This is a genomic window from Lacibacterium aquatile (genome assembly GCF_042683105.1).
Taxonomy (GTDB): Bacteria; Pseudomonadota; Alphaproteobacteria; order Elsterales; family Elsteraceae; genus Lacibacterium; species Lacibacterium aquatile.
Window position 1 is genome coordinate 88,875 of the sequence record NZ_JBHUIP010000009.1, and the last position, 57,671, is coordinate 146,545.

At 61.3% G+C, this 57,671-nt stretch carries 49 protein-coding genes (1 of these 49 only partly in view); 15 read left to right on the forward strand and 34 right to left on the reverse strand.

Annotated features, from left to right (window positions below; all coding sequences use genetic code 11):
• Positions 1-18: 18 nt before the first annotated feature.
• The 8 genes from ACFSM5_RS09465 to ACFSM5_RS09500 all read right to left on the reverse strand — a co-directional run bounded on the left by ACFSM5_RS09465 (position 19) and on the right by ACFSM5_RS09500 (position 9,801).
• Positions 19-1,266, reverse strand: coding sequence for an extracellular solute-binding protein (locus ACFSM5_RS09465; protein WP_379876086.1), 1,248 nt, complete (start codon positions 1,264-1,266; stop codon positions 19-21).
• A gap of 203 nt (positions 1,267-1,469) precedes the next feature.
• A complete protein-coding gene (gene nagA, locus ACFSM5_RS09470) occupies positions 1,470-2,600 on the reverse strand; it encodes an N-acetylglucosamine-6-phosphate deacetylase (RefSeq protein WP_379876087.1) in 1,131 nt (376 codons plus the stop codon).
• The gene (locus tag ACFSM5_RS09475; protein ID WP_379876088.1) at positions 2,597-3,343 is read right to left on the reverse strand and encodes a GntR family transcriptional regulator; all 747 of its coding nucleotides are present in this window, start codon (positions 3,341-3,343) and stop codon (positions 2,597-2,599) included. Before ACFSM5_RS09475 ends, nagA begins: the two co-directional genes overlap by 4 nt.
• Positions 3,340-4,416: an ABC transporter ATP-binding protein gene (locus tag ACFSM5_RS09480; RefSeq protein WP_379876089.1), complete on the reverse strand. Its 1,077-nt coding sequence runs from the start codon at positions 4,414-4,416 to the stop codon at positions 3,340-3,342. The genes ACFSM5_RS09475 and ACFSM5_RS09480 overlap by 4 nt, the downstream gene beginning before the upstream one ends.
• Before the next feature lie 5 nt (positions 4,417-4,421).
• Positions 4,422-5,309: an N-acetylmuramic acid 6-phosphate etherase gene (locus ACFSM5_RS09485; protein WP_379876090.1), complete on the reverse strand. Its 888-nt coding sequence runs from the start codon at positions 5,307-5,309 to the stop codon at positions 4,422-4,424.
• A 100-nt stretch (positions 5,310-5,409) separates the two neighbouring features.
• The gene (locus ACFSM5_RS09490) at positions 5,410-6,474 is read right to left on the reverse strand and encodes an ABC transporter ATP-binding protein (protein ID WP_379876091.1); all 1,065 of its coding nucleotides are present in this window, start codon (positions 6,472-6,474) and stop codon (positions 5,410-5,412) included.
• A complete protein-coding gene (locus tag ACFSM5_RS09495) occupies positions 6,471-8,672 on the reverse strand; it encodes an ABC transporter permease (protein ID WP_379876092.1) in 2,202 nt (733 codons plus the stop codon). The genes ACFSM5_RS09490 and ACFSM5_RS09495 overlap by 4 nt, the downstream gene beginning before the upstream one ends.
• A 103-nt stretch (positions 8,673-8,775) precedes the next feature.
• A complete protein-coding gene (locus ACFSM5_RS09500) occupies positions 8,776-9,801 on the reverse strand; it encodes an ABC transporter substrate-binding protein (protein ID WP_379876093.1) in 1,026 nt (341 codons plus the stop codon).
• Between the two features lie 171 nt (positions 9,802-9,972).
• Between ACFSM5_RS09500 and ACFSM5_RS09505 the strand changes: the two genes are divergently transcribed.
• From ACFSM5_RS09505 to ACFSM5_RS09520, 4 genes are all read left to right on the forward strand, one after another.
• The gene (locus ACFSM5_RS09505) at positions 9,973-10,776 is read left to right on the forward strand and encodes an inositol monophosphatase family protein (RefSeq protein WP_379876094.1); all 804 of its coding nucleotides are present in this window, start codon (positions 9,973-9,975) and stop codon (positions 10,774-10,776) included.
• Between the two features lies 1 nt (position 10,777).
• Positions 10,778-12,451, forward strand: a complete 1,674-nt coding sequence (locus ACFSM5_RS09510; protein WP_379876095.1) for a Na/Pi cotransporter family protein — start codon at positions 10,778-10,780, stop codon at positions 12,449-12,451.
• A gap of 64 nt (positions 12,452-12,515) precedes the next feature.
• Positions 12,516-13,079: a type 1 glutamine amidotransferase domain-containing protein gene (locus ACFSM5_RS09515; RefSeq protein ID WP_379876096.1), complete on the forward strand. Its 564-nt coding sequence runs from the start codon at positions 12,516-12,518 to the stop codon at positions 13,077-13,079.
• Positions 13,080-13,210: 131 nt separating this feature from the next.
• On the forward strand, positions 13,211-13,543 hold the full coding sequence (locus ACFSM5_RS09520) for a hypothetical protein (protein WP_379876097.1): 333 nt from the start codon (positions 13,211-13,213) through the stop codon (positions 13,541-13,543).
• 51 nt (positions 13,544-13,594) lie between these two features.
• On the opposite strand, the gene ACFSM5_RS09525 is transcribed toward ACFSM5_RS09520, so the two are convergent.
• The 7 genes from ACFSM5_RS09525 to ACFSM5_RS09555 all read right to left on the reverse strand — a co-directional run bounded on the left by ACFSM5_RS09525 (position 13,595) and on the right by ACFSM5_RS09555 (position 20,458).
• A complete protein-coding gene (locus ACFSM5_RS09525) occupies positions 13,595-13,960 on the reverse strand; it encodes a PRC-barrel domain-containing protein (RefSeq protein ID WP_379876098.1) in 366 nt (121 codons plus the stop codon).
• A gap of 76 nt (positions 13,961-14,036) precedes the next feature.
• Positions 14,037-14,780, reverse strand: coding sequence for an MBL fold metallo-hydrolase (locus ACFSM5_RS09530; protein WP_379876099.1), 744 nt, complete (start codon positions 14,778-14,780; stop codon positions 14,037-14,039).
• A gap of 4 nt (positions 14,781-14,784) precedes the next feature.
• Entirely contained in the window at positions 14,785-15,603 is an 819-nt protein-coding gene (locus ACFSM5_RS09535; protein WP_379876100.1) for an ABC transporter permease, read from the reverse strand.
• The gene (locus tag ACFSM5_RS09540; protein ID WP_379876101.1) at positions 15,596-16,438 is read right to left on the reverse strand and encodes an ABC transporter permease; all 843 of its coding nucleotides are present in this window, start codon (positions 16,436-16,438) and stop codon (positions 15,596-15,598) included. The genes ACFSM5_RS09535 and ACFSM5_RS09540 overlap by 8 nt, the downstream gene beginning before the upstream one ends.
• Before the next feature lie 64 nt (positions 16,439-16,502).
• Complete coding sequence (locus tag ACFSM5_RS09545; protein WP_379876102.1) at positions 16,503-17,654, reverse strand: extracellular solute-binding protein; 1,152 nt, start codon at positions 17,652-17,654, stop codon at positions 16,503-16,505.
• A 23-nt stretch (positions 17,655-17,677) separates the two neighbouring features.
• Entirely contained in the window at positions 17,678-18,757 is a 1,080-nt protein-coding gene (locus ACFSM5_RS09550) for an ABC transporter ATP-binding protein (RefSeq protein ID WP_379876103.1), read from the reverse strand.
• A gap of 18 nt (positions 18,758-18,775) precedes the next feature.
• Complete coding sequence (locus ACFSM5_RS09555; RefSeq protein ID WP_379876104.1) at positions 18,776-20,458, reverse strand: methyl-accepting chemotaxis protein; 1,683 nt, start codon at positions 20,456-20,458, stop codon at positions 18,776-18,778.
• Between the two features lie 200 nt (positions 20,459-20,658).
• Between ACFSM5_RS09555 and ACFSM5_RS09560 the strand changes: the two genes are divergently transcribed.
• Positions 20,659-21,666, forward strand: coding sequence for a LacI family DNA-binding transcriptional regulator (locus tag ACFSM5_RS09560; protein ID WP_379876105.1), 1,008 nt, complete (start codon positions 20,659-20,661; stop codon positions 21,664-21,666).
• Here ACFSM5_RS09560 and ACFSM5_RS09565 read toward each other — a convergent pair.
• Both ACFSM5_RS09565 and ACFSM5_RS09570 read right to left on the reverse strand, forming a co-directional pair.
• Positions 21,557-22,519 (reverse strand): YihY/virulence factor BrkB family protein, encoded by a 963-nt coding sequence (locus ACFSM5_RS09565; protein ID WP_379876106.1) that lies wholly within the window; start codon positions 22,517-22,519, stop codon positions 21,557-21,559. The two genes, ACFSM5_RS09560 and ACFSM5_RS09565, sit on opposite strands and share 110 nt — an antisense overlap.
• Positions 22,520-22,543: 24 nt before the next feature.
• On the reverse strand, positions 22,544-23,443 hold the full coding sequence (locus ACFSM5_RS09570) for a DMT family transporter (RefSeq protein WP_379876107.1): 900 nt from the start codon (positions 23,441-23,443) through the stop codon (positions 22,544-22,546).
• A gap of 118 nt (positions 23,444-23,561) precedes the next feature.
• Between ACFSM5_RS09570 and ACFSM5_RS09575 the strand changes: the two genes are divergently transcribed.
• Complete coding sequence (locus tag ACFSM5_RS09575) at positions 23,562-24,482, forward strand: LysR substrate-binding domain-containing protein (protein ID WP_379876109.1); 921 nt, start codon at positions 23,562-23,564, stop codon at positions 24,480-24,482.
• Here the strand turns inward: ACFSM5_RS09575 and ACFSM5_RS09580 are convergent.
• Entirely contained in the window at positions 24,449-26,362 is a 1,914-nt protein-coding gene (locus ACFSM5_RS09580) for a methyl-accepting chemotaxis protein (RefSeq protein WP_379876110.1), read from the reverse strand. The two genes, ACFSM5_RS09575 and ACFSM5_RS09580, sit on opposite strands and share 34 nt — an antisense overlap.
• A gap of 251 nt (positions 26,363-26,613) precedes the next feature.
• On the opposite strand from ACFSM5_RS09580, the gene ACFSM5_RS09585 reads away from it, so the two are divergent.
• Genes ACFSM5_RS09585 through ACFSM5_RS09595 form a run of 3 tightly spaced genes read left to right on the forward strand, consistent with a single transcriptional unit; the run spans position 26,614 to position 31,455 of the window.
• Positions 26,614-27,177: a TetR/AcrR family transcriptional regulator gene (locus ACFSM5_RS09585; RefSeq protein WP_379876111.1), complete on the forward strand. Its 564-nt coding sequence runs from the start codon at positions 26,614-26,616 to the stop codon at positions 27,175-27,177.
• Positions 27,174-28,028, forward strand: a complete 855-nt coding sequence (locus ACFSM5_RS09590; protein WP_379876112.1) for an esterase/lipase family protein — start codon at positions 27,174-27,176, stop codon at positions 28,026-28,028. The genes ACFSM5_RS09585 and ACFSM5_RS09590 overlap by 4 nt, the downstream gene beginning before the upstream one ends.
• A 16-nt stretch (positions 28,029-28,044) precedes the next feature.
• Positions 28,045-31,455: an acyl-[ACP]--phospholipid O-acyltransferase gene (locus ACFSM5_RS09595; RefSeq protein ID WP_379876113.1), complete on the forward strand. Its 3,411-nt coding sequence runs from the start codon at positions 28,045-28,047 to the stop codon at positions 31,453-31,455.
• Between the two features lie 145 nt (positions 31,456-31,600).
• Here the strand turns inward: ACFSM5_RS09595 and ACFSM5_RS09600 are convergent, their stop codons facing one another.
• The 8 genes from ACFSM5_RS09600 to ACFSM5_RS09635 form a co-directional block, all read right to left on the reverse strand.
• Complete coding sequence (locus ACFSM5_RS09600; protein WP_379876114.1) at positions 31,601-32,356, reverse strand: polysaccharide deacetylase family protein; 756 nt, start codon at positions 32,354-32,356, stop codon at positions 31,601-31,603.
• Positions 32,349-33,518, reverse strand: coding sequence for a glycosyltransferase family protein (locus ACFSM5_RS09605; protein ID WP_379876115.1), 1,170 nt, complete (start codon positions 33,516-33,518; stop codon positions 32,349-32,351). The genes ACFSM5_RS09600 and ACFSM5_RS09605 overlap by 8 nt, the downstream gene beginning before the upstream one ends.
• Entirely contained in the window at positions 33,515-34,102 is a 588-nt protein-coding gene (locus tag ACFSM5_RS09610; RefSeq protein ID WP_379876116.1) for a histidine phosphatase family protein, read from the reverse strand. Before ACFSM5_RS09610 ends, ACFSM5_RS09605 begins: the two co-directional genes overlap by 4 nt.
• The gene (locus ACFSM5_RS09615) at positions 34,099-35,202 is read right to left on the reverse strand and encodes a glycosyltransferase family 4 protein (RefSeq protein ID WP_379876117.1); all 1,104 of its coding nucleotides are present in this window, start codon (positions 35,200-35,202) and stop codon (positions 34,099-34,101) included. Before ACFSM5_RS09615 ends, ACFSM5_RS09610 begins: the two co-directional genes overlap by 4 nt.
• A complete protein-coding gene (locus ACFSM5_RS09620) occupies positions 35,202-36,431 on the reverse strand; it encodes a glycosyltransferase family 4 protein (protein WP_379876118.1) in 1,230 nt (409 codons plus the stop codon). Before ACFSM5_RS09620 ends, ACFSM5_RS09615 begins: the two co-directional genes overlap by 1 nt.
• Complete coding sequence (locus tag ACFSM5_RS09625; RefSeq protein ID WP_379876119.1) at positions 36,428-37,636, reverse strand: glycosyltransferase family protein; 1,209 nt, start codon at positions 37,634-37,636, stop codon at positions 36,428-36,430. Before ACFSM5_RS09625 ends, ACFSM5_RS09620 begins: the two co-directional genes overlap by 4 nt.
• A gap of 122 nt (positions 37,637-37,758) precedes the next feature.
• Positions 37,759-38,226, reverse strand: a complete 468-nt coding sequence (locus ACFSM5_RS09630) for a cyclic nucleotide-binding domain-containing protein (protein ID WP_379876120.1) — start codon at positions 38,224-38,226, stop codon at positions 37,759-37,761.
• 42 nt (positions 38,227-38,268) lie between these two features.
• Positions 38,269-40,917 (reverse strand): ABC transporter transmembrane domain-containing protein, encoded by a 2,649-nt coding sequence (locus ACFSM5_RS09635; protein ID WP_379876121.1) that lies wholly within the window; start codon positions 40,915-40,917, stop codon positions 38,269-38,271.
• A gap of 164 nt (positions 40,918-41,081) precedes the next feature.
• Here ACFSM5_RS09635 and ACFSM5_RS09640 point away from each other — a divergent pair, with 164 nt between their 5' ends.
• The 5 genes from ACFSM5_RS09640 to ACFSM5_RS09660 are packed head-to-tail and all read left to right on the forward strand — an operon-like array spanning position 41,082 to position 49,113.
• Positions 41,082-42,938, forward strand: coding sequence for an ABC transporter ATP-binding protein (locus tag ACFSM5_RS09640; protein ID WP_379876122.1), 1,857 nt, complete (start codon positions 41,082-41,084; stop codon positions 42,936-42,938).
• 12 nt (positions 42,939-42,950) lie between these two features.
• Positions 42,951-44,870 (forward strand): ABC transporter substrate-binding protein, encoded by a 1,920-nt coding sequence (locus ACFSM5_RS09645; protein WP_379876123.1) that lies wholly within the window; start codon positions 42,951-42,953, stop codon positions 44,868-44,870.
• A gap of 25 nt (positions 44,871-44,895) precedes the next feature.
• Complete coding sequence (locus tag ACFSM5_RS09650) at positions 44,896-45,894, forward strand: ABC transporter permease (RefSeq protein WP_379876124.1); 999 nt, start codon at positions 44,896-44,898, stop codon at positions 45,892-45,894.
• Positions 45,891-47,054: an ABC transporter permease gene (locus ACFSM5_RS09655; protein WP_379876125.1), complete on the forward strand. Its 1,164-nt coding sequence runs from the start codon at positions 45,891-45,893 to the stop codon at positions 47,052-47,054. Before ACFSM5_RS09650 ends, ACFSM5_RS09655 begins: the two co-directional genes overlap by 4 nt.
• Positions 47,032-49,113 (forward strand): adenylate/guanylate cyclase domain-containing protein, encoded by a 2,082-nt coding sequence (locus tag ACFSM5_RS09660; RefSeq protein WP_379876126.1) that lies wholly within the window; start codon positions 47,032-47,034, stop codon positions 49,111-49,113. Before ACFSM5_RS09655 ends, ACFSM5_RS09660 begins: the two co-directional genes overlap by 23 nt.
• A gap of 37 nt (positions 49,114-49,150) precedes the next feature.
• Here the strand turns inward: ACFSM5_RS09660 and ACFSM5_RS09665 are convergent, their stop codons facing one another.
• Positions 49,151-49,723, reverse strand: a complete 573-nt coding sequence (locus tag ACFSM5_RS09665; protein ID WP_379876127.1) for a class I SAM-dependent methyltransferase — start codon at positions 49,721-49,723, stop codon at positions 49,151-49,153.
• 73 nt (positions 49,724-49,796) lie between these two features.
• Here ACFSM5_RS09665 and ACFSM5_RS09670 point away from each other — a divergent pair, with 73 nt between their 5' ends.
• Positions 49,797-50,285, forward strand: a complete 489-nt coding sequence (locus ACFSM5_RS09670) for a class I SAM-dependent methyltransferase (RefSeq protein ID WP_379876128.1) — start codon at positions 49,797-49,799, stop codon at positions 50,283-50,285.
• A gap of 2 nt (positions 50,286-50,287) precedes the next feature.
• Here ACFSM5_RS09670 and ACFSM5_RS09675 read toward each other — a convergent pair whose 3' ends face one another.
• The 7 genes in view from ACFSM5_RS09675 to ACFSM5_RS09705 are tightly spaced (at most 51 nt apart) and all read right to left on the reverse strand, a layout consistent with a single transcriptional unit that may run on beyond the window.
• Entirely contained in the window at positions 50,288-51,166 is an 879-nt protein-coding gene (locus tag ACFSM5_RS09675; RefSeq protein WP_379876129.1) for an ABC transporter permease, read from the reverse strand.
• Positions 51,163-52,104: an ABC transporter permease gene (locus ACFSM5_RS09680; protein WP_379876130.1), complete on the reverse strand. Its 942-nt coding sequence runs from the start codon at positions 52,102-52,104 to the stop codon at positions 51,163-51,165. Before ACFSM5_RS09680 ends, ACFSM5_RS09675 begins: the two co-directional genes overlap by 4 nt.
• A gap of 51 nt (positions 52,105-52,155) precedes the next feature.
• Complete coding sequence (locus ACFSM5_RS09685) at positions 52,156-53,664, reverse strand: ABC transporter substrate-binding protein (RefSeq protein WP_379876131.1); 1,509 nt, start codon at positions 53,662-53,664, stop codon at positions 52,156-52,158.
• 36 nt (positions 53,665-53,700) lie between these two features.
• Positions 53,701-54,765 carry an ABC transporter ATP-binding protein gene (locus tag ACFSM5_RS09690; protein WP_379876132.1) on the reverse strand — a complete coding sequence of 355 codons (1,065 nt, stop codon included), beginning with the start codon at positions 54,763-54,765 and terminating at the stop codon, positions 53,701-53,703.
• Positions 54,762-55,724, reverse strand: coding sequence for an ABC transporter ATP-binding protein (locus ACFSM5_RS09695; protein WP_379876134.1), 963 nt, complete (start codon positions 55,722-55,724; stop codon positions 54,762-54,764). Before ACFSM5_RS09695 ends, ACFSM5_RS09690 begins: the two co-directional genes overlap by 4 nt.
• 6 nt (positions 55,725-55,730) lie before the next feature.
• Positions 55,731-57,539, reverse strand: a complete 1,809-nt coding sequence (locus ACFSM5_RS09700; protein ID WP_379876135.1) for a gamma-glutamyltransferase family protein — start codon at positions 57,537-57,539, stop codon at positions 55,731-55,733.
• Between the two features lie 11 nt (positions 57,540-57,550).
• On the reverse strand, positions 57,551-57,671 hold the 3' portion of the coding sequence (locus ACFSM5_RS09705; protein WP_379876136.1) for a sulfite exporter TauE/SafE family protein. The gene runs 704 nt beyond the window's last position; only the last 121 of its 825 coding nucleotides appear in the window; its start codon lies beyond the right edge, outside the window; the stop codon is at positions 57,551-57,553.

Genomic DNA, 57,671 nt, shown 5'->3' on the forward strand with positions numbered 1-57,671 from the left:
GGCGGCGGCCGGTAGAGACTACTTCTTGAAGGGCTCGAAATAGGTCGCGATGCCCTTGGTCACTTCCGTGCCGATTTCCGCCGGGGTGGCCTTGCCAGCCAGCAGCTTCTGCACGCCCGCCTGGATCAGCACCGAACCCGACGGCTCCTGGTAGCGGAAATGCACCAGGAACAGATAGGGGATCGACGACTTATTCAGGTCGGCAACTTCCGCCAGGATCGGATCGGTGAAAGCAACACCGGGGATCGGCGAGATGTTGGACAGGCCATTGGCGAACTTGTCGCCAAATTCCTTGGTCGCGAGGAAGCGCAGGAACTTCAGCGCGTCGGCCTGCTTTTCGGATTTCGCATTGATGGCATAGCCGCCGTCATAGTAGACGCCAACCAGCTTATCGTCGCCCTTCTTGGCGGGCGGCGGTGCGAAGACGCCGATCTTCAGCGCCGGATTTTGGCGCAGGAAGTTGGCGGCTTCGAAGGAACCACCGGCGAACATGGCAGCACGGCCAGCGATGAACAGCTGCTGGGCCGAGGCATAGTCGATGCCGATGAAGCTGGGCGGGAAATATTCCTTGGCCAGATCGTTCATCTTGCCCAGGGCCGAGACGAAACGCGGATCTTCGAAGGTCGCCTTGCCCGACAGGATGTCGGCTTCGAACTGCTTGCCGAGCAGGCTGGAGAGCAGCGCCGAAACGATGGTCTCATTCTGCCAGGCCGTTGCGGTGCCATTGCCGAACGGGGTGACACCAGCGGCCTTCAGCTTCTTGGAAGCTTCGACCATCTCGTCCCAGGTTTCCGGTTCGCTGATGTTGTGCTTGGCGAAGATGTCCTTGTTATAGAGGACAAGCATCGTCTGCGAGGCGAACGGCACGGCGTAGAGCTTGTTGTCCGAGCGCATGGTCTCGGCCTTCAGCGCGCTGGCCGGGAAGCCCTTCAGCTCCGGCACATTGCTTTCGTCGAGCGCCAGCAGATAGCCCGGCTTGGCAACGGTTTCAAGATTACCGTAAGCGCGCACCTGAATGACGTCCGGACCCTTGCCAGCGGCCAGCGCGGTCGACAGGATCGTCTGATACTGGGTCGGCTCGAACGCCTCGAACTTCACCGTGACGTCCGGGTGCTTCTTGTTGAAATCCTTAATGTATTCGGCGTAGGCAGCCTTATCTTCCTGGCGCCAGGACCAGAAAGTGATTTCGCCTGCCATCGCGCTCGCAGCGCCGAACATCGTAGTAGCTGCCAGCAGAACACCGGTCAGCTTGTGACGCAAAGCCATAGCTCCCTCCTCCAGAGATGTAGACCTTCCCGAGTAAAAATCGATCTCTTCGATCGAATTTTACTCAGCCTTTTTTTGAGCTGAAACAAAGCGTTCAATTGAACGCTTTGTTCCAGGGGCCAGTTCTTATTCGGGATTACCCGATACCGGCAATTCTAGGAGCACTCCCCTTCTCCTGTCCATGCTAAATGGTATTGAACTGGTCACACTCCATTTACCCAGGTGCCTTGCACCTGAATATCGTTGTCCAGCGCCACGAAATCGGCGCGGGCTCCAATCCGGATACGCCCGAGATCCGGGCGGCGCAGGAAGTTTGCAGGCACCAACGAGCCCATGCGCAGACCCGCTTCGATCGGCAGGCCCAACAGGTCGCGGACATTACGCACCGTGGTCGCCATATCGATGGCGGCGCCAGCCAGCGTGCCTTCCTCGGTCACGAGGCGTCCGCCATCGGCGATGATCCGGCGGCCATCGATATAGAATTCGGCCGACTTGCCCCCGACCGGCGGCATGGCATCGGTGACCAGCATGATGCGGTCTTCGCCCTTGGCCTTGATGGCCGAGCGCAGGCTGGCGGCATGAACGTGGAAACCGTCGACAATCACCCCGGCGTAGGTATCGGGAGTGTCAAGTGCGGCACCGACCGCGCCCGGTTCGCGCCCCGTCTGCGGGGTCATGGCGTTATAGAGATGGGTAAACCCGCGCACACCATTATCCACGGCCTGCATCATCTGATCATAGGTCGCGGCGGTATGCCCCGCGCAGATCAAGGCTCCAGCAGCGGCCAATCGACGGATCGCCGCCAGCGACGTCTGCTCCGGCGCCAGGGTGATCAGCAGCGCACCGGCAAAGGGCGTCGTCATCCAGCCCAGATCATTATCGGTCAGCGGCGTGATGGCTTCGGCCCGATGGACACCTTTGCGAGCGACATTCAGGAACGGCCCTTCCAGATGCACACCCAGAATGCCGGAACTCTGGAAGTCGATGGCCTGGGTCGCCAGCGCCTTGAGATTGCGCGGCTTTTCCACATCGTCGGTAATCAGGGTCGGCAGCAGGCCCGTGGTGCCATACTTGCGATGGGCGGCAGCAATCGCCTCCATCCCTTCAAGGGTCGGGTGGTCGTTCAGCAGCACATCGCCGCCGCCATTCACCTGCACATCGATAAAGCCGGGCGCCAGGAAATGCCCTTTGTCGAGCTTGGCGGTTGCCTGAACCTCGCCGGACTCCAGCGCCGCGACACGTCCGTTCTCGACAACAACTGTCGTCGGCCCCAGCCAGCGATATCCCGTGAAGACCCGATCCGCAAACAGACGCATATCGCCGCTTCGGCTCATACCCGATCCTCCGACAAATCGACCCGCAGTTCCGCGACAAAATCATACTGATCGGCCCGATAGGCGGACCGGGTGAATTCCAGCGGCGTCCCGTCACTCATGAAAGCGCGACGCTCGATATGCAGAATTGCGCTATCCGGCTGGATCGCCAGCAGACGCGCCTCTTCCGGGCTGGCGAGATCCGCCCGCAAGCGCTGCAGCGCCCTGACCGCCCGATAGCCCTGGGCCTTCAAGGCCTCATAGAGGGAAACGCTCACCATTTCGGCCGACGGCAGATACCGCTCGGAAACGCTGGCGCGCTCCAGCGCCAGCGGCTTGCCGTCAGCGGTACGCACACGCACCAGCCGCACCACCCGCTCCCCTGGCGACAATGCCAAAGCCATGGCTTCTTCAGGGGTCGGTCGGGCCAGCTTCTTTTCCAGCCATTTCGAACCGGGACGCAGGCCACGCGCCTGCATATCCTCGGAAAAACCAGCCAAGATCGACAGGGGCTGCTCGAAGCGCCCTGCGACAAAGGTCCCGGCGCCCTGGCGCTGGATCAGCAACCCGTCGCGGACCAGATCCTCGATGGCTTTGCGGACGGTGACGCGGCTGACATCCGCCAGTCCCGCCAGTTCGCGTTCACCCGGCACAGCCTCCCCCGGCCGCCATTCGCCCGCACGGATGAAGTGCCGCAAACGATCCGCCAACTGCAGATACAGCGGCGTCGGGTTTTTGGCGTCGAGGACGAAGTCCTTGCTCATAGGACTTTGCCTTCGGCATCGAACAGATGGCAGGCCGCAGGCAGTACGGTAACGGCGATCCCCTCACCCACCTTGACCGCCAATGTCCCCGGCTGGCGCAGAACCAGCGGCTCCGTACCCGGGCCGGTCATATGCAGATAGGTTTCGCCGCCCAGCCGTTCGACCACCAGGGCGCGACCGCTCCAGACCGAACCAACCCCTTCGCCGACCAGCAGATGTTCGGGACGAATCCCCAAGGTCACGGACGAGCCGGGCTGCGGCATGCGCGAGACAGGCACCGACAGCGGTGTCAGCCCCGCCACCTCGACCTGGGCAGCCCCTTCAGAAACGCCAATCACCTTGCCAGCCAGGAAATTCATCTTGGGCGACCCGATGAAGCCCGCGACGAACAGATTGGCGGGCTTCTCGTAGAGATCCAGCGGGCTGCCGACCTGCTCCACCCGGCCGCCATTCATGACAACGATCTTGTCTGCCAGAGTCATGGCTTCGACCTGATCATGGGTCACATAGATCATGGTGACGCCCAGCTCGACCTTCAGACGCGCAATCTCGAACCGCATCTGCACGCGCAGCGCGGCATCGAGGTTCGACAGAGGCTCGTCGAACAGGAAGACGCGCGGGCTGCGGACGATGGCGCGGCCAATGGCGACACGCTGGCGCTGACCGCCTGAAAGCTCACGCGGGCGCCGATCCAGCAATGGCGTCAGTTGCAGCGTCTCGGCTGTCTCCTTGACCCGCTTGTCGACGTCAGCCTTGCTCATCCCGGCGAGCTTCAGGCCAAAGGCCATATTCTCGTAGACGCTCATATGGGGATAGAGCGCATAGGACTGGAACACCATGGCGATGCCACGTTTGGCGGGAGCCACATCATTGATGCGCTCGCCATCGATGGACAGATCGCCGCCACTGATCTCGTCCAGCCCCGCGATCAGGCGCAGCAAGGTGGACTTGCCGCAACCCGAGGGGCCGACGAAGACGGTGAACTCACCGTCCTCGATATCCAGATCAATGCCATGCAACACCGGAACGGTGCCGAACTGTTTGGTGATCCCGCGAAGGGTCAGCGAACCCATAGACCTCAGCCCCCCAGGATTTCAGCCAGCGCGGGGCGCAGATGCCCCTCATGCTTGGTCAACAACGCCTCGGCTGCCGCACGGTCCAGCCCGGCCAACAGGACGCGGGCCAGCTTGACGTTGCCATTGGCCTCGGACAGTGCCGAACGGATGGCATCATCGGCAGCGCCCGTCAGGCGACGCAGCATATTCTCCGAACGGCGGCGCAGCTTTTCATTCATCGCCACCACATCGACCATCAGCCCTTCATAGACCCGGCCAAGTCGGATCATCGCCAGGGAGGAGATGAGGTTCAGGGCGATCTTCTGCGCCGTCCCCGCCTTCATGCGGGTCGATCCGGCGATGGCTTCGGGGCCGGTATCCAGAATGATGCCATGTTCGGCCGCGCTCGCGAGGGCCGCGCCCGGATTATTGGCAATGCCGACGGTCAGCGCACCGACTTTGCGGGCAGCCTCGATAACGGCAATCGTATAGGGCGTGCTGCCGGAAGCAGCGATCCCGATGACGGTATCGTTGGGGCCGATCTTATGATCGGTGATGGTCGCAGCACCCGCGACCTTGTCGTCTTCGGCATTCTCGACCGACCGCAGCAGCGCAGGCTCGCCGCCAGCCATCAGCAGAACCAGCCGATCACGGGGCCAATCGAAGGTCGGGGGAAGCTCTGCACCGTCCTGAACGGCAATACGGCCCGAAGTCCCTGCCCCGGCATAGACGATACGACCGCCCTTGCGCAGGCGTTCGACCATGGCAAGCGTGGCAGCTTCGATCTGGGGAGATGCGGCCCTGACGGCGGCAACAGCGGCCAGTTGGCCTTCGATCATTGCATCGAGCACTTCGCCCGGCGCCCAGGCGTCGATATCGCGGTAGCGCGGACTGATCTGCTCGGTGCCCATGAGTTATCCTATTGGTTATGCCCTGATAGAGCCGGAACATTACCAATCAGATACCAGTGAATGCAAGAGGGCTAAGTGCCCTCTTGCACCTCATTCTCACCTATTCGACGAGGCAGAGACCCTCGGACGGCAGGGACAGCAAAGCGCTGGCCCCGGCGGCGAAGGCATGGTCCAGCGGCTGGGTGACAAAAATGTCCCCATGCTGGCTGCCCACCGTATATTCCCAGTGGGAACCGAGATATGTGGCCTTCTTCACGTCGACCGGGATTGCCGAGACGGCAACGGTCGCCGTCAGCCGACCGGCGTTCGGGCGCAGGGCCAGACGCGCTGGGCCGGTCTTGGTGACCGGACCACGACGCACATTGACCTCGACATCCCCCAGACGTACCCGAGCCGTTTCACCCTCAATCACCACGACTTCGCAGGGGAGCAGATTGGCCCCGCCGATGAAGTCCGCCACAAAGGCATTGGCCGGGCGATCATAGAGATCGTTCGGCGTGCCGATCTGGGCGATCTGGGCATTCTTCATGACGATGATCCGGTCGGACACGGCCAGGGCTTCTTCCTGATCGTGGGTGACATAGACCGAGGTCAGACCCAGCTTCACCTGCAACTCGCGGATATCCTCGCGCATGCGGCGGCGAAGCTTGGCATCGAGGTTCGACAGCGGCTCATCGAACAGCAGAACCTTCGGCTCCAGCACCAGCGCGCGGGCACAGGCCACACGCTGCTGCTGACCACCCGAAAGCTCGGACGGCAGACGCCCTTCAAAGCCGTTGAGACCAACCAGAGCCAGACCCTCGCGGGCCTTTTCCAGCTGCTGAGCTTTGGTCAGGCCCGAGACGGTCAGGCCATAACCGACATTCTCGATAACCGTCATATGCGGGAAGAGCGCATAGGACTGGAACACCATCGAGACGTCGCGCTCGGTCGCAGGCAGATAGGTCACATCGACATCGCCGATGGTGATCTGCCCGTCGCTCGGCATCTCCAGGCCCGCGATCATGCGGAGCGTCGTCGTCTTGCCGCAGCCCGAAGGCCCCAGCAGCGTGACGAGCGTCCCCGGCTCGACGGTGAAGGAGATGTTATCGACAGCGGCGATATTGCCGTAACGGCGGCTCACGTTCTTGAAGATGACGGAACCGGACTTGGACTTAATAGTCATGCAACGAGACTCCCCGCAGCCGGAATGGACTTCTGGGCCGACCGCCGGCCGAGCTTGCGCTCGCCCACCAGCAGCTGGATCACCAAGATACCGACTGTCATGAACACGATCAGAACCGAGCTATAGGCAATTGCCACCCCGAAATCGGAGACTTCCACACGACCGACGATATAGGCGGTCGCGAGGTTGAACTGAGCCGACACCAGGAAGACGACGGCGCTGACCGAGGTGATCGAGCGCACAAAGCTATAGACCAAGGACGCGACGATGGCCGGACGCAGCAACGGCAGGATAACGCGGCGAAGGGTGGCCGCACTGCCATGACGCAGCGTCAGGGAACATTCGTCGAGGCTCTTGTCGATCTGGCTCAAGGTCGCGATGCCGGCGCGGATAGAGACCGGCATATTGCGGAAGATGAAGCAGATCACAAGGATCGCGCCCGTCCCTGTCAGCTCGATCGGTGGCACATTGAAGGCCACGATATAGCTGACGCCGATGACGGTACCGGGAATGGCAAAGCTGAGCATCGTTGTGAATTCGAACGCGCCCTGCCCCGCAAACCGCTGACGGTTCAGGATATAGGCTGTCATGAGACCGATGGCAGCCGTGAAGGGAGCCGAGATCGCCGACAGTTCAACCGTGGTGAAGAACGAACCCCAGGCGCGGCCGGTCATCTGCCAACCGTTGGCGAAATCGATGCCGAAGGCCGTGATGTAATGTTCGAGCGTGAAGGTGTTGTTCACGCCGAAATTCTTCACGAACCCGCCATAGAGCACCATGCCGTACAGAATGACGGTGAAGGCCATCCAGGGAATGGTCGTACCATAGACGAACCAGCGCATGCGCCGCGGCAACGGACACGGGAGGCCGCTGTCCCCCTTGCCCGACACGGTGGTGTAGGACTTGTTGCCCAGCCAGAAGCGCTGCGCAAAGAAGGCCGCCATGGTGAGGGCCAGCAGAACGATGGAAAGCGACGAGGCGCGTCCCTGGTCCGACTGGGCACCGACGATGGCATAGAAGATCTGAGTCGACAGAACTTCGAAGTTGCCGCCCAGGACTAAGGGGTTACCAAAGTCCGCAAGGCTTTCGACGAAGCCGATCAGGAAGGCATTGGCCAGACCCGGACGCATCAGGGGCCAGGTCACCGTGTAGAAAGTCCGCCAACGCGTCGCCCGAAGGGTCTGCGCAGCTTCTTCCATCGACGGGCTGATGCCCTGGACGACGCCGATCAGCACCATGAAGGCAATCGGCGTGAACGCCAGCACCTGCACGATGACCAGACCAGTGAAGCCATAAACCCAGCGGGTCGGCTCGATACCGAACCAGCTTTCAAGCATCAGCGAAAACGCGCCATTGCGGCCGAACAGCAGAATAATGCCGAGGCCGATGACGAAGGGCGGCGTGATAACCGGCAGAATGGTCAACGCCTTGAGCAGGCCCTTGGCACGGAAGTTCGTGCGTTCGGACAGCAGCGCAAAGGCCAGCCCCAGCAGCGTGGTCAACACGCCGGTGACAAGCGCCAAGGCAAAGCTGTTCCACAGCACGCCGCACTGACGGCCGCCCATCAGGCAGTCGAGGCTCCAGATATCAGGCGATATCAGGCGCGATACCAGCGAGCCGAGCGAGCTCTGCCCCTTGGAATCGACGGCGGCACTGCCCAGGATCTTCACGACCGGGAAGAACACGAACAGCATGATGCTGGCCGCGATCACGCCGATGGAGCTGACGACAAAGGCATCGCCCCGCATGGCGCCGCGCCGGGCAAGGCCGATGGTCAGCTGCAGCAGGAAGACGGTACCGACAACCAGACCGCCGTACCCCATGCCGAACTGGCGCGAGGAAATCCGGCCAAACATCTCGGTCATCCAAGGCTGTGCGAAGCCCCGCACGCCGACTGTGAAGCCCTGGCCGAACAGCCAGACCAGACCAAAGATACCGCAGGCAACAAGCACCGTGCCTGTCATGCGGTCGGTGCGGTCCCGATTGATGATCGCCAAGGGGACCAGCAGCGGCACCAGCATAGGGGCCAGCCAGAATTTATCCTTGAAGATCTGAACGATAGCGGGGGCCGCATCGGACCCGGAGGGATAACTAGAAAGCCAGCCGAAGGCCCAGAAGCCGTCCTCTATGGCATACCAAGGGAGCAGGAGGAAACCAATCCACCCGCAGACGAGTAGGAGCAAAATACGATTAGACAACGGCCGGTCTCCCAGCGCGCAAGAATTGACCCTGTTCAGGTGAGACTGCGGCCGCCCCACCGATCAGATGGAGCGGCCGCAAGGCTAGTTTTTATAAGCGATCTTATTTCGTCGCTTTGATTTCAGCGTCCCACTTGCTGAGCAGGCGAGTACGCTCGGCGCTGGAGCCGTATTTTTTCATGTCGTAGTCGATGAGCGAGATCTCTTCCATCTTGGTCGCTTCCTTGGGAAGGGGTGCGGCCTTGTTGGAGGGATTCTGGAAGCTGGCGGCCTTGGCGCCCAGAGCCTGGGCATCTGCGGACAGAGCCCAGTCGTAGAACTTCTTGGCCTGTTCGACGTTACGGGCGCCATCGATGATGCTCATCGAGCCGATTTCGAAACCGGTGCCTTCGCAAGGAGCAACCGACACCACGGGCAAGCCCTTGGTGGCCGGAGTCACGACATCATGAAGGAAGGAAATGCCGATCAGCGTCTCGCCACGACCCGTCGCCTGGGCCGGAGCGGCACCCGACTTGGTGTACTGGTTGACGTTTTCGTTCATTTTCTTCAGGAAGTCGAAGGCCTTATCTTCGCCCCACAGCTGAACCAGCGTGGCAACGAAGGTGTAAGCCGTACCCGACGCATGGGGGTTCGCAACCTGGACTTCGCCCTTATATTCGGGCTTGGCGAGGTCGGCCCAGCACTTGGGTGCAGCGATGCCCTTCTTCTTCAGCGTCTCGGAATTATACCCATAGCCAAGGGCGCCAAGATAGATACCGACGGTCTTGCCGCCCGAGGTCTTATGCTGGCTGACGGACCAGGGGTGCAGTTCCTTCATCATGGGCGAGTTGTACGCCATGGTCAGGTTTTCTTCGGCCGCCTGCAGATGCGGGTCGCCCGTACCACCCCACCAGATGTCGCCCTTCGGGTTCGACGCTTCAGCTTTGATCTGAGCGAAGATTTCACCGCTGCTCTTACGGGTCATCGCAACGTCGATGCCCGTCTTGGCCTTAAATTCGTTGACCATGAGCTGGCACCATTCTTCCTGGACGCCGCAGTACATGGTCATCTTACCCTGCGCCGAAGCGCCGCCTGCAAGGCCAAGGGTCGCGGTGGTGGCCAAGGCCATAACTGTAAGTGTGCGCTTCATATTCGTGTTTCCTCCACATTTGTGCATTCACCATGGCATTTTTAACGAGCCATTGAAACGTGATTGCAACAATTCTGTAACACTGCGAAGCTAGCTGCGGAATGTCAATTTTATAAATATGCTGGATAGAAATAATATTCGATCCAGCGCCAACGGAGGAATAAACCTGTCATGCCTACCCCGACCGCTCTTGATCTGCGCCACGCCGCCGCGACTGGTATTGTTCGCGAAGCGGGCCTGAAAGCCCTGGATTTCTTCCGGCGGCGCCACGAGCTGGTGGTCGAACATAAGGGCACGCAGGACGTCGTCAGCATCGCGGACCGGGCCGCCGAAGACCATATCGTCGGAGCTTTGCAGCGCCTTTTCCCCGAGGATCGGATCCTGGGCGAGGAAGGCGGCTTCCGGGGCGGCGACGGCGAATGCTGCTGGATCATCGACCCCATCGACGGCACCTCGAACTTCCTGCACGGAATCCCGCACTGGTGTGTGTCGGTCGGCATGGCTATCGGTTCGACAGTCGAGATCGGCCTGGTCTATGACCCGAATACCGACGAGATGTTCAGCGCCCGTCGCGGCCAGGGCGCCTTTCGCAATGGCATGCGCATGAAGGTTTCAGGCGAGAGCGAGGAAACCAAGGCCCGTTTCGGCATCGGTTACAGCTTCCGCCGCCCGGCCGAACCGACCGTGGAAGCCATCGGCAAGATCCTGGCCGCCAAGAGCGAATGGGTGCGCGGCGCCTCGGGAACTCTCGGTTTGACCTATGTCGCCGACGGCCGCTCCGACGGTTATTGGGAACATCACATCAACGCCTGGGACGTCGCGGCAGGCATGCTGCTGGTGACGGAAGCCGGCGGCAAAGTGAATGATTTCCTGGCAGGTGATGGCCTGCATAAGGGCAATGAGATCATCTGCGCCACCCCTGGCCTCTTCGATCATCTCTCCCGCCTGACCGGCTTTGGCGAGCGGAACGCCTGACATGGCCAACGCAAGCATGGTTCTGGTCGATCTGCTGGGCGCCGTAGCGCTGCTCCTCTGGGGCATGCGCATGGTGAAGACCGGGGTGATCAGGGCTTATGGCGCCGATCTGCGCGCCATCATCGGCCGGGCGACGGCCAATCGCGTCACCGCCTATGGCAGCGGGATCATCGTGACGGCGATCCTGCAGAGCGCGACAGCGACCGCCCTGATGACCACGTCTTTTGCCGCCCGTGGCCTGATCGTCCTGCCCATGGCGCTGGCGGTCATGCTCGGTGCCGATCTGGGCAGCACCCTGGTCGCGCAGGCGTTGTCATTCCGTTTTGATCATCTACCTGCAATATTTATTCTAATCGGCGTCTTCACCTTTCTGTCGGCATCGGCCTCGCGCGCTAAGGATGTGGGACGCGCCGTTTTAGGCCTCGGACTGATGCTGCTGTCGCTGAAACTGATCAGCGCGGCATCAATGCCCCTGCGGGAAGCGGAGACCCTGAAGCTCGTCCTCAATGCCATGGGCGACGATGTGCTGCTGGTGCTGATCGGCGCCCTCATGACTTGGCTCGCCCACTCCAGCCTCGCCATGGTCCTGCTGGTTGTTACATTGGCGGACGGCGGCGTGGTCGATATGCACAAGGCGATGGTCCTGGTGCTGGGCGCCAACCTGGGCGGCATGATTCCGCCGATCCTGGCCGCTCTGTCCGAAGGCAGCGCCCCTGCCAAGCGCATCGCCTTCGGCAATGCCGCCTTCAAGATCATCATGGTCCTGATCACCATCCCCTTCCTGGGATTGATCGCCCCCTTCATCCAAGAACTGGCGAGCGATACTGGTCGTCAGTTGGTGCATTTCCACACTGCCTTCAATCTGGCGCTGGGCTGCACCTTCATTCTGCTGATCGGTCCGGCATCGCGGCTCGTGACCCGCTTCATTCCCGAAAAAGTCGGGGAGACGCCCGGAGCAGCCCTTTATCTCGACCGCACGACGCTCGACACCCCTTCCCTCGCCCTCACCTGTGCCGAGCGTGAAGCCCTGCGCATGGGCGACACGGTCGGCCGGATGCTGAATATGTCGATGGACGCCCTGACCAAGGACGACCGCCGCCTTATCTCCGAGCTGGAAGCAATGGACGATCAGGTCGACCGCCTGCATGAGGCGATCAAGCTGTTCGTCACCGACATCACCCGCACCATCCTGGACGAGAGCGAAGGGATGCGGGCGACCGAGATCCTGGCCTTCTCGACCAACCTCGAGCATATCGGCGACATCATCGATAAAAACCTGATGGAACTGGCCCGTAAGCGCCTGAAGCACAAGCTTTCCTTCTCTCCTGAAGGTGAAGCCGAGTTGCGGGCGCTCCACGGTCAGGTTGCCGCCAATCTGCAGCGGGCGCTGGGTGTCTTCATGTCGAGCGAGGTTAAAATCGCCCGGCAGCTTCTGGACGACAAGGTGCGGGTGCGCGACGCGGAATGGGCCTCGGCTCAGAGCCATCTGGCCCGCCTGCGTCAGGGCCGTGCCGAAAGCATCGAATCGAGCGCCCTGCATCTCGACGTGCTGTCGGATCTGAAGCGTATCCATTCGCATATCTGCGCTGTTGCCTATCCCGTCCTTGAGCGGGCTGGCGAACTGCGTCCCACCCGCCTGATCGAGGGCGATAAAACTTCAGCTTCCGCAGTTTAGCGGAACCCCGTTCGCCTCTGGTGCCTTCCTCTCACGTTCCCCGAATGTGAGAGGAGGCTTTCCCATGACGAATATCCGCGAAGCGAGGATCCTGATCCTGGCAACCAACGGCTTCGAGCAGTCGGAGCTGGTGGTGCCACGGGATGAATTGCGAAAAGCCGGCGCGAAAGTCGACGTCGCCTCCCCCGATGGCAAGCCGATCCGGGGTTGGAAGCTGAAAGACTGGGGCGACACCATCCCGGTCGACCTCAAGATCCCCGAGGCCAATCCCGCCGACTATGACGCGCTGGTGCTGCCCGGCGGCCAGATCAATCCCGATCAGTTGCGGATCAATCAGGACGCAATGCGCATCGTGCGCTCTTTTGTCGATCAGCAGAAGGTGATCGCCGCGATCTGCCATGGCCCCTGGCTTCTGATCGAAGCGGATGCCGTTCGCGGGCGCGACGTGACTTCCTACAAATCCATCCGCACCGATGTCGTAAACGCGGGTGGACGCTGGTGCGACAAACAGGTCGTGACCGACAAGGGCATGATCACCAGCCGCTCGCCAGACGATCTGCCCGCCTTCGTCTCCAAGATCATCGAGGAGATCGAAGAAGGTCATCACACCCGGCGCAATGCCGCGTAGCAAAAAGCAAAACCCCGCCGACACAACTCGGCGGGGTATTTTTCTGGCAAGCTAAAACCTTGCAATAATCCAGTATGAAAACGGCGAAGCTGGATCTAGGCTTCCCTAATCATCAGATGAGGGCTTTAATTATGAACATCGACCCGGCCGTCCTCACTATCGTCTTATATTTAAATTTTGCATTCCTAGCCTTAATGCTCTTGATGGCAGGAATAATTATGATACTTACAAAAACAAGCAATGACAGAGAGGTAATTAAGTTAAGATTTGCTTATGTAACATTCACAGGAATTATGATCGTATTCATATTCACTGCCATTTTATATTTTTGCGACTCTCGCGGCATCGGCGAGAAAATCTTTGATCGAGCTGTAACTGCCATGACACCTCTTGCAGGGGTGATCCTCGGATACATCTTTGGCGGCAGAAAACCGCAAACGACGGATGGTTCCGCTTCCAAGTAAAAACCCCGCCCTTTCGGGCGGGGCTTTCTTTAATCCAGCGACTGCTATCGCTTACATGCCCCAATAGGGCGGCACGCGATAATAGTCATGGATGTTCTTCTCATAGTCGCGATCCCAGGCCGGAGTGCTGTCGGCCGCATAGGTCGGAGCCTTCATCAGCTGCTCCTTGGAGAGATTCACGACATAGCCGCCTTCGCGGGTGTCGTAGTTCAGGGTCGACCAGGGCAGCGGATGGTATTTCTCGCCAATGCCGAGGAAGCCGCCGAAGGACATGACCGCATAAGCGACCTTGCCGGACTGCTTATCGAGCATGACATCATGGATGTCGCCCAGATGGTCGCCAGAAGCATTATAGACCGACGTCCCCGAGACCTTGTCGCCTGCGATGAGATTGCCGGTTTCTTCACGATGTTCCATGACGATCCTCCTGATTTTTGAGTGTTCGATGCCCCTTCAACACATCAGCACCGGCTCAGGTTCCAGGAGGATTTTCTCATGTCACGGCAAAGGAAACTCCAGCTTTAGCGTAGTTTAGGCGGTTGTCTTCAGCCTCGCGCAGCCTCTCTGCAAAGGCCTCATCCGACCGGCCCGCCGTGTGATAGAGCCACATCTGCCCGATGGATTGCTGATCCAGCAGCCCCTGCACCGTATCGAAGTCGCAGTGTCCCGGAACAGGTGCCTTACCACTAAGCGCCTGGGTCTCGTGGAAGGCGACCTTCACCCCAGTCATAAGCTCCCGGCTAGCGGGGGTCGGGCGACCATCGCCGGAATAGAAGAAGCTCGCCTGCCCCAGTTCCAGGCGGATGGCATGGTTGGTTGCCGAATGCTCGGTCTGGGCAAAGCGTGCCGTCATAGGGCCGATGGCGGATTGCGCCAGCTTCGGCAGTACCTGGACCGGGAAATCCAGGGTCTTGCCCGGCCAGGCAGCGAACAGGATCGCCGCCTCGATCCGGTCCAGCGCATCGTCTGGGCCGTAGATCACCAGCGGCTTCTTGCGCCCAGCCGCCCCCATATGGTCGAGCAGCGCGGGCAAGCCGCCGCAATGATCGACATGCAGGTGGGTGAAATAGACGGCGTCGATGAAATCCGCATCCATCGACCGCTGCCAGACGGCCTGGGCAACCCCCATGCCGCAGTCGATCAACAGGCGGAAGCCGTCCGCCGTCACCAGTACGCTCGAATTGGCGCGATCCGGGTCGAAAGCTTCGCCGCAGCCAAGAATATCGATGTGGATCATAGACTTATGTTCCGATCTTGGCGGCGACATCGGCTTTCAGGAACCGTTCGACGATGACCATGAAGAGGATGGAGGGGATCAACAGGAAGATCGCGGTGATGGAGGCGATCTGATAGCTGCCTTGCATGCTGGCGGTATAGAGCAGGATCGGCAGGGTCTGGATATCTGGCACGCCGACAAAGAAGGTGCCGGTGAACTCGTCAATCGAACCCAGGAAGACAAAGATCGCGCTGGCGATCAGCCCTGGAATAGCCAGCGGCAGGGTGACCGACCGGAAGACATAGCCCGGTGATGCCCCAAGATCGCGGGCCGCCGCCTCCAGATCCTTATCCACCGAGGCAAAGGAGGCGGAGGTGATCCAGACGGCGAAGACCAGACCCTGAAGGGTATGCACCAGCACCACGCCGGGGATCGTGCCGTTGAGGCCGATCATATAGAAGATCTGGCCGATGCTCTGGTGAACCGTGACCGAGGGGATGGCCTGGGGCATCAGGAACAGCAGCATGGCGACGGCCCGGAACGGGATGGAGCGACGGGCCAGCGCATAGCCTGCCGGAACCGCCAGTGCCATCGAAACCACAACGGTCAGCAGCGCGATGGAAATGCTGTTCCACATGGCTTCCATGGCGCCTGCGCGCGGACGGAACACCCGCTCCCAGAACTTGAAGCCCCATTCGGTGGGCAGTTTTGCCGGGAAGAACCACTGTTCGGCAAAGGCCCAGATCAGGATGTTCGACATCGGGCCGATGATCAGGAAACCGAGGACCGCGAGCAACAGAGCGCGGGTCAGGAGTTTTCCCGGATTATTCAGAAGGTCAGCCATAGGCCTTCTCCTTCTCACGCGCGGCGTGGCGCAGATAAAACCAGGCGACGGAGGACGCCATGAGCAGCGAGACCACGCCCAGCGCATTGGCAACGCCATAGTCGCGGTAGGAATTGACGCGCCAAGCCATATCGACGGTGATCATGGTCGGCGATTCGGTTCCCAACATGATCGGCACCGACAGCACAGACAGCATCATGACAAACGACAGCACCATGGTGACGGCGATGGTCGTCTTGACCTGGGGAATGACAATCTCGAGCAGAATGCGGGTCTTGGAGGCACCGAGGTCGCGGGCGGCTTCGATGGTGGAGCGGTCGAGCGACGCCATCGCCCCGCCGATCACCAGAGTCGCAAAAGCGGACTGCTTCCAGACGAACGCGAAAATAATGCCCCGCCAGTCGAGCCAGCCGGTAGCCGTATCCGGGGTCAGAACGCCGACGGTCATAAGCAGGCTGTTGAACAGGCCGAACTTCGCCAGAAACGTCCGCATCATCTGCGCGACGACGACAAAGGGCACAAACAGCGGCATCCGAAACAACCAGCGTAGGATCCAAACGGTATATTTGCCGCTCGACAGGATCAGGAATCCACCCATGGAGATGGATACCAGTGCCGTCAGCGCGGTCGCGACCGTGACGATCACGATGGTGAACAGCACATCCTTGCCATAGAGCGCAAAGGCCTTGACGAAATTCGCCATGCCGATACCCGCGCCCTCAGGCTCGATGAAAGCCTGCTGGATCGACAGCACCAGCGGAAACATAAACAGCCCTAAGACGATCACCAGGGCGGGCGCGATCATCGCGAGCGATATCCAGCGATTCTCTTTCACCGACTAACCTCCCCAAAGAAGCTGATGCACCCGGCCTTGGAGCGGCCGGGTGCATCCATCACTGTTACTGCGTGACGTTGGCTTCGTAGCTTTCCTGGATTTCCTTCAGATGGGCAGCAACCGGGAAGACCTTGCCTTTGGTTGCGAGGTCGGCCGGGGTCACGTTGGTGAAGAGCTTGTTCCAGGTGGCCTGGTCCAGGTACTTCTGAACGTGCTGCGCATCGATGCCGGGGTACCAGTTGTAGCGCTTCACGATGCCTTCAGCCTGGATTTCCGGGGATGCTGCGAAGTCGATGAACTTCTTCGCGGCATCCTGGTTCGTGGCCTTGGCAGGCAGCACATAGTACATCGGCTGACCGGGCATGCCCGGGCCCAGCAGGACCAGCTTGGTATTCGGGTTCAGCTTACCGTCGCCCATCCAGCTGTAGAACATGTCGACCCAGACCGGACCCATGGCGATTTCGCCGCGGCCCAGCATGTCCAGCGTTCCGGCGTTACCCGGCGTGATGACGGCGTTCTTGTTGAACTCCTTCAGCGACGCCAGCGCGTCCTTCCAGTTCGACTTGGCATTGGCGTCGTAGGAAGTGGTGATGCCGAGGCCGCTTGGGGCGAAGGCATACATCCAGCCGGTGACGAAACCGACGCCGGACATGCCGCCCTTAATGCCGTTGTAGCCGAACTTCTTCGGATTGGCCTTCACCCAGTCGGCGAGCTGCTGATAGGTGCGCGGCGGTTCCTTGACCATGTCCGGGTTATAGGCAACAGCGATCTGGCTGTTGAACATCGGCATGACATAGCCTTCGACATTGGCGCCGAGGGCGTTCTTGGCCGAGTCGCGGGTCGCGAGCTTACCGGCTTCGATGTCGCCGGTATATTTCGCCAGCAACCCTTCATTCATCATCGGACCCGAGATGAACTGATGGACGACCGCGACGTCGACGTCCCACTTATCGTTGGCCTTCTGGGCTTTCAGCTTTTCGAAGACCGACTGCGAACCCGAATCGCCCGGACCGGTGCCGACGGCACGGACCTTCACACCCGGATTCTTGGCTTCGAACTTCGGTGCCAGGAAGTCATTGATGTAGTCGAGCATGTTCTGGTCGCCCGCCGTGATGACATTCAGCGTCACCTGGGCATGGGCGGTACCGGCGAGAGAAACGGCAAGCAGACTGGCGGCGGTCAGACCCGCCAAGCGATAACCACGAAACTCAACCATCTGGAACTCCTTTGGTTGATGGATCAAAGTGCCGGAAAGGCCATGAGGGCCGAGACCGGCAGGACGACACGAACGCTCTCCCCTTCCGCTAACTGCTGATCGTAGTCGACCAGCAGCTGACGGTCGCCCAAGGCTACGGCATAGCGGTAGGTACCGCCGGGATAGGACCGCTGGCGGATCTTCCCGCCAAGGCTCAGGCAATCTTGTGAAGCCGCCTCATCCGCCCCTGCGAGGCTTACGGACGAAGCTCTGAAATGCAGCCGCAGCCGCCCCTTGGGCGGCAGATCGGCCAGATGCGCGATCAGCGAACGCGGCAGGCTCTGGGCCTCCCGGGTTTCGGACATGCGGATCGTGATCCGCTCGCCGTCGATCTCATAATCCGCATCGATACGGTTATCCGCGCCCATGAATTCAGCGACGAAGGGCGTCGCGGGCTTGGAATAGATCTCCTCGGGCGTGCCGAGTTGTTCGATCTTGCCGCCCTTCATCACCACGATGCGGTCGGCCATGATCATAGCCTCTTCCTGGTCATGGGTGACGAGAACGGCGGTCAACCCCAGGCGGGCCTGGATCGCCTTGATCTCGTGGCGGACCTGATGGCGGATGCGGGCGTCGAGGTTCGACAGCGGCTCGTCCATCAGCAGGACCGCCGGATTGACGACGATGGCCCGGGCCAGCGCCACACGCTGACGCTGACCGCCCGAAAGCTGGGTCACCATCCGGTCGGCAAAGCCGGTCAGGCCAACCATGTCGAGGGCGGCGGTAACCTTGTCGTCGATCTCAGCCTTTGGCGTTTTCCGCAGGCGCAGCCCATAGCCGATATTCTGCGCCACGGTCATATGCGGCCAGAGGGCGTAGGACTGGAAAACCATCGCCGTATCGCGTTTTTCCGGCGGCAGCGCGGTCATGTCGGCGCCATTGATGCGCACTGAACCTTCGCCCGCCGCATGGAAGCCCGACAGCACCCGCAGCAGGGTCGTCTTGCCGCAACCCGACGAGCCGAGCAACGCGACCAGTTCGCCCTTGCCGACCGACAGTGAAATATCGTCCAGCACCTTGTTCGCCCCGTAGGAGGCAGAGACCCGATCGATCTCCAGGAACATGGTATTTCCCCCCTTTTATTATGCTTGTTGCCGCAAGGTCGCGAGGAAGCCCGATACATCGGCCTCCAGGCGCCTGATACGGTTATCGACCGAACCCGTCGCATCGCGGGCTTGAGACGCCGCCAGATTAGTTTGATCCGTCGCATCGCGCATGGCACCGGCGGCACTGTCGAGGCTCGACACCTCCTGTGCCAAGGCCGCGACCGTGCTCTCGATACGGCGGCCCGCCTCGTCCTGATCCCGGATCACGCCGCCCACCTGGACTGCATAATCATCGATCCGACCGACCGTCGTTGCGATCCGTTCCACAGCCCCCACGGCTTCACGGGTAAAGGCCTGGATATCGGCGATACGACGCGCGATCTCCTGGGTAGCCTCCGCCGTTTGCCGCGAGAGGGTTTTTACCTCCGATGCCACGACAGCGAACCCACGTCCCGCCTCGCCTGCCCGCGCCGCTTCGATGGTCGCGTTGAGGGCCAGAAGATTGGTCTGTTCGGCAATGCCGGAGATCAGGTCCGTCACAGCGCTGATTTCGCTGGATGCTGTATCGAGTTCGGACACCGCCTTGCTGGCCAGGGAAATCTCGCTCCCCGCCTGGGTCGCAATCTCGCCGGCGGCACCGATACGCTCGCCGATGCCATGCAGCGTCTGGACAAGATGCCCGACCGCCGACCGGCATTCCGCCAGATAGGACTGGGTCGCCTCGGCCGTGGAGGACAATTGCCCCATGCGCTGCAGGGTCGATCCGGTGAGGCTGGACAGTTGCTCCGTCGTCGCCACCAGATCGCTCGATCCAGTGCCGATGGCGGCAATATGCTGATGCACCACCTGCTCGAAGGCATCGCCCGACTGGGCCAGCGCCCGGCGCTGCTCTTCCTGGGCGGCAACCCGCTCGATCTCCAGTGATTGCGCCAGACGCAGCCGTTCGATCTCGCCCTGGCGCAGAATTTCAGCGGCGCGGGCGATGGCGCCCAGTTCGTCGCCAGCGTTCACATAGGGAACCGTGGCATCCGCTTCGCCCGCAGCGATACGGCGGACAGCTTCACCCAGGGCGTTCATGCGCTTGGAGATCCGGACCCGTGCCAACCACAGGCCACCCGCCAGCAGCAGGAAGGCGGTCACGATGCCCAGGATCACCGTATCCTTGCGCACCCCTTCATAGAAGGCAGCGCCCGCTTTGCCCTCGTCCGCCATGCGACCGGCGATCCGGTCCGCCAGCAGGCCCGTCGCAGCGACGACCTTTTCCAACGCCGGGCGGCTTTTGGTCGAAGACACCTCAAAGGCACCCGCCAGATCATATTGCTGAGCCTTCTGGCGCACTTCACCGACGGCAGCCAGATATTGCGCAAAGCTCGCATCGAACGCCGCAACCGCCTCGCCCATGCCCTCGATGCCACGAACCTGCGCCACCGCTTCGGCAATCGCCTTGCGCCGGGCTTCGTCGCTGGCCTGAAGCCGGGACAGGGCCTGGGGGTCCGTCGCCAGCACCGCCTCCAGCTCCTCGCGGGCCAGGGACAGCACCTGCTCTTTCAAGGTTGCGACCAGACGAAATTCGACGCCAACAGCCTCGGCCGTTCCGGCGAACCGTTCGTTGAGAAGAGCCATGCGTGAGAGTGCAAGACCGCCCACCGCCGCAGTCGCGGCAACAGCCGACAGCACCAACAGCAGCAAAGCTGTTGAGATATGAAAACGAATGCGCATGGTGCGCCCGTCCGCCTTTGTTACGTTTCGTCCCAATCTTGCGGGATATTTTTCCCGCTTGATTGAAAGCGTATGCAATTTCTGGATCGAACGCTAACGAAATCGTGTGACCGGCAAATTTCACGACCATGACGGATATATGACTAATTTTCGGAAAATACAGGTTGCCGAAAATACCGCAGAAAGGCAGGATTCTTGCCATGAATAGACGCATCACCTCCGAAGACGTCGCCCGGCTCGCCGGGGTCTCTCAAGCCACGGTTTCCCGTGTATTCACGGCCGGTGCAAGCGTATCCACAAAAGCGCGAGAAAAAGTGGAACGGGCAGCATCGGAGCTTGGCTATACGCCAAATGCCCTGGCCCGAGGGCTCACTCAGCGCCGCACGGGACTGATCGGGATCGTCACCGGCGATCTGACCAGCCTCTATGATACGCAACTGCTGTCGATCCTGTGCGGAGCCTTACGGGCCGAACAATGGCAACCCCTTCTGATGCGCACGGCCCGCACGGACGAGACGGGTGGCGCGATGCTGGAGGCGATGGCCTATCAGGTCGATGCGATCATCGTCGCCGCTGGCAGCGTCTCCCCGACCATCGTCAGCGAAACCCAGACCTATCACACACCGGTCATCATGATGGGCAAAGGCGAGACGGCGGGGGTCGATACAATCTGCTGCGACAACGCCTATGGCGTGCGGCTGGTCGCCCGGCATCTGCTGGCAGGGGGCCACCGCCGTATCGCCTATATCGGTGGCAATCCGGCAGCTTTTAGCGAACAGGAACGCAGGCACTGCTTCACCGAGGCCCTTGAAGCCCAGGGGGCATCGCTCTTTGCCAGCGCATCCGGCGATTATAGCTATGAAAGCGGTCAGGCTGCGGCCTTAAGCTTGCTGACTGCCCCGACGCCGCCCGATGCCATCTTCTGCGGCAACGACACCATCGCACTCGGCGCCATGGATGCCGCCCGGCATATCCTGGGGCTGAAGGTGCCGCGCGATCTGTCGATCATCGGCTTTGACGATATCACCATGGCGGGCTGGCCGGGCTATCGCCTGACCACGATCCAGCAGCCGATGGACAAGACCGTAAGCGCGGCCGTCAATCTCCTGCAGCGCCGCTTTGCGGGGGAGGAGCTACCGCCCCAGGCGATCCGGATTCCGACCTCGCTGGTGATCCGGGCATCGTCGCGGGCCCCCGATCTCGTCTAGTCGCATCGCGGATCGCGATATTCACCTCCGCCCCCAGCACAAACAGGATGGCGGAGAAATAGAAGAACAGCATCACGCCGATCACCCCGGCCAGACTGCCATAGGTCGCACCGAGATTGCCGAGCTTGGTGACATAGAGCGAAAACCCCGCCGCCAGCGCCAGCCATAGGACCGAAGTCGTCAGCACCCCTGGCCAGAGAAACCGCCAACTCATGGTCTGGCAAGGCAGCCAGCGATGCAGCACCAGGATGGCACCGAACAGCACACCCGCCGACGCCGTATAGCGCGCAATGTCGAAGACCCACTTATCCGCCCAGCTTAAGGGAATGAAATAGGCCGTCGCCTTCCACAGCACCGGCGCCAGCACCACCGCCAGCGACAGCAGGATGAACGCCACCCCCGCAAGCAGGACTCCGACCAGGCTGACGAGTTTGCTTTTCCAGAAAGCACGCCGATCCTCCAACCGATAGGCACCGGTCAAGGCATCGCGCAAGGCATCCACGCCGCTGGAAGCCGCCCAAAGCGCGCCGATCAGACCGAAGCCGATAAAGCCCGTCCGCTTTTTCCGCAGTATCCCTTCGACAACCGGCAGCAAGGTCTCCGCGACCGTGGGGGGCAGATATTCGAAGGCCAGATGGGTGATGCCTTCCATCTTCACAAGGCCACCGCCCATGAAGGCGACCAGCGCCGTCAGACACAGCAGGAACGGGAAAAGCGCCAGCAGCGCACTAAAGGCGACGTGGCTCGCCAGATAGAGGCCGGAACCGCTGGCCAAGGAGATACCGGCCGTGACAGGAACCGTGACAGCCGGATGGGACCGCAGCTTCCGCGATACATGTGCGATCGATCTCACCCGGTTCCCCTTCGTTTTTTCTCATCACAGATTATAGCGCAATCCAGGCAGCTGGAAGCGGTTGAGCGCCACCAGCGCCACACCGCACGATGTCACGATAACGCCGAAAACGACCCAAGGCTCCAAACGCTCGCCCAGGATGGCCCAACCAGCCAGGGCGGCCGCCACCGGCACCAAGGCTCCAAAAGCCGCCGCGGCCCCTGCCCCGAGGTTACGGACGGCCAGAGCGAAAGTCGCAAGCCCCCCGACGCCAGCCAGCAGCCCCTGCCACAGGAACTGCAAGGCTATATCCGGCAAGGGCGCCGTCAGCAGCTTCCCCGACCCCAGCACCAGCCAGGCAATCAGCGCTATCGGAAAGGACCAGGCCGATATCACCGCCGAGGACACCCAGGGCGACAGGCCGCTCTTCCGGTAAGCCACGGTATAGATCGACCAGAGCATCGACGCCCCCAGGAACAGCAGATCGCCCCGCCAGGCGCCACTCCCCAGGCTCAAGGCAGGAAGCGCGATGGCGGCAACGCCTATGGCCACCAGGACAAACCCCATGAGGCGGGCCTTGCTCAGGCTCTCCTTCAAAAAGACCCAGGCCATCACGCCGACAAAGACCGGCATGGTCGCGGGCAGGAGAGCTCCCATATGGGCCGCTGGGGCAAATTGCGCGCCCGCCATACCGACTAAGCCGAAACAGGCCCCTGCCCCCAGCACCATGAAGAACAGCAGCAGCCTGGAAACACCAGCGGGCAACAAGCCTGCCCGCAACCAGATCGGGGCGAGAATCAGCGTCGGCACGCCATAGCGTAGCAGGGCAAGATCTGTCGGCTCCAGGCTGGAGGTAACCCCTGCCCGCGTCGCGATCTGCCAACCGACGCCAATCACCACCGATGCAAAACCCGCCCCGATCCCGACAATGATCTTTCCCTGCATGCCGCTATCCCTTCCCGTCGCCTGAAGGGCCCACTAACGCGCCAGATCGACCGCCTTGCCAAATGAGCATTGCGCGCCGCCCCATGAATCCATTTCATAGGGGATAAGGAGATAGCCCATGCGCCGCCTGCCGCCCTTTGCCCCTTTGGTTGCCTTTGAAGCCGTCGCCCGCCTTGGCAGCTTCACGGCAGCAGCGGCCGAGTTGCTGCTGACCCAAAGCGCGATCAGCCACCGGGTGCGCCTGCTCGAGTCCCATATGGATGCCAAGCTCTTCGAACGGCTAAACCCTGGCCTTGCCTTAACCCCGGCCGGACGCTCTTTGCTTGGGGAGCTGTCCCCGCTGCTGGAGGGGCTGCAAAGGCTTCAGCCACCCGCCAGGATGCCGAAGTCCCCGTTGCGCCTAGGTGCCAGCGCTGCCGTGATCAGCTGGTGGCTCGCCCGGCGTCTACCCTCCTTTGCCAAGCAACACCCGGACATCGCTTTGGAGATCGTCCCCTTCGTCGATCTGCGCCAAGCCCAGGAGACCGAGGTCGACCTGCGGCTGATGTGGGAGCTTGAAAGCACCGTTACGGATCGGGACGATCAGTTGATCCTGCCGCGCGACAGTGTATTCCCCGTCTGCCATCCCCGGCTTGCCGGGACTGCGCCCCTAAAGGATCTGCCGCTGATCCACAAAGGATCCGTCGAAAGCGACTTCGACCGGGGACGGGAATGGAATTGGGACTCATGGCTGGAACAGAATGATCTGCCACCGCCGAGTCTGAAGTATCGCGATATGGGATCAGCCTTGGCCGCTGCAGCCGAGGGCGCTGGCGTTGCCCTGGGCCGCAGTCTGCTGGTTCAGGATGCCCTGGACGAAGGCAGGCTCGTGCGAGTGCTTCCCGCTAGCGCCAGCCTGCCCTCCTCCAAGGTCCATGTTGTCCGCTGGTATGGCGATCCTCGCGGGCCGTTGGTTGCCCGCTGGCTGGTCGATGAAGCCAGAAGCACCCTTGCCCGCGAGGATACTCAGGCCGATTTGACCTTGGCCAGGAACAGCTGAACCTCCTGTTTCAAGCGGTCGGACTTCTCCACCAGACCGCCGGATGCATTCAGGACTTCTCCTGCTGCCTCACCCACCTTACCGGAAGCCTGGGTGACACCCGCGATATTGGCGCTGACCTCATCCGTCCCTTGGGTTGCCTGCTGAACGCTGCCGACAATTTCGCGCATCGCCGTTCCCTGCTGGGCCACGGCGGCGGCGATGGCACTGGCGATCTCGTTCACTTCGGTGATGGTCGTGGCGATGGCATTGATGGCCGAGACCGCATCGCCGGTGGTCGCCTGGATTTCCTTGATCTGGTTGCGGATATCCTCGGTCGCCTGGGCGGTCTGATTGGCCAGGGTTTTTACTTCGGAGGCAACGACGGCGAAGCCTTTACCGTGCTCGCCAGCCCGTGCCGCCTCGATAGTGGCATTCAAGGCCAGGAGGTTGGTCTGCCCGGCGATGCTTTCGATAAGGCCAACGACTTCGCCGATTGTCTGGGCGGATTGCGCCAGACTCTGAACCGTCGCGTTGGTCCGCTCGGCCTCCAGGGACGCTTTGCCCGCGATCTCCGACGAACGACTCACCCGCTGGCTGATATCGCCGATAGAAGAGGATAGCTCCTCCGTTGCCGTCGCCACCGTCTGCACATTGCTTGAGGCCTGGGTGGAGGCCGCAGAGACCGCGACCGCCCGGCGGTTCGCATCTCCAGCGGCTTGCGTCATATCGGCAGCCGTATGTTTCATCGCCGATGCTGCCGAGGCCAGCCCCTCGATAATCCCGCCCAGCGACGTTTCGAAATCACGCGCCAGATCATTCATTCCCTGGCGCCGATCCTGGTCAGCCTGCCGCTTGTCGGCTTCCTGTCGAATGCGGAGATCCGAATTCTCGACGGCCGTGTTGCGGAAAACCGCCACCGCCCGTGCCATATCGCCGATTTCGGTTTTTGCCTGAAGCGACGGGATCTCTTCTGTCGTCTCCCCCTTGGCAAGTCGTCCCATCAGGGCCGTGAGGTCGATCAGCTGGCGGCAGAGCGGCCGGATGCTTAGGAAGCCGATAACCGCTGCGATGATAAAGGCCCCTAGCGCGATGGCTGAAGCCACCCAGCGCATGGTGGTGCGGGCATCGGCATACCAGCCGGTATCGACCATGATTTCGACAACGCCAATGGCATTGCCCGAATAGTCCTTCACCGGTGCCGCCAGAACCGAATAGAGATTACCCGCGTTCTGCCAGGACAGGACACGCGGCGTCCCTTCGGCAAATACCGCGCGCAGATCGGCATCGCTGAAGCTGCGGGTGTCCTTCATGGTCTCAGCGAAGGTCTTGATCTCCTTCTCGTCCACCAGGCGCAGGGCGATATCGACCTTATGTTCCTTCTTGAAGCGGTCGAAGAAGCTTTGGCCGAAGTTGGTGCCGAATTCGATGGAGCCGACATGTTTACCGCCGGATGCGACAGGCATGACCCCGCGCACGCCAAGGCCAGCCACCCCGCGCTCCAGCCCGATCACCGGCGCCATGGTCTGATTGGCTGCCAGGACCGTCTTGCGAAAGCTAGAAAGATCGTCCCCGAATTTCGCTGGCTGATGCACGCGGTAGAACGAGATCGCTGGCGGCAGATGAAACTGGAACTGCTCGATATCCTGGGCAGCCTTCAAGGTTTTAAAGCCGCTCTCGAACAGTTTGGCCAAGGCATCGCGGTCCTGCTTCCCCAGCGCATCCTGAACCGGCGCCATGGTGGCCACCACGCTCGCCATCGCCGCCGCGCGCTCGGCTTCCTTGGTCAGGCTGCCAAGAAAATAGGTGTAATGCCCATCAAGTTCGCGACGCTCCGCCCTGTCGATCAAGCGATCTACCGCCCGAAACAGCCCACCGGCTGTAATCAAAACGGCAAGCACCGAGGCGCCAGCAACGGTTGCGATTACTTTTGATTGTAATTTCAACTGAAAGCGCATACCACAACTCCGGCGAGCAGATTTATTTCAAATATACTTCCAATTATCGTTTAAAATATAGTTACCTCGCATATGCATTATTATGAATGCCGCATGATTACAGGTTATTCCCTATCTCGCTTACACAGGCTTGACAGAGGTCACGATCGGCGCGATAACCAACTTAACGAACGTTCATTCATGTGCGGATTGCAATGACCATCACCTCGACCAAAGACCGGATCAGACAGGAGGCTTTGAGGCTCTTTGTCGAACGCGGTGTCGATGCTGTTTCAGTCCGGGATATCGCCAAGGCTGTCGGCATGAGCGCGCCGAACCTCTATGCCCACTACAAGGGCCGGGACGAGCTGGTCGCCGACCTGTTTCAGGCGGGCTACGCCAGCTACGGTCGGCAGCTTCAGGATATTGCCGATGGCAGTGGCAGCTTTGCAGAACGTCTGGAGGCGATGATCCGCCTGATTTGCCGCCTGCATGACGCGGATCGGACGCTCTTCCAGTTCCTGCTGCTCAATCAGCACACCCACCTCAATCGCGTGGCGCCGGACGACAGCGGGAATCCGATGGCGGTTCTGCATCGCCTCATCACAAAGGCGGTCGAGGCGGGAGAGATGCCCATAGCCGATCCGGCCCTACTGACGGCCGCCGTTGTCGGCATCGTCGTGCAAGCGGCGACGTTCCGCCTCTATGGCCGCATCTCCCGCGATCTGGAGCCGATGGCCGACGAGATCATCGCCCTCTGCGCCAAGGTGCTGGCATGAGCTGGGGCGCGCTGCTCTGCATTCCGGGTATATCCGGCCGCAAACCTTGGGGCGATATCTGGGTTCGTGAAGGCTGGCGCGTTCAGCGCCGGGCCGGAACCTCCCTGCATCGCGTCCTTGATCCGACGGGCAAGAGAACGGCCCAGGGCGACCAGCAGGCCTGTCTGGCCTTTGCAATGGCGGCAGCCCCCGCCCTCACGCACAAGCGCGCCCTGATCCTCCTGCACGGCATCGGCCGGGACTATCGGATCATGGGGCGCCTGGAGCATGCGGCTGCGGCCCAGGGCTGGGCGGTCGTGAATATCTCCTATCCCAGCCTGACCCGGCCTTTTTCGGAGCATGTGGCGCAGGTCCATGGGGTTATCGATGGCTTGCGGGAAGCCGGTATCGACGACATCCATTTCATTGGCCATTCCATGGGCGGCCTGATCGCCCGCGCCGTGATGGCGGAGCGTGACCTCACCTGCCGGGCCGTTCTGCTGGGCAGCCCGAACCAGGGCGCCGTGATGGCCGAGGTTCTGGGACGCTATCGCAGCTTTCACACCGTCTTCGGCCCCTGCGGTCTGACCTTAAGTCCGGCAGAGAAACACAGCATCCCCATTCCCGAACGGGCCGAGATCGCGGTGATCGCGGGCGGCACTGGCCGGGGCGGCTATAACCCGCTGCTTCCCGGCGACAACGACAGCATCGTCACTGTCGCCGAAACGCGGCTGCCCGGACGGGAGGCGGATTTCGCCCTCATCCCCTCCCTGCATATCTCACTGCCGCTGCGATCAGATGTGATCGCAGCTTCTCTGGGCTTCCTTGAAACCGGCCGCCTGACCCAGCAGGCGGCATCCCCTTTGTCCTGACGCGAACGGAGCTGCAATGTCAGCCTCTCCCTCTTCCCTGCTGCGGACCCGGCGTTTCCTGCCCCTGCTGATCACGCAGACGCTGGGCGCCTTCAACGACAATCTGTTCAAGAATGCCCTTGTGGTGATGGCGCTCTTCCAGGCGGGTCAACATGGGCCGATGCTGGTGGCCTTGGCCGGTGGCGTCTTCATCCTGCCCTATGCGCTCTTCTCCGCCGCCGCCGGGCAATTGGCCGACCGTTATGACAAAGGGCGCCTGATCCGCATAACCAAGGCCTATGAGGTCGTACTCATGGCAGCGGCAGCGGCAGGTTTCTTCACCGGAAGTCTTCCGCTGCTGATGCTGGTTCTCTTTGGTCTTGGGGCCCAGGCGACCTTCTTCAGTCCCCTGAAGTACGGAATCCTACCCGACCATCTGCGCGACGAGGAACTGGTCGCGGGCAATGGTCTGATCGAAGCCGGAACCTTCCTCGGCATCGTCGGCGGCACCGTCGCCGGTGGCGCACTGTTCGCGCTGGAGGGCGGGCCTGCGATCACGTCTGCCGTTGGTTTCGTCCTCGCCCTTATCGGCATGCTGGCCGCCTGGGCGGTTCCCGCGGCCCCGTCTGCTGCTCCCGATCTGGTGGTCAGCTGGAATATTCCGCGCGAGACAAAAAAGCTGGTCACCCTGGCCCGCCCGAACCGTCCGGTCTGGCTGTCTATCCTCGGGCTCAGCTGGTTCTGGACCATCGGCGCCATCGTCCTGACCGAACTGCCGATCCTGTCGAAGGAAATGTTCCTGGCAGGCCAACCTGTCCTGACCCTGCTGCTGGCGGTCTTTGCCATCGGCGTCGGTATCGGCTCGATCCTTTGCGCCAAGCTGCTGAATGGTGAGGTGTCGGCCCGGTTTGTGCCCTTTGCCGCCATCGGCATCTCGCTGTTCGCATGGGATTTCGCCTCAACCGCTGCCGTCGCCGGTCCCATGCCCGATGTGAATGCCCTGATCCACAGCGTGCGCGGCTGGCGCATGCTGATCGACCTGGCCCTGCTGGCAGCCTGCGGCGGTCTCTATTCCGTGCCGCTTTACGCCATCTTGCAGGAGATGTCGGCGCCGGAAGTCCGCTCGCGGATGGTGGCCTGCAACAACATCATCAATGCCGCCTTCATGGTGTTGGGCGCGCTTGCCGCCGCCGCCCTGCCGATGCTCGGCCTCGATGCAGCAGGCATCCTGATCGTCGCTGCCATCGCCAATCTGCTGGTCGCCCTCTGGATCGCGCATCTGCTGCCGCAGGAGGTGTTCCGCACCCTCTTCCGCGCCTATTTCAAAAGCTTCCACCATGCCGAGGTGAAGGGGCTGGAAAACGCGCTGGCGCTGGGCGAACGGTCGGTCGTGGTGGTGAACCATCTCTCCTTCCTGGACGGCTGTTTCCTGGCGTCATTCCTGCCAGGCAGCCCTGTGTTCGCCATCGATACCGATCAGGCCAAGCGCTTCTGGTATCTCAAATATCTGGTGGATTTCTTCCCGGTCGATCCGACCAACCCGATGTCGACCAAGGCGATGATCAAGGCCGTCAAGGAAGGTCGCCACCTCGTGATCTTCCCGGAAGGCCGCATCACGCTGACCGGCGCGCTCATGAAGATCTATGACGGTCCCGGCACCATCGCCGACAAGGCCGATGCCGAGATCCTGCCGGTACGCATCGAAGGCCTGCAGTTGCACAAGTTCTCCCGGATGGAGGGCAAGCTGCGCCAGCGCTGGTTCCCCCGCATCTCCATGACCATCCTGCCGCCGCGCAAAAGCAGCATCGATCCCGACCTGAAGGGCAAGAAGCGACGCGAGGCCCTCACCCGGTCGATGCAGGACATCATGTCCGATGCCGCCTTCCGGCCCGAAGGTCTCAACAGCTCGCTCTTTGGGGCGCTGCTGACCGCCAAGGGCAAGTTCGACACCGGCAAGATCATGGCGGCCGATGCCCTGAAGAACGAGGTCACCTATTCCAAACTGATCCTCGGCGCGACCGTTCTGGGTGCCAAGCTCGCCAAGCTGAGCGAACCCGGCGAGCGTGTCGGTGTGCTGCTGCCGAACTCGGTTGGTGTCGTGGCGACCTTCTTCGGTCTCCAGGCCTATGGCCGGGTACCCGCGATGCTGAATTTCTCGGCTGGTGCCGACAATATCCTGTCGGCTTGCAGCGGGGCGACCATCCGCACCGTCCTGACCTCCCGTGCCTTCATCGAGAAAGGTAAGCTCGACAAGGTAATCGAGGCTGTCGCGGCCAAGGTCCAGGTCGTCTATCTGGAAGACATCCGCAAGACCATCGGCACGGGCGACAAGCTCTCCGGCCTTTGGAAGTCCCGTTTTCCCCGCCGCCTGCCGGGAGCGTCCAGCGACCCGAGCAGCCCGGCGGTGGTGCTCTTCACCTCCGGCTCGGAAGGCACGCCCAAGGGTGTCGTGCTCTCTCATGCCAATATCCTGGCGAACTGCGCGCAGATCGCCGCTGTGGCCGACCTCAATCCGTCGGATAAGTTCTTCAACGCCCTGCCCGTCTTCCATAGTTTCGGGCTGACGGGTGGCACGATCCTGCCACTGCTGCTGGGTATCCGCACCTTCCTCTACCCAAGCCCGCTGCACTACAAGCTGGTGCCGGAACTCGCCTATGCCGAGCAATCCACAGTGCTGTTCGGCACCGACAGCTTCCTTGCTGGCTATGCCCGCATGGGGCGCCCGCAGGATTTTCAGAGCATGCGCTTCATCGTGGCGGGTGCCGAGCGGGTGAAGGACGAAACACGCAAGATCTTCTGGGAGAAATTTCAGAAGGCGATCTACGAGGGCTATGGCGTCACCGAATGCTCGCCCGTGCTGGCGGTCAATACCCCCGCGCACTTCCGCTCCGGCACAGTCGGGCGCTTCCTGCCGGCCATTCAGTACCGCCTGGAGGATGTGCCGGGCATCGATAAGGGTGGCCGCCTCTATGTGAGAGGTCCCAACATCATGCTCGGATATCTGAAAGCCGAGGCACCGGGCCTGCTGCAGGAGCCCGAAGAGGGTTGGTACGATACCGGCGATATCGTCTCGGTGGACGAGGATGGCTTCGTCACCATCCAGGGGCGTGCCAAGCGCTTTGCCAAGATCGCGGGCGAAATGGTGAGCCTTGCGGCCGCCGAAATGCTGGCCAACGACGTCTGGCCCAGCGAAAGCCATGCCGTCATCGCCCTGCCCGATCCCCGTAAGGGCGAGCAACTGGTGCTGGTCACGACTCGTCAGGACGCGACGGCAAAGGATCTGCTGGCAAAGGCTCGGGAGAAGGGCATCGCTGAGATCATGGTCCCGCGCAACCTGAAGATCGTCGATAAGCTGCCGCTGCTCGGTACCGGCAAGACCGACTATCCGGCACTATCAAGGATGGGCGCTGACTGGGCGGCAAAGCCCACGCCGGAAACGGAGGAGTAGCGCGGCTTCCCGTTCGTTTGGATCGTCACCCCGGGACTTGATCCCGGGGTCTCCTCCGGGCGCCCTTCCACCCTATCACGATTAGAATTGGACAAGCTCCCGGAGGAGATCCCGTGGTCAAGCCACGGGATGACAACTCAAAGGATCAGCCCCACATTTGGCTTGGCGCCAACCAGGAAACTTCCCGGCGATCCGCGAGCACCGCGAACAGGTCCTCCAGGAACTGCCACAGGCTTTCCTCATGGACGAGGTGATGGGTCAGGAGCCCCGTTGCCTCTTCCGGATCCACCTCGCCCAGGCGGCGTCGGCTTAAGTGCCCCGCCAGTTGCTTCAGACTATGCTCGGCCCCCCGGAAGGTCTTGCCCGCGCGCCAGGCGATGGGATCGACATGGGTGTTGATGGGAACATAGCCATATGCACCAGCCGCCTTGCGCGGCTCGAAGGTCGATAACCCTCGATAGCCAATCTGCGCCAGTTCCGGCAGCAGATCCTCGCCGATACGGTTCCAGGGCGGCACCAGAACCGGGACGAACTTCTCGCCGAACAGCCGCCACAGTTTATCTCGTCCGGCGCAAAGATCGGCCACGCGGTCTTCGAGATCGCGGTGAGCGCCGAATTCGGCCGACTTCACCTCCGGCGGCGCATGGTTTGTATGGGCAAACCCATGCTGCAGAACCTCGACAAAGGGCTCCTCCAGCAGGCGCACCGCCAATTCCCGCACGGCAGGTTCCGGCACGACCGCCAGACCGCACGGCACGCCGCGATGGGACAGGTCGATCAAGCGCTCCAACTGGGCGGTCGGCTTCACCGCATCATCGTCGCGCCACCAGAGGGTCGCGGTGCGGCCTGCCGCACGCCAAAGGTCGAGTTCAGCCAGCAGGGGGGTAAAGACCTCAGACAACCACCCGCTCCTTCAAAAGCCGCCAGACCTGCCGCGCCGTTTCCGCCGCGCCATCCCCCTGGAAATCAACCGAAGCGCCGCGAAGATCCGCAGCGGCCTCAATGGCCTCGGCCACGGCCTCGGGGGTAAGCCCATCCTCCGGCACGATTTTCACCCGCCCCGCCGCTGCCAGGAATTCAGCCCGCAAGGTCTGTTCGGTTTCCCCAGGCGCCGCAAAGGGGATCAGGACCGAGGGCGTCCCGGCCTGCAGCAGATCCAGAACCGTGTTGTATCCGGCTTGCGAGACCGACAGTTTTGCCCCCGCCAGCAACGCCCGGAAATCCTCGCGATGGCGAGCAATCGTGACACCCGGCCCCGCTTCCGCCGTCAAAGCATCAATGGTTTCCTGGGCCGCCATCACCCCGGCAATCAGCAGCCAGGGGCGATCCTTGAAACGGGTTAGTGGCCGAGCGTGCAAGGCAGCCTCCAGCAACTCCCGGCCAACAGCCCCGCCACCGACCGACACCACCACATCAAAAGCCTCGGCTGCCTTCTGCGTCGGCAGCGGCGGCATGACATAGCCGGTGTAGATCCGCTTATCGCCCAGCGCCTCTGCCTGCGGGAAACTGCGCTCGAGCGGGATAACCGTCGGATCGCCATGGATCAGCACGGCATCAATGGCACGTTCAATGGTCGCCAGCACCTCGGCGGTGCGTTCCGGCTTGTTCTTTTCGACCAGGATATCCCGGACCGAGGTCAGCACCAGCGGCCGGGGGCGCGAGCCTGCGACGGCATCCAGAAGCGGTAGAAGTTCAAAGCGCAACTGTCTGCGAGCAAAGGGAAACCCCTCTAGAAGCACCGCATCCGGTTCGATCTCCTGAAACAGATCCAGCAGGGCCTCGCGCCGTCGATCCCGCCAGACGTCGTCAATCGGCTGGCCGTCTTCGGCAATCAGGGTCTGAAAGTCGGTTCCGGCGATACGGGCGCTGGGAAGCTGACGCACCTCGGCCCCGCCCCAGTTCTCGCCCTCGACCGGCGTGCCGCCGCGGGCAACCGTCACCGCGATTCCCGATGCCTGCAACGCCGCCGCCAGCCGCTCGGCCCGGCGATGGTGGCCGATCCCCAGAAGATGCTGAACATGGAAAAGCAGGCGCGGTTTGGCAGGCACGGATCGCGAGGTCATTCGTCCAGTTTGCTCAACGAGATATTCGCCTGATAAACGGTAGGAGTCCCGTCGGGCGCAAGCTTAAAAAGATGACCCGCCCGCCAATCGAAACGCACCGGCGGCTTCCCCATGAAATCCCAGCCGGTTGCCAATCCCATGATGGCCCGGATGACACCTTTGTGGGTAACTGCAACTACCGGATCGCCGATACGCGCCACCTCCTGCAGGAAGGGCTTCAGGCGCTCCTGCACCATGCGTGGGCTTTCCCCTCGCAACGGGAGGAAATCGAGGCCCGTGCCAGCCTGCGCCTCATCCCCGGATGAAGCGATATCCGCCAAGGTCCGCCCTTCCCAGGCACCCCAATCCTGCTCGATGAGCGCGGATTCGCTCCGGGGCTTGCGATTGGCGAGCAGTTGAGCTGTTTCCTGGGCGCGCAGCAGCGGGCTCGCGAGCAACGTCCAGCCCAGCCATTCGACAGGCAGGCGGGACCGGGAGATGCTGCCGCGCCCCTCGTCGCTCAAGGGCATATCGACCCGCCCCTGCATACGCCCAAGGGCGTTCCATTCGGTTGGACCATGACGCACCAACGCCAGCCAGGTCATTGCACCACCCTCGATAGCTCTGCATCCAGCTGCAACGAAGCTTGCTCGATGTCGTGATCCTGGCGACTGAGGTGTTTTGCCGTCGCGCCAAAAGCCGCCCGCTGCGTCTCATTTTGCAGGAATTCGGCAATGCCTGCAGCAAATCTGTCGATAGCGCCCACAGGCACCAGCCTGCCGGTTTCCCCATCCCGAACGATGGTAGCGACGCCGCCCGCATTCCCCGCCACGACGGGCAGACCGGCAGCCTGCGCCTCCAGCAGGGCCATCCCAAAAGCCTCGTTGATCGCTGGCCAGACACAAAGATCACAGGAAGCCAGCCAGCGCCGCACCTCATTGGCTTCCAGCGCGCCCGTCCAATGGACCCGGTCAGCAATAGGTGCAAACACAGCCTGGATCTCACCTCGTGCTGGTCCATCGCCGATGACAATTAAGCGCCAGGGTAGATGCTGTATCTGGATCAGGGATTGGGCCAGGAGCGTGTAGGAGGCCTGCTTGTCACCTGCACGCAGCATCCCGACAGCGATCAGCCAGGGGACAGCCGACTGTTTACCATCCCGGTCACGGCGCAAAGCCTGAAACGGCTCAGTATCGATGAAGGGGCGCAAGGTCAGACGTCGGCATCCGGGCTTCAAAAAAGGCTCGATCCCGGCTTGATCGACGGGATTAAGGCCCACCACCAGATCTGCCGCCTTCAGTGCCTCCAAAGCCCCGTCATATCCTATCGCCCAGCGTCCGTGCGCCTGCTTTCCTGCAACCGACGCCTCGGCCAGCACATAGGGTATTCCCAAGGCTGTCGCCACCTTGGGGCCGATCCAGTCAGGGGCCTTGTGATAGAGATGGTAGGTGAACCAGAGTTTTGGTCGCTCAGCCTCCGGCTTTGCAAGGATGCCTCGGATCAGCCGCTGCGCCAGATACTCTCCGGCCCGCTTCAGGCGTTCCTGCCGCTGTCCCGTGCGATCCCAGCTGCGAAAGCGGCACAGCAGATCGACCTCGTGCCCTCGCCGCTCCAGTGCGGCCATCAACAGGCGTCCCAGCAACCGGTCCCCCGAGGGGATTGGATGATCCGGTGCCTTCATCGGGGCATAGAAGGCGATGCGCATCAGGGAGCGGAGAAGCGCGCCAGCAGATCCTGAACGCCAGCTTCATGACCGAAGGCTCCGCGCACCCGCGCCTCCCCCGCAGCCCCGATGGCTAGGCGCCGCTGCGGATCGCGGATCAGTGCCTCGATGGCAATCGACAGGGCGGCGGCATCCTGGGGCGGCACAAGCAGGCCCGTCTCGCCATCGCGGATCAGTTCGGGAATGGCGGAGATATTGGTGCTGACGCAGGCAAGCGCTTGGCTCTGGGCTTCCATCAGAACATTGGGCAACCCGTCCCGGTCGCCATCGTCCGTGACCCTGCTGGCCAAGACAAAGAGATCGGCGGACCTCAGCGCTTCTAGAACATCGGCCTGGGATTGCGCGCCCCGCCACTCGATCCGATCTGCGATCCCGAGACGATCCGCCTGCGCCCGCAGCCCTTCGCCATCCCCGCCGCCGATATGGCTGAAGCGCCAGTTTAGGTCCGTGGGCAATCGCGCCAAGGCGTCGAGCAGATCGTCATAGCCTTTCTTCGCAACCAGACGGCCGACAGAGAGAATCTGCACAGCCTCGCCGCTGCCATCCCGGCTAGGGCGAACGGAGTCGAAGTGCGGGAAGCGCGAAAAATCCAGCCCATGATAGACCAGCGACACCCGCCCATCCGCCGGGCTCAGCCCATGCAGATGATCAGCCCCGCTACCCGTGCAGGTCACGGCCCATTGCGCATCGGCCAGCTTGTCGCGCTTCTCCCATTCCGGGATCGTCCAGATATCCTTGGCATGGGCCGAGAAGCTGAACGGCAGCCCGCGGATCATCGCGGCATAACGCGCGACCGAACCTGGGGTGTGCATGAAATGGGCGTGGATGCGGGCGATATCGTCCGGCAGTTCAGCCGCCAACACCAGCGCCTGCCCCCAACGCCGCCCGCGATTGGAGGTCGGATCGCGCTTGAAATCGCGGATCCAGGCAGCGAATGCCCGGCTATACCCCGGCAGCCGTCGCACTTTCCACCAGGATTTCAGTACCTTACCCGGCGCCTCATGCAGATATTCGGGCAGATAGAGCAGCGGCGCGCGGATCTCATCGACAATGGGATGGCGCTTCTTGTCCGTCGGGCGCCGTAGCGAGACGATGGTGATCGGAAGCCCGGCCTTCTCAAGCGCCAGGATTTCCTGGGCGATGAAGGTTTCAGAGAGACGCGGATAGCCCTTAAGAACAAAAGCGACCGGCGACAAGGTCGCAGGCGTCAAGTCGCTCCCCCAGCCGCAGTGGCGAAACCATAGACGGGTTCCTGGCGGGTCAGGGCATTGAAGCGCTGATCGATAATCTCATGGCCATCGAGCAGACCAGGGATGAAAATCTCCGACGGGCGCTTCTGATGCTGCACCCGGCGCAAGGCCGCCGCCATCAGATGGGGATCACTCGCATCATCGTCGACCAGCACCGACAGCAGCCCATGGCGCTGGGCCTCGACAGCGCGGATATACTGCTCCTTGCGGGGCCGGGTCCGGGGAATGATCAGGGCCGGGCGGTCAAAGGAGAGGATTTCGCAGAAGGTATTATAGCCACCCATGGCAACGATGCCGGCTGCCGCCTCGATATAATGCTCCATGCCAGCGGTGAAGGTCAGGATGGTGACATTCGGCAGTTTAGAGGCCCGCGCCTCAAAGCCTGCCCGAACATCGGCATTCATGAAGGGACCGCAGACCAGCAAGATGCGCAGTGGGATCGATGGATCGGCTTCAAGTCCGCGCAGGACCCAATCCACCATCGACTCACCATCGCCGCCGCCGCCGGGCGTCACCAGCAGGAACGGCTTGTCGATTTCCAAGGGCTCTTCAAGCGGCTCGGCATTCTCTTCACGGCGCAGATAGCTGGTATAGACCAGCTTCTGTTTAACGGAATTGGGCAGTTTCAAGCCGCGCAGGGGCTCATAGAGCTCCTTCAGGCCATAAACCCAGACTTCCTCGAAATATTGCTCCAGCGCCGGAACTGCCTGCTTGCGGCTCCATTCGGCAGCGAACAAGACCGGATCGTCCATCACGTCGCGCAGGCCTAGAACGACCGGCGTGCCTATGGTCTTGAGGTAGTCCAGCGTATCCAGCACCTCGCCACGAACGCCCAGCGGTTCCTTGTCCACCAGGAACACGTCCGGCTTGAATTCCTTAGCGGTCTCCAGGATGACGCGTGACCGCGCCTCGATCACATCGCGGATATCGGCTTCTTTGCTGATCGCCTGATAATCGCCGTCCTGGGTCTTTATGATGCCGGGAACCAGTCGAAAGCTCACCCGTTCGTCGAACATATAGCTCGCAATCAGGGGCAGACCCGACAGGATCAGCACGTTGAGATCCGGGTTCTTCTGCACCAACGACTGCGCGATCGACCGGCAGCGGCGCAGATGGCCAAGGCCGAAGCTGTCGTGGCTGTAGATCAGCAGTCGACGTTCAGCCATCAATTTTCTCCGCCGCAGGCGTCGGCATGATCTGAATTACGCATAGCAGTGGCGTCCCTCGCGCAGCGCAGGGCAAACAACAACTGATGTCATATCACTAAAGCCGCGCCCAAGCCATTGCGTTAATTGACTTTAAGTCGTTCAGCCGCACTAACCGCATCGCGCAGTTGGATTGTGGTGCGGTCTACCGTATCTGCTAGCTCACGCATCACCGCCAGCGCGAAATCAGGCAGATCACGAATCAGGTGAAAGAAAACGTCCTTGGGCAGTTTCAGACAGACGACATCTGTCTTGGCCCGCACCGTCGCCGTGCGCAAGCCGTTATGAAGAACCGCGATGATACCGACCAGATGATTGCGGCCCATCTCACTCATGGCAACTTCGCCCTGGTTGGTCTCGACAACCACTTCGGCGGTGCCGTCCAGAATGAGAAAAGCATCTTCGCCACGCTCACCCTGATGGATGAACTCCTCACCGGGCATAAAACTGACACGATCACTGGCGAAGCTCAGAAGCTTGAGCTTTGAGCCATCAAGGCCGGCAAACATCGGCACATTGCGAAGCATCTGGCATTCCTGGTGCAGGCTCATATCCGTATTCTCGCCTTAAACCTTCCGCGCGTCGGAATCATGCTAATCTGCGTTCAAGTACTTGGACAAGTGCGAAGACGCCTCACCCAGACTTTTGATATCGCCTTCCTCCAGGACTCTTCCCTCTTCGATCACCGCGGCACGCTCGAACGAGCGAGCCAGTGACCCGCGCTGAAGAACCCAGATGATAGTCATATCGGATCGCGCAAGAAGATTAGCAACCATCTTGGTTTGCAGGGCTGTCTCCTGCGACGCGAGCGGGTCGTCGAGCACCAAAATATTCGGCCGCTTGATCAGCGCGCGTGCCAGAGCCAACCGCTGACGCACAGAAGGGCTGAGGTTACCGCCTGCAACGCCCGCCGGGTAATGCAATCCGACGTCGATGATCTTTTCGAGTAACGGACCAAGCAGATCAGCCTTTTCCAATTCGTCCCGAATCATCTGACGCATCCGGCTCTCCGCTCCGCCCTGGCCGGGCGCCAAGCGCCCGAAGAGCATGTTGTCCAGGAGAGTCAAAGCACCATTGTATCGTTCGATATTGAAGAATTCGACCGAAGGCTGCAGTGTCTCGGGTAGAGTTTCGCCGAGCCGATGGCGCGCCTTCACGATCCCGGCCCGCAGATCATCGTCCACAACATCTAGGCGATGACGCGTCGGAACAAGTCGCAGAGCAAGGGCAATATAATTGGCCTCGATCGTTGCGCTCAGGGCGCCGCCTCGTGCCAGCTTGCTTTCCAGCTCATTCAGCTCCGTCAGCTCTTCTGCCGAAATGAAGCTGAAACGATTATAGAACTCGTGCCCAGCCGGGAGATCCTTAAAGATTTCGATCATCTGCCGGGCGGTTTCGCGGCCCGCTTCCACCAGCACCGGATAGAGCCCGATTTCTTTCAGGATCGACAGCACAAACGGATGTTTGCCAAGGGCATCGCCCTGGAATACTGGCCCGACAGGCGCGCCGAACAGCAGATTTTCCGCCAGCGATGCCTGATTGTTGAAGCTGTCCTTGTCGAACAATTCGACATAGGCCCGCAGTTTGGGTTGCGACAACGGCGCCCGCAGAACCTTGCGAACCTCTAGCACCAGTTCCGCGATATCCGGCCGCTCCACCGGATCTGCTCGCCCACGCAACCCATATTCCCGCATTTCGGGCAGCAGTTCGGTGTCGCGCAGAATCTGGATGATCTGCACCAGAAGATCACTACGCGCCTCGGCACCCGCTGCGGGGTAATCGATCCAGTCGGATTCGATGTCGTCGGGCGAATTGCCCGTCATTTCCGCCTCGGCACGCTCCCTCTCGCGCTGGAGGCGAGCCGCCTGATCGAGTAGATCGTTGGCTTGAGGTTGGACCTGCAGACCGTATATCAAATTGTCGAAGACCGTTCCGGACGCCAGGATCGTTTCCGACCCCACATAGGCCAGACGACGATTCAATTGTCCCAGCGGCAGGTCCGCCATATCGACGCCGCCCAGTTGCACGCACCCGGATTGGGGCTCGACCAGACCGGAAAGAATCTGCGCCAACTCATGTTTGCCTCCATTGTAGGGGCCGAGAATAGCCATTGAAGTCCCAGCCGGGATCTCCAAATTCAGGCCATCGAGGACGCGAGTGCCATTATCGTCGAAGGACGTAACGCCGACAGCGGCCAGAGGCTCGGGTGCCGACGGCTCGCCCTGCCCGTCGGTGCCCGCACGCTCGCTGACGAGCATACCCGCCGGATTAAACTGCTCAATGACCTGCTGGTACTTGATCCGCGCATCTTCCATCTGCTGATAAAAGTCGAGCAGTTCGCGCCAGGGAGCGTTCAGGTCTTTGTAGGCGGCAATGACCGCCAGCAGAGCACCGATCGACAGGTTGCCCTTGATGACCAGATAACCGCCGATGGAATAGAAGAAAAATGGCGTCAACTGCGCCAGGAAGTTATTGAGAAATTTGACAAAAAACTTCCACTTATAGATCTCGAAGCGGATCCAGTAGTTCTTGCTGAGCCGCGCGCTGAAGTCCGCCAGATGATAACGGTCGGTGCCATGCGCCCTGATTTCACGTAAAGACAGCGCCGTCTCGTTGATCCGGTCCGACAGATCGCGGACCAGACGGATCCGCTGCTTGGAAAGGTTGTTCACCTTCCGCTGCAGCTTCGGGATCACATAGATCTGGAAGGGATAGAGCGCGATGGCGGCTGCGCCTAGGATCGGGTCCTGCATACACATGAAAACTAGGATCGTCAGCAGCGTGCCGCCCTGAAAGGCAGGCACCGCAAAGCTGTCGCCAACAAAGCCGCCTACATTTTCCACTTCGGACGTAATAATTGGGATAAGTTGCCCCGGCGGCGTCCTGCGGAAATAAAACAAGGGAAAGCGCAAGATGCGCCCATATAGATCGTATCGCAGGCGACGTAACATCCGCTCGCCCACCCGCCCCTTATAGACATTGATGAAATATTTGAACCAGCCATTGATAAATACCAACGCCAGAAAAATTCCACTCAATGCCGCCAGATATTCGATCTGACCAAGGGAATATCCTAAAAATTCTTTTGGAAAGTCCTTACCCTGTATGGCTTCGTTGATAATCTGCTTGGGAAGGTCGAGAGAATAATAGAGAAACGGGAAAGATAGACCCGTCAGAGCCAGAATGATGATCTGCTGCTTCAGGCTGAATTTTAGAATGAAACTGAAGAGTGATTTCTGCATACAGGGGAGCCTGAAAAGGAACTAACCGTTATCTTATGCGCATTAACCGTAGAACCACGACTTTTTTATCGCCCTACCAACAGGTCGCACAGCTATATTCCGGCAAGGGGGCGCGTTATGATTGATAAGAGTGCACCCGTCAATTCCACTTGTTGGGACCGTTGATGAACGTTCTGTCGATCAAGGACCTGGAAGTAGAGTTTCGCCTCGCAAGTGGCGGCCTTAAGGCAGTCAAAGGGGCGAGCTTCGATATTCCCGCAGGCTCCACGGTTGCGCTGGTTGGGGAAAGCGGATCGGGCAAGTCGGTTCTGGCCCAGGCTATCATGGGCATCCTGCCTGCGAGCGCCAAGGTTACGGGAGGACAGATTCTCTTCCGTGACCCGGCCCAGGAAGGCAGCGAAATCGATCTAGCCACCCTGTCCGACAATGGGCCGGAGATGCGCACGATTCGCGGCGGACGGATCGCCATCGTCTTTCAGGAGCCAATGACCGCCCTGTCCCCGCTGCATACCATCGGTGATCAGATCAGCGAGGCCCTGCATCTGCACCGCGATGTGGACGTCGCACGCGGACGGGAACTGGTCATCGAAATGCTGCGGCTGGCGGGGTTCAAGGATCCGGATCGCGCTTATCGCGCCTATACGTTCGAACTGTCGGGCGGCCTGCGCCAGCGTGCCATGATCGCCATGGCGCTGGTCTGTCGCCCCGCCCTACTGATCGCCGATGAACCGACCACCGCGCTGGACGTCACCATTCAAGCCCAGATCCTGAAGTTGATGCGGGATCTGCAGGCGGATCTTCAGATGGCGATGCTGCTGATCACCCATGATCTGGGCGTGGTCGCCAATGTCGCCGAACGGGTGGTGGTCATGTACCACGGCAAAATCGTTGAAAGCGGCTCGGTCGCCGACGTGTTCAAGAACCCTCAGCATCCTTATCTGAAAGCACTGCTGCGGGCGGTTCCGGACCTCGATAGAGCGGAAGGCGAGCGGCTTCAACCGATCCGCGATTATCCGCGCGCCGATAGCAAACAGCTCTTTGGTGCAGGCGCCGTCTGCGATCACGCAGCCGGCGCGCCTCTGCTGATCGTCGAAAATATCACCAAGAGCTTCAAGCAGCGCGGGACCGGGCTTTTTGGCCAAGGCGGCGGCGGTCTGGTCAAAGCCGTCGACGATGTCTCGCTGATCGTGCGACGCGGCGAATGCCTGGGGCTGGTCGGCGAAAGCGGCTGCGGCAAAACCACCCTGTCGAAGATGATCATGCGGGCCATCCGCCCCGACAGCGGCCGCATCACCTTCGCCGATCCAAAAGGCGATATCGATGTGCTCGCGCTGGAAGGCGACGACCTCAAATCTTTCCGCCGCCGCCTTCAGTTCATGTTCCAGGATCCCTTCAGCTCCCTCGATCCCCGGATGACCGTGGGCCAGGTGATCGCCGAACCTCTGTCGATCCATAATATCGGCACCTCGGACGAGCGCCGCGCCAAGGTCGAGAAGCTGATGCAACTCGTCGGGCTCGATCCCCGGGCCATCAACCGCTACCCCCATAGCTTCTCCGGAGGTCAGCGCCAGCGTATCGGTATCGCCCGGGCACTAGCCTTGCGGCCTGACATGCTGATCTGCGATGAGCCCGTGTCTGCCCTCGACGTTTCTATCCAGGCACAAATTCTCAACCTTCTCAAAGATTTACGAGAAGAACTTGGCCTGACCTATCTCTTTATCAGCCATAATCTGGCGGTGATCGACTATGTCGCCGATCGGGTCGCTGTCATGTGTGCCGGCCATCTGGTAGAGGTCGCGGACCGGGCGAGCTTGTTTGCGTCCCCGCAGCACCCCTATACCCAAGCGCTTTTGTCGGCGGTACCGGTTGCCGACCTGGATCGGCCACTCGACTTCACCCGCATCATGGAAGGCAAGGCCTCCAACCCGACCGCTTGGCCCGAAGCCTTTCGGATCGATCAGAACCATACCCCCAGCCTCATCGAAGTGCAGCCCGGCCATCTGGTCCGGTCGGCGGCCTGACGGGAGATGCCGATGAAGCCCTCCTTCACCCCTCTGTTCCTGGCAGCCGTACTGGCCACCCTGCCCGCCTCGGCCAATTGGACGCAGAGTCCGGCACTCGAGGCGGATGTTGCGCAGCAGAAGCTTCCAACCGTGGAGATGCGGCTGCCGGTAACGCCGCTACAATCTGTGCCGACGGGAAGTGAGCCCGGCCAATATGGTGGCGAGTTGCGCTTGTTAGGCGCTAGCCCCAAGGACGTGCGGCTGATGGCTGTCTATGGCTACAGCCGTCTGGTCGCCTATGACGCGGACTTCAACCTGAAGCCGGATCTTCTGGAAAAGGTGGATGTGGCTGAAGGCCGGATATTCACCTTCCGCCTGCGCGAAGGGCACAAATGGTCCAACGGCCAGCCCTTCACGTCCGAAGATTTCCGCTATTTCTGGGAAGACGTCGCGCTCAACAAGGAGCTTTCGCCCACCGGCCCGCCGATCCAGCTGCTGGTCGACGGTCAGGTGCCGAAGGTCGAAATCCTGGATGAATGGACGGTACGCTACACCTGGGACCAGCCGAACCCGACATTCCTGAACGATCTAGCCGGGGCTGCACCAGTCTATATCTATCGGCCCTCGCAGTATCTGAAGCAGTTCCACGGGCGCTATACCGACAAGGATGCGCTGGCGAAACTGGCCAAGGAGAAGGGCGCCCGCGGCTGGCCCGCCCTGCATAACCGCCTGGACAATCAATATCGCAACGACAACCCTGATCTGCCGACGCTGGACCCTTGGGTCAATCGGACAAAGGCGCCATCGGAACGGTTTGTCTTCACCCGCAACCCCTATTTCCATCGGGTCGACGCCAAGGGGCAACAACTGCCCTATATCGACCGGGTGGTGATGCAGATTGCCGAGAGCAAGATTATCCCCGTCAAGACGGGCGCTGGCGAGGCCGATCTTCAGGCCCGCTATCTGATGTTCGACAACTACGCCTTCCTGAAGCAGGCCGCCAAGGATCGCGGGGCATCGGTCGACCTCTGGCATACCGGCCGCGGCGCCCATCTCGCGCTCTACCCCAATCTGACCGCCGCCGATCCTGTCTGGCGCGACCTGATGCGCGACGTGCGCTTCCGGCGCGCTCTTTCACTCGGTGTTGATCGTCGCGAGATCAATCACGTGGTTTTTTACGGGCTCGCGACCGAAGGCGACAACAGCCTGCTGAAGGAAAGCCCGCTCTATCGTCAGGCTATGCGCCTGGGCTGGAGTCGCTTCGACCTCAAGCAAGCCAATGCGTTGCTCGATGAAATCGGCCTGAAGCGCGGCAGCAACGATCTGGGTCCGTCCAATCAGCGCCTGCTGCCCGATGGCCGCCCGATGACCATTGTGGTGGAGGCAGGCGGTGACAGCGCCGATCAGGTCGATGCGCTGCAGCTTGTCCGCGACAGCTGGGCTGAACTCGGCATTAAGCTTCTGACCAAGAGCATGCAGCAGGATGTCTTCCGCAACCGCTGCTTTGCCGGTGAAACGGTGATGTCCATTGGACCCGGTGCCGAAAATGGTCTCGCCACGGCCGCCATGTCGCCAGCCGAATGGGCGCCGACCAATCAGGTGCAATGGCAATGGTCGCAATGGGGCAACTTCTACGAGACCAGCGGCAAGGCGGGCGAGCGACCCAGCATTCCCGAAGCCGAACGTCTTCTGACTCTCTACGATCGTTGGCGCCGTACCCAGGATGATGGCGACAGGACAGAGATCTGGCAGCAAATGATGGCCATTCATGCGGACCAGCAGTTCGTCATCGGACTTGTCGCTGACGTACCGCAGCCGGTCTGGATCAACAAGCTGCTCCGCAATGTGCCGCGCAAAGCGATGTACAACTGGGAGCCCGGCGCCCACTTCGGCCTCTATCGCCCAGACCTCTTCTGGTTCGACGATCCAAGCTCCGCACACCTTAAATAACGATCGCGTAAAGGCGGCAATTCCCGTGCTCTCATACCTCGTTCGCCGGCTGCTGGTGATGATCCCGACCTTGCTCGCGATCAGTGCCATCACTTTTGTCATCATCCAGTTACCGCCCGGCGACTATCTCTCGACCTATATCGCCGAACTGCAGAGTCAGGGCGAAGCCGTCGACCCGGCCAAGATCGAGTTCCTGCGCAAGCAGTACGGTCTGGATCTGCCGCTGCATGAGCAATATTTCGTCTGGCTCTGGGGCGTTCTGCATGGGGATTTCGGCTGGTCGTTCGAATATAGCCTGCCGGTCAGCGAGGTGATCGGAGAGCGCCTGTTCCTCTCGTTCGTCCTTTCCTTCGCGACGGTGATTTTCACCTGGGTCGTCGCTTTCCCGATCGGGGTCTACTCAGCCGTCCGCCGCTATAGCATTGCCGACTATACCCTTACGTTCGTTGGGTTTTTAGGACTGGCGATTCCGAATTTCCTGTTAGCCCTGGTCTTGCTGTATCTCACAAACCTGTGGTTCGGGACCTCCGTCGGCGGCCTTATGGATCCGGAGTACATCGACCAGCCCTGGAGCCTTGGTAAAGCCGGATCGGTCATTGCCCATCTGATCGTTCCCGTCATCGTGATCGGCACTGCGGGAACCGCGGGGATGATCCGGCGTCTGCGCGCCAATCTCCTGGATGAGCTTCACAAGCCTTATGTCGTTACTGCCAAGGCCAAGGGCGTCGCTCCTGGCCGACTGCTGATCCGGTATCCGCTGCGCATGTCCCTTAATCCCTTCATCGCCGATATCGGCAATCTGCTGCCGCAATTGGTGTCGGGCGCCACCATCGTCTCCGTCGTGCTCTCGCTGCCTACCACGGGGCCGATGTTGTTGTCCGCCTTGCAGAGCCAGGACATGTATCTGGCTGGCACCTTCCTGCTGTTCCTGGCGATGCTGACGGTGATCGGTGTGCTGATTTCCGACATCGCGCTGGCCCTGCTGGATCCCCGCATCCGCCTGACCGGGGGAGACGCGGCATGAGCGGCGAGCGCGAACCCGTTCCCCATTACGTCTCGCCCGAGCCGTTTGATCCCTATTCCGTCGAGGCAATGACGCCGGGGCAGATCAAATACGCCTCGGCTGGCCCCCGGACACTGATGTGGCTGCGCTTCCGGCGGCACAAGCTGGCGGTGATCAGCGCGATCTTTCTGTTGCTCGCCTATGGCAGCACGCTGTTTACCGAAATTCTGTCGCCCTATGGCCTCAATAGCCGGAACAGCGCCTTCATCCTGGCCCCACCGCAAGCCGTGCATCTGTTCCACGAAGGCGAGTTCATCGGCCCCTTCGTCTATGGGCTGGAATATCGTCTGAACCTGGAGACGATGCGGCGCGAATATGAGGTAGATCGCAACAAGCCGCAGCCGATCCGCTTCTTCTGCACCGGCGATCAATATCGTTTCTGGGGCATGTTCGAGGCGCGCCTCCATCTCATGTGCCCCGCCGAAGGCGGCACGCTGTATGTGCTAGGCACGGATCGGCTGGGGCGCGATATGCTGTCACGGGTGCTTTATGGCGCGCGCATTTCGCTCACCATCGGTTTGATCGGGGTGGCCATTAGCCTCGCCCTCGGCATGATCCTCGGCGGCATTGCCGGTTACTACGGCGGTATGCCCGACAGTATCATCCAACGCCTGATCGAAATCCTGCGCTCCTTCCCCGAACTACCGCTCTGGATGGCGCTGTCGGCTGCCCTGCCGGTCGATTGGAGTCCGCTGCTGATCTATTTCGGGATCACGCTGATCCTGGGCATGCTCGACTGGACGGGCCTTGCCCGCTCGGTCCGCTCCAAGCTGATGGCATTGCGGGAGGAGGACTTCTGTACGGCAGCAGAGCTGATGGGCGCCTCGCCCGCCCGTGTCATCGGGCGGCATATGCTGCCGAATTTTCTCAGCCATATTATTGCCTCGGCCACGCTGTCTGTTCCCAGCATGATCCTGGGTGAAACGGCGCTGAGCTTCCTTGGCCTTGGACTGCGGCCCCCGATTACCAGCTGGGGAGTCCTTTTATCCGAGGCGCAGAATATCAATGTTGTGGTGCTCTACCCCTGGCTTCTGCTTCCCGTGGTCCCGGTGATCCTGGTGGTCCTGGCCTTCAACTTCTTTGGCGATGGATTGCGTGATGCTGCCGACCCCTACAGCTGACCAGGCAGCCGCTCCCCCGCCACAGCGCCCGCTGCTGCCGCGCGCTTATGCCAGGATGCTGTCGTTCATTCCGACGTTCCGCATCACCCGGCTGCTGGCGCTCGTTTTCGGGGGTCTGACCGCACTGTCGATCATCACCGTGCTTTGGATGTCGCTGCACGAGTTGCGTCAGCGCACGATCAGCCTTGCCAACGAGCGTGCCGATCAGATCCTGGCGCGTGTGGCCGATACGGTGAACGACATCATCATGCCGGTGGACCGTCACATGCGACCGACGGTCGAGCGGATCGCCGAACATCGCATCGAACCGACCAGCCGCCGTCAGCTGGAAAGCTTCCTCAACGCCACCCTCGATCAGTTGCCACAGCTGGCAGGTGTGAGCTTCGTCTTTCCCGACGGTCGCATGACCCGCATGGCCAACAACGATCGAACTCTGGTGACAGAGAACATGGCCAAATACGACCAAAGCTTACGGGACATCCGCACCGATCGCAGTTCCGAGCCGCAGTGGCTGACGCCGGTCTGGAGCCCGATCGGCGATCAGGCTGTCGTGCCGGTGCGCTATCCGATCTATGACGAAACCGACCGGTTCCTGGGCGCCATCGTGGCGGTGCTAAAAGTATCGCAGGTTTCGAACGAATTCGCGCGCCTGTCCCAGATCACGGGCCATAGCGCCTTCATCCTTTATGACCGCCAGTATGTGCTGGCGCATCCGTACCTCGCCTCGATGATGCAGCATCGCAGCAATGATCTGCCGCTGCCCAAGGTGGACGAGCTTGGCGATCCGGTCCTGGCGCAGATCTGGACGGGCAGCAATAAGCAGCGTGGCCCATTGTCACCCATAGCGCTTTCCGGTGACGGCACTGCGCAATCGCTCACCGTCGATGGGGCGGACTATCTGTTCCTCTATCGCGATGTGCAAATGGCGGGCGGTCAGATCTGGACGCTCGGAACCTATATCCCTGGCACCCCGGTCGACCAGGAAATCAGCCAGATGCGCATGATGGGCGTCGCGGGTCTGATCATTCTGCTGGTGTCGGTAGGGCTGGCCTTGCTGTTGGGTAAGTTGATCGGTGGGCCGATCATGAAGTTTGCAGCGGCAGCTGAAACGGTGCGTAAAGGGCGTCTGGGTGGTCTGCCACCCATCAAACGCAGCCATATTCTGGAATTCGATCAGGCGGGTAAGGCCTTCAACCACATGGTCAAGGGCCTGCAGGAACGCGAACGCATCCGCGATCTTTTCGGGCGTTATGTGCCCCATGAGGTGGTCGAAAGCCTGATCCATGAGCCCAGCCGCCTGATCCTAGGGGGCGAGCGCCGTGAAATCAGCCTGCTATTCACGGATATCTCTGGCTTTACCGCTCTGTCCGAGGCTTACCCGCCCGAGCGTATTATTCCGCTGCTCAACAGCTATTTCGAGGAAGTCTGCCGCATCATCGCCGAGAATGGCGGTATCGTCGTCGATTTCATCGGAGATGCGGTCTTTGCGATCTTCGGCGCACCGGAAACCCTGCCCAACCATGCCAAGGCCGCCCTCGACACCGCACGCGCCATCGACAGCTTTGCCCTAGCCTATGCCGAACAGGCCCGGCGCGACGGGATGCCGATGGGCTATACCCGCATAGGGGTTCATACCGGTGTCGCCACTGTCGGCAACTTCGGCTCCCAGGAGCGCATGAAATATGGCGCTGCGGGCGATGTGGTGAACACCGCCTCACGCCTCGAAGGGGCGAATAAATATCTTGGCACCCGCATCATCGTGTCCGGCGCGACCGCGGCCGCTGTCGACGACGTCAACCTGCGCCCCATCGGTCACCTCGCGTTACTGGGCCGCGCTGAACCGGTTGAGGCCTGGGAGCTGGTGGATGATGTCGCCAACGACAATTGGATCAACCGTTACCGCAACGCCTATAGCGGTGCTTCGACTCTGACCGAGACGGCCTTACAGGAATTGCGGCAGCTCGCCTCAGAACGGCCGGAGGATAATGCTCTCCGGATGATTCTGGAACGACTGGACCAGGGGGAATACCCCCCGGTGCTCAGCCTCACGGGAAAATAACCGAAGGCCCCCTCCGTTTAAACGGAGGGGCTCTCCGTTACCGGGCCAGGAACAGATGCCAGGTCGTTCCCTTGGCATTGCTGACCAGTTTGCAGCTGTCGATCAGGTCCCATTCGGTTCCGGCCAACGCTTCTTCAACCTGGGCCAACTGTCTGGCAGCGCCGCCGGACTGTTTGACGTAGAGCGAGACGACCATTGCTCCTTCGGGCGTCAGGAACTTCTTATAGCGCGCCATCTCGGCTGCCGGATCATCTGCGAAAAAAAGGACCTCGTTGAAGAGAATCGCGTCGAATTTACCCTGCGGCTGATAGGACTGCAGATCGGCACAGGCGAGTTCCCCGCCCACCGGCAAACCACGGAAGCGATCCAGCGCTTCCTGGGCCAAGTCCACCCCGACATAACGGGAGATCTTGGTAACCGGCAGATAATCCATCAATACGCCATCGCCACATCCGATATCGAGCAGACTACCCGGCTTCAGGACCTGGGCCAGGTAAGCCGAAACGATACCGTAGCGAGGCACTTCCCGCATGGCATGGAGGAAATTCCAGCGACCGTCACGATATTCCCGATCCCACAAAGCTGCCTGAGATTGCTCGTTAACGCTCATCACCCTATCCCTTTGACCTTATTGGCGGCTATTAGAGTTGGAAGCGTCCGAGTAAGCAAGAGGAGCCAGCCTTATGTCGCGTCTGAATGCCGTCATCGCCCGACTGACCGCCCAACGGGATTGCCTCGACTGGCTCGCCACGCAACTGCCCGACCTGACCGCCCCGATCCTGGAACTGGGTCTGGGTAACGGGCGTACCTACGACCATCTGCGCATCCTGTTCCCGAAGGCCCCCATCTATGTCTTCGAGCGGGAAGTCGGCGCACATCCAAGCTGTATTCCGCCCGAAGAGAAGCTGCTGCTGGGTGATTTCCGCGACACCATTCCGACAGCGATGGATCGGATCGGCGCACCGGCGGCCTTTGCCCACGCAGACTTCGGTGATGGCAACCCGGAGCGAACCGGCAAGCTGGCGGATTGGCTCAGCAGCGCCCTCGATCCCCTACTCGCGCCCGGCGCCTGGATCATTACCGATCAGAAGATGACAAACCCGACCTGGATATCGATCGCCCCGCCGAAAGATGTTCCGGCAGGGCGTTATTTCATGTGGCGCAAGCCCTAGGGCTATCCCTTATGGCGCGGGTCCAGCGCATCGCGCAGGCCATCGCCCAAAAGGTTGAAACACAAGACCGTGATGAAGATCGACAGGCCCGGGTAGATCGTCATCCAGGGCGCCTGCGTCAGGAAGTTCTTGGCGGTATTCAGCATCGACCCCCAGCTGGGTGCCGGTGGCTGCTGACCAAGCCCCAGGAACGATAGCGACGCTTCGGCGATGATCGCGCTGGCAATCGTCAGGGTCGCCTGCACCATCAGTGCCGGGACGATATTCGGCAGGATATGCTTCACCGCGATGCGCCAAGCAGGATTTCCGACCGCACGAGCGGCCTCGACAAAATCTTCCACCTTAACCGCCTGCACGGCGGCGCGGGTCAGGCGCACGAAGATCGGCATGGCCGATATACCAATGGCGATCATCGCATTCGTGAGGCTCGGCCCCAGGAATGCGGCCATGGCAATGGCAAGGATCAGGAACGGGCACGCCAGCATGGCATCGGTCATGCGCATCAGAATGCCGTCGATCCAGCCACCGGCGTAACCAGAAAGCAGGCCGATGGGAACGCCCAGGCCGATGGCGAGCGCCACGGACACCACACCGGCCATCAGCGAGGCGCGAGCGCCATAGATCACGCGCGAGAGGATATCGCGTCCCAAATCATCCGTGCCGAACCAATACATGGCGCTAGGAGCCTTGCGCACCGCGCCCCAGCTGGTCTTGGCCGGATCGAAGGGCGCGAAGAAATCGGCCCCGACCGCGACGATGATGAAGAACAGCACGACGACGAGGCCGACGACGGCCCCCTTGCGCTTGAAAAGGCGACGGATCGCCTGCACGAAGGGGCTGCGGACCGGGCGGGCATCCGCCTTTGCAGTGATGGCGGTCATCCACGCATCCTCGGATTGACTAGGAAGTAAGCGATATCGGCCAACAGGTTCAGCAGGATATAGGCCGTGGCGGTGCAGAGCACGACGCCCTGGACGACCGCATAATCGCGGTTAAAGACGGCATCGACGATCAGCTTGCCGAAACCGGGAATGGAGAAAATCTGCTCGGTCAGTACCGCGCCCGACAACAGTTGGCCGAACTCCAAAGCGCCGAGCGTGATGACCGGCACCGCCGCATTACGCAGCGCGTGCTTCACGATCACCACCCGCTCGAACAGGCCCTTGGCGCGGGCGGTGCGGATATAGTCGCTTGAGAGAACCTGCAGCATGGCGCTGCGGGTATGACGCATGAAGACTGCGGCGATGCCGGTACCCAGCACAAAAGCGGGCATGATCATCGACATCAGGTTCTTACCCAGATCCTCGCTCGGCGGCGTATAGCCCGACGCTGGAAACCAGCCCAGTTCAACCGAGAAGAACAGGATCATCATGATCCCAAGCCAGAAATTCGGAACGGAGAGACCGGCAAGCCCGATCACATTGGCAAGGTAATCGACCCATTTACCGTTATAGAGCGCCGACAGGATCCCGGCGGGAACCCCGATCAGCAACGCCACCAGCATGGCCCAGCAGGCAAGCTGAAAAGTAACAGGCAGCTTCTGCACGATCAGTTCGGCAACCGGCTGCTTGATCCGGATGGATTCGCCGAAATCACCAACCAGCACCCCACTGATCCAGCGCAGATACTGCATCGGCAGCGGCTCATCGAGATGATATTGCGCGCGGATTTCAGCCAGAACGGTTGGATCGCGCTCCTCGCCCGCCATCGCCAATGCGGGATCGCCGGGCAACATCTGCTGCAGCCCGAAAATCAGGATTGAGACAAAGATGACCGTCGGTACCAGCACGGCAAGACGGCGGACGAGAAAACGCAACATCAGGTGGTCGACGCGGGGGATCGCCCCGCGCCGCCTCTTAGCAAGACAATACTAATTGAGCTTCAGGTTGGTGAAGCGCACCAGACCGTCGGGATATTCCTTGAAGCCAGTGACCTTGTTGTTGAAGGCCCACAGCCACTTCTGGTGATAGAGGTAGATGAAGGGGCGTTCACGCAGGGTCACATCCGCGATCTCTTCGTAGGCCTTGCGGCGCACGGCAAGCGCTGTGGTCTCGCGACCCACCTTCAGCATCTCGTCGACCTTCGCATTGGAATAACGGCCATCGTTCTGACCGGCCCCCGTGGCGATGAAGGAATAAAGATTGCCGTCCGGATCCGTGCGGCCCGACCAGCCCTGGATATAGAGCTCGAAGTCGCCCTTTTCAGCCAGTTGCAGCGAGGTCGCAAATTCGGTCGACTGGATCTTGACGTCGAAGCCCGACTCGGCGGCCATCGCCTGGATGATCTGGGCGACCTGCTGGTTTTCGGTGGTGGTGGTGGTCATCAGATTGACGACGACCGGAGTTGCCACACCGGCTTCCTTCAGCAGAGCCTTAGCCTTGTTCACGTCGCGCTGCGGCACCGGGAACTTCTTGACGTAGTTCGGGTTGGTCGGCGCCAGCCACTGGTTGCCGCCCATGAACTCGCCGTTGGAGACGACCTGCACGATGGCATCGCGATCAAGCGACAGCTCGAAAGCCTCACGGACTTTTTCATTCGAGCCAATGACCGACTTGGCGCGTTCGCCATTGTTGGTATTGATGCGGATCGCGCGATAGCCCAGCTCGGTGATCTGGCCCAGCTTCAGCTTGCTGTCCTTCTTCACTTCGGCAACGTCGGTCGGCGACACGCGCTCGATCATGTCGAGCTGACCAGCCTTCAGGTTGGCAAGCTTGACCGAGGCATCGGTAAACGGACGGAACTCGATCCGCTTGATGGCAATGTCCTTGGCATCCCAGTAATTGTCGAACTTCTCGACGACGATACGGTCCTGGGCGACACGCTCGACGAACTTATAGGGACCGGCGCAGACCGGAGCCGAAGAGAATTTGTCGCCCAGCGCCTTACCGGCCTTGGGCGAGATCATCATGCCGGCGCGGTCGGTCAGGGCCGCCAGCAGCGGCGCAAACGGCGCCTTCAGGTTCAGCTTCACCGTCAGCGGATCGATAACATCGACCGTGGAGATCGAGGCGATTTCCGCACGGCGCTGCGAGCCCTGCATGGTCAGGTGGCGTTCGATATTATACTTCACCGCTTCCGCGTCGAACTTCTCACCATCGTGGAAGGTAACGTTCGGGCGCAGCTTCATGGTCAGCGACTTGGCATCATCGCCCCAGGACCATTCGGTTGCCAGCTGCGGCACCACGGTCAGATCCGGGGTGATGTCCATCAGCTTGTCGCAGAGGGCACCGAAGACGATACGGCCGACGAAGGTACGGGCAGTCGTCGGATCCAGCGCATCGGGATCGTCCGACAGGCCGAAGCGCAGCGTCTGCGCCCCAACCGGAGCGGCTGCCAGCAGCGACAATGCCGCACTGGCCATCAGGAACTTACGTAACATTCAAAGTCTCCCCTATTTTGAATCAGTTAAGTTCGATCAAGCAGCGCTTTGCTTCGTCACAAAGCGGGCTTGCAGACGTTTGAGACGTTCGGCGCCGGGGCCTCTCCCTTCCTCGGGCAGAACCGATATCGGCGGCAGTTCATCCGCGCGGATGCAGGCAACCCGATGAGCATCGCCAGCCAGCGGCGGCACGGCGGCCTTGCAGACCTCCACCATCGATGGGCAACGGGTATGGAAGGCGCAGCCGGGCGGCGGGTTGATGGGGCTAGGCACATCGCCGGTCAGGATCACGCGCTGACGGCTGGCATCGGGCGTCGGCACCGGGATGGCCGACAACAGCGCGCGGGTGTAGGGATGGCGGGGATTCGCGAACAGTTCCTCGGTAGGGGACAGTTCAACGATGCGACCGAGGTACATGACCGCCACCCGGGTCGCGATATGGCGCACTACCGCCAGATCATGGGCGATGAAGACGACCGTCAGCCCCAGCTTGGCCTGGAGGTCCTTCAGCAGGTTCAGCACCTGAGCCTGCACCGATACGTCCAGCGCCGACACAGCCTCGTCGGCCACGATCAATTCCGGATTGGCGGCCAGGGCGCGGGCGATACCGACGCGCTGACGTTGACCACCAGAAAACTCGTGCGGATAACGCAGATGGGCTTCGGGACGCAGACCGACCAGCGACAGCAACTCGGCCACCCGCTCCTTGCGCTTATTCGCCGGAACGCTTCCATGCAGCAGCAGGGGTTCCGTCAGGGTCTCGCCGACCGTCATGCGCGGATTGAGGCTGGCGAACGGGTCCTGGAAAACCAGCTGCATGTCACGCCGCAGGCTTCGCAGGCTCTCACCCTTGGTGGTGGTGATATCCTGGCCGCGGAATTCGATATTCCCCGAGGTCGGGTCGATCAGGCGCAGCAACACGCGGCCCAGGGTGGATTTCCCGCAGCCGCTTTCCCCGACGATGCCCAGCGTCTCGCCCTTTTTCAGCTCGAACGAGACATCGCTGACGGCGCGGACAAAACTCAGCGGCTGACCGAACAGGCCGCGCTTAGCCGGGAAATGTTTGGTTAGGTTGCGGGCTTCCAGCAAAGTCTCGGTCATAGCGGTGCTTTCCAGCAGGCGACCCGATGGCCGGGGACGATCTCTTTCAACGGCGGCACGCTCTCGCACTCGGCATCGCCGAAGGGGCAACGGGGCGAGAATTTGCAGCCCGGCGGCGGGTTCAGCGGGTCCGGCACCGTGCCTTCGATGGCCGCAAGGCGGTCCTGCTTGTCATCCAGGCGCGGGATCGAACCCAGCAGACCGATCGTATACGGATGATGCGGTTCATCAAAGAGACGGCTTACCGGCGCCTCCTCCACCACCCTGCCCGCGTACATCACGACGACGCGGTCCGCCATCTCGGCGATAACACCGAGATCGTGGGAAATCAGCAGGATCGCCGTGCCGGTATCGCGCTGGAGATCGCGCAGCAGATCCAGGATCTGCGCCTGAACGGTCACGTCCAGCGCCGTTGTCGGCTCGTCCGCGATCAGCAGCTTGGGTTTGCAGGCCAGCGCCATCGCGATCATAGCGCGCTGACGCATGCCGCCCGACAGCTGATGGGGATATTCATCGACGCGCCGTTCGGGGGCCGAGATGCGCACATGGCGCAGCATCTCGATCGCCTCATTACGCGCCTCGGCCTTGGTCAGGCCCCGGTGCCGGATCAGGCCTTCCATGATCTGATCGCCGATGGTGTAAGCCGGATTGAGGCTCGTCATCGGTTCCTGGAAGATCATGCCCAGCCGATTGCCGCGCAGGTCCAGCATCTCGCGGCGCGAGAGCTTGGTCAGGTCCCGGCCTTCGAAGCGAATCTCCCCGCCCGCAATCCGACCCGGCGGCTGAGGGACAAGCCCCATGATGGCAAGCGACGTGACCGACTTGCCGCAGCCGCTTTCGCCGACGATGCCGAGCGTCTTGCCTGCCTCGACCTGGAAGGAGACGCCATCGACGGCGCGGAACTCCCCGCCGTCGACCGCGAAATAGGTCTGGAGGTTATCGACTTCGAGAAGCGCCATCGCCCCTTAGCGCCCCACCGCATAGCCCTGCATGCCGCGCGGGTTCGCACCCGCCTTCAGCACGCGGCCGTCTTCGGCATCTTCGATCCCGCAGGCGCAGAGGCGCCCTTCGGACCAATCGTCGCCCACCGCAACCTTATGGCCGCGAGCCTTGAGCGCGTCGAGCGTCGACGCCGGATAGCGGCCTTCCAGGCCCAGGTGCCCAGGCTTGGAGGGACGCGGGTAGAAGCTGGAGGGGAAGTGCTCGGTATGGAACGCCGGGCTGTCGATGGCGGCCTGGAGATTCTCGCCCGCATGCACATGCTTCAGGAAGAACTGCAGCGACCATTGGTCCTGCTGATCACCACCCGGCGTGCCGAAGGCCAGCGCGGGCTTGCCGTCTTTGAGCGCCATGGACGGGGTCAGCGTGGTGCGCGGACGCTTCTTGGGCGTTAGGCTGTTCGGCAGACCTTCGTCCAGCCAGAACATCTGCGCACGGCTCCCCAAGCAGAAGCCCAGTTCCGGGATGATCGGGTTCGACTGCAACCAGCCGCCCGACGGGGTGGCCGAGACCATGTTGCCCGCCTTGTCGATCACATCCACATGGCAGGTATCGCCGCGCACGACGCCCTTGGCATTGGACTGACCGTCAAGGCTCATGACCGTCGGCTCGCCTACGGTCGCATCGCGGTTGGCGCCTTCCTTGGCGCTGGCCATCTTGGCATTGAGGCCATCGGGCGTACCCGGACGGATCTCCATCGACGCCATCTCGCCGATCAGGCCGCGACGCTGGGAGTTGTAGGCATCGGACAGCAGCGCCGCCATCGGCACATTCACGAAATCGGGATCGCCGTACCAGGCTTCGCGGTCGGCAAAGGCCAGCTTCATGGCTTCGGTGACCGTATGGATGAATTCCGGCCCGGTCGGCGCCATGGCGTCGAGGTTGAAGCCCTTCAGCAGCGCCAGCGTCTGCAGGAACACCGGCCCCTGGCTCCAGGGACCGCATTTGGCTACCGTCCAGCCATGGTAATCATAGGTCAGCGGGGTCTCGTAGGTTGCCGACCAGTCGGCCATGTCCTGACCGGTCAGGAAGCCCTTATGGCGACGGCCAGAGCTGTCCATGACCTCCTGGGTGCGGGCGAACTTGTCGACCGCTTCGGCGACAAAGCCCTGGTAGTACTCCTTGCGGGCCGCATCCACCTTGCTTTCCCGCGAACCCGGCGCCTGCTTAGCAGCGTTGCCCAGCTTCTCATAGGTATCGGCCAGCACGGGATTACGGAACAGGCGGCCATTCTTGGGCAGATCGCCGTTCGGCAGATAGACAGCGGCCGAGGTCTTCCATTCCGTCTCGAACAGTTCGCGCACGGTCGCGATGGTATTGGCGATACGCGGCACCGCCGGATAACCATGGCGGGCGTAATAGATCGCGGGTGCCAGCGCCTCATCCAGGCCGATGGTGCCATAGTCGCGCAACATCAGCGCCCAGGCGTCGAACGCACCCGGCACACAGGGCGCCAGCTGACCCGAACCCGGCACCAGATTGAGGCCAAGCGCCAGATAGGCTTCAATGTTGGCCGCCGCCGGGGCCGGGCCCTGGCCGCAGATCACGCGCATCTCGCGTTCCTGCTCGCTCCAGATGATCGCGGGCATATCGCCGCCCAGACCATTCAGATGCGGCTCCACGACCTGGAGCACGAAGCCTGCGGTCACTGCGGCATCGAAGGCGTTGCCACCCTTTTCCAGGCACGCCATCGCCGCCTGGCTCGCCAGCCAATGGGTGGAAGATACGACCCCGAAGGTGCCCCGGATCTCGGGCCGAGTGGTGAAGCCGCTCATTTTACAATCCTCTAGGTCAGAAGGCCGTAGAACATGCGCACCGCCGTAATGGCGAGGAACAGCGCGAAGGCGCGCCGCAGCCAGGTGCGATTCATCGTGTGGGCAAGCTTCGCGCCGACCGGGGCCAACCAC

Coding starts and splice junctions, on each gene's coding strand:
- ACFSM5_RS09465 (WP_379876086.1), bottom strand. CDS start 1,266: ATGGCTTTGCGTCACAAGCTGACCGGTGTTCTGCTGGCAGCTACTACG.
- nagA (WP_379876087.1), bottom strand. CDS start 2,600: ATGAGCCGAAGCGGCGATATGCGTCTGTTTGCGGATCGGGTCTTCACG.
- ACFSM5_RS09475 (WP_379876088.1), bottom strand. CDS start 3,343: ATGAGCAAGGACTTCGTCCTCGACGCCAAAAACCCGACGCCGCTGTAT.
- ACFSM5_RS09480 (WP_379876089.1), bottom strand. CDS start 4,416: ATGGGTTCGCTGACCCTTCGCGGGATCACCAAACAGTTCGGCACCGTT.
- ACFSM5_RS09485 (WP_379876090.1), bottom strand. CDS start 5,309: ATGGGCACCGAGCAGATCAGTCCGCGCTACCGCGATATCGACGCCTGG.
- ACFSM5_RS09490 (WP_379876091.1), bottom strand. CDS start 6,474: ATGACTATTAAGTCCAAGTCCGGTTCCGTCATCTTCAAGAACGTGAGC.
- ACFSM5_RS09500 (WP_379876093.1), bottom strand. CDS start 9,801: ATGAAGCGCACACTTACAGTTATGGCCTTGGCCACCACCGCGACCCTT.
- ACFSM5_RS09505 (WP_379876094.1), top strand. CDS start 9,973: ATGCCTACCCCGACCGCTCTTGATCTGCGCCACGCCGCCGCGACTGGT.
- ACFSM5_RS09510 (WP_379876095.1), top strand. CDS start 10,778: ATGGCCAACGCAAGCATGGTTCTGGTCGATCTGCTGGGCGCCGTAGCG.
- ACFSM5_RS09515 (WP_379876096.1), top strand. CDS start 12,516: ATGACGAATATCCGCGAAGCGAGGATCCTGATCCTGGCAACCAACGGC.
- ACFSM5_RS09520 (WP_379876097.1), top strand. CDS start 13,211: ATGAACATCGACCCGGCCGTCCTCACTATCGTCTTATATTTAAATTTT.
- ACFSM5_RS09525 (WP_379876098.1), bottom strand. CDS start 13,960: ATGGAACATCGTGAAGAAACCGGCAATCTCATCGCAGGCGACAAGGTC.
- ACFSM5_RS09530 (WP_379876099.1), bottom strand. CDS start 14,780: ATGATCCACATCGATATTCTTGGCTGCGGCGAAGCTTTCGACCCGGAT.
- ACFSM5_RS09535 (WP_379876100.1), bottom strand. CDS start 15,603: ATGGCTGACCTTCTGAATAATCCGGGAAAACTCCTGACCCGCGCTCTG.
- ACFSM5_RS09545 (WP_379876102.1), bottom strand. CDS start 17,654: ATGGTTGAGTTTCGTGGTTATCGCTTGGCGGGTCTGACCGCCGCCAGT.
- ACFSM5_RS09550 (WP_379876103.1), bottom strand. CDS start 18,757: ATGTTCCTGGAGATCGATCGGGTCTCTGCCTCCTACGGGGCGAACAAG.
- ACFSM5_RS09555 (WP_379876104.1), bottom strand. CDS start 20,458: ATGCGCATTCGTTTTCATATCTCAACAGCTTTGCTGCTGTTGGTGCTG.
- ACFSM5_RS09560 (WP_379876105.1), top strand. CDS start 20,659: ATGAATAGACGCATCACCTCCGAAGACGTCGCCCGGCTCGCCGGGGTC.
- ACFSM5_RS09570 (WP_379876107.1), bottom strand. CDS start 23,443: ATGCAGGGAAAGATCATTGTCGGGATCGGGGCGGGTTTTGCATCGGTG.
- ACFSM5_RS09575 (WP_379876109.1), top strand. CDS start 23,562: ATGCGCCGCCTGCCGCCCTTTGCCCCTTTGGTTGCCTTTGAAGCCGTC.
- ACFSM5_RS09585 (WP_379876111.1), top strand. CDS start 26,614: ATGACCATCACCTCGACCAAAGACCGGATCAGACAGGAGGCTTTGAGG.
- ACFSM5_RS09590 (WP_379876112.1), top strand. CDS start 27,174: ATGAGCTGGGGCGCGCTGCTCTGCATTCCGGGTATATCCGGCCGCAAA.
- ACFSM5_RS09595 (WP_379876113.1), top strand. CDS start 28,045: ATGTCAGCCTCTCCCTCTTCCCTGCTGCGGACCCGGCGTTTCCTGCCC.
- ACFSM5_RS09605 (WP_379876115.1), bottom strand. CDS start 33,518: ATGACCTCGCGATCCGTGCCTGCCAAACCGCGCCTGCTTTTCCATGTT.
- ACFSM5_RS09610 (WP_379876116.1), bottom strand. CDS start 34,102: ATGACCTGGCTGGCGTTGGTGCGTCATGGTCCAACCGAATGGAACGCC.
- ACFSM5_RS09615 (WP_379876117.1), bottom strand. CDS start 35,202: ATGCGCATCGCCTTCTATGCCCCGATGAAGGCACCGGATCATCCAATC.
- ACFSM5_RS09625 (WP_379876119.1), bottom strand. CDS start 37,636: ATGGCTGAACGTCGACTGCTGATCTACAGCCACGACAGCTTCGGCCTT.
- ACFSM5_RS09630 (WP_379876120.1), bottom strand. CDS start 38,226: ATGAGCCTGCACCAGGAATGCCAGATGCTTCGCAATGTGCCGATGTTT.
- ACFSM5_RS09635 (WP_379876121.1), bottom strand. CDS start 40,917: ATGCAGAAATCACTCTTCAGTTTCATTCTAAAATTCAGCCTGAAGCAG.
- ACFSM5_RS09640 (WP_379876122.1), top strand. CDS start 41,082: ATGAACGTTCTGTCGATCAAGGACCTGGAAGTAGAGTTTCGCCTCGCA.
- ACFSM5_RS09645 (WP_379876123.1), top strand. CDS start 42,951: ATGAAGCCCTCCTTCACCCCTCTGTTCCTGGCAGCCGTACTGGCCACC.
- ACFSM5_RS09655 (WP_379876125.1), top strand. CDS start 45,891: ATGAGCGGCGAGCGCGAACCCGTTCCCCATTACGTCTCGCCCGAGCCG.
- ACFSM5_RS09660 (WP_379876126.1), top strand. CDS start 47,032: ATGCTGCCGACCCCTACAGCTGACCAGGCAGCCGCTCCCCCGCCACAG.
- ACFSM5_RS09665 (WP_379876127.1), bottom strand. CDS start 49,723: ATGAGCGTTAACGAGCAATCTCAGGCAGCTTTGTGGGATCGGGAATAT.
- ACFSM5_RS09670 (WP_379876128.1), top strand. CDS start 49,797: ATGTCGCGTCTGAATGCCGTCATCGCCCGACTGACCGCCCAACGGGAT.
- ACFSM5_RS09675 (WP_379876129.1), bottom strand. CDS start 51,166: ATGACCGCCATCACTGCAAAGGCGGATGCCCGCCCGGTCCGCAGCCCC.
- ACFSM5_RS09680 (WP_379876130.1), bottom strand. CDS start 52,104: ATGTTGCGTTTTCTCGTCCGCCGTCTTGCCGTGCTGGTACCGACGGTC.
- ACFSM5_RS09685 (WP_379876131.1), bottom strand. CDS start 53,664: ATGTTACGTAAGTTCCTGATGGCCAGTGCGGCATTGTCGCTGCTGGCA.
- ACFSM5_RS09690 (WP_379876132.1), bottom strand. CDS start 54,765: ATGACCGAGACTTTGCTGGAAGCCCGCAACCTAACCAAACATTTCCCG.
- ACFSM5_RS09695 (WP_379876134.1), bottom strand. CDS start 55,724: ATGGCGCTTCTCGAAGTCGATAACCTCCAGACCTATTTCGCGGTCGAC.
- ACFSM5_RS09700 (WP_379876135.1), bottom strand. CDS start 57,539: ATGAGCGGCTTCACCACTCGGCCCGAGATCCGGGGCACCTTCGGGGTC.